The sequence below is a fragment of the Pseudomonas sp. Wu6 genome (assembly GCF_019891515.1).
Taxonomy (GTDB): Bacteria; Pseudomonadota; Gammaproteobacteria; order Pseudomonadales; family Pseudomonadaceae; genus Aquipseudomonas; species Aquipseudomonas orientalis_A.
The window spans coordinates 1-55,771 of record NZ_JAFLXH010000026.1; the positions used below are offsets into that span (position 1 = coordinate 1).

The 55,771-nt window shown below is 54.6% G+C and carries 54 protein-coding genes, 3 pseudogenes and 1 riboswitch; of the genes and pseudogenes, 30 read left to right on the top strand and 27 right to left on the bottom strand.

Annotation, left to right across the window (positions count from 1 at the left end):
- Positions 1-222 precede the first annotated feature (222 nt).
- Together J1G34_RS17975 and J1G34_RS17980 are read right to left on the bottom strand one after the other, a co-directional pair.
- The gene (locus J1G34_RS17975; RefSeq protein ID WP_122561859.1) at positions 223-822 is read right to left on the bottom strand and encodes a tRNA-uridine aminocarboxypropyltransferase; all 600 of its coding nucleotides are present in this window, start codon (positions 820-822) and stop codon (positions 223-225) included.
- Positions 823-827: 5 nt separating this feature from the next.
- Positions 828-1,721: a LysR family transcriptional regulator gene (locus tag J1G34_RS17980; RefSeq protein WP_065884488.1), complete on the bottom strand. Its 894-nt coding sequence runs from the start codon at positions 1,719-1,721 to the stop codon at positions 828-830.
- 154 nt (positions 1,722-1,875) lie between these two features.
- Between J1G34_RS17980 and speB the strand changes: the two genes are divergently transcribed.
- Positions 1,876-2,826, top strand: a complete 951-nt coding sequence (speB, locus tag J1G34_RS17985; RefSeq protein ID WP_065893751.1) for an agmatinase — start codon at positions 1,876-1,878, stop codon at positions 2,824-2,826.
- Positions 2,827-2,992: 166 nt separating this feature from the next.
- The gene (locus tag J1G34_RS17990; protein ID WP_065936457.1) at positions 2,993-4,375 is read left to right on the top strand and encodes a sodium:solute symporter family protein; all 1,383 of its coding nucleotides are present in this window, start codon (positions 2,993-2,995) and stop codon (positions 4,373-4,375) included.
- Positions 4,376-4,444: 69 nt separating this feature from the next.
- On the opposite strand, the gene J1G34_RS17995 is transcribed toward J1G34_RS17990, so the two are convergent.
- The 3 genes from J1G34_RS17995 to ptrR form a co-directional block, all read right to left on the bottom strand.
- Positions 4,445-6,523 (bottom strand): FAD-dependent oxidoreductase, encoded by a 2,079-nt coding sequence (locus tag J1G34_RS17995; protein WP_222994435.1) that lies wholly within the window; start codon positions 6,521-6,523, stop codon positions 4,445-4,447.
- A 388-nt stretch (positions 6,524-6,911) separates the two neighbouring features.
- Entirely contained in the window at positions 6,912-7,034 is a 123-nt protein-coding gene (locus J1G34_RS27280; RefSeq protein ID WP_017737772.1) for a PA1414 family protein, read from the bottom strand.
- A gap of 143 nt (positions 7,035-7,177) precedes the next feature.
- On the bottom strand, positions 7,178-8,071 hold the full coding sequence (gene ptrR, locus J1G34_RS18000; protein WP_122561860.1) for a putrescine utilization regulator PtrR: 894 nt from the start codon (positions 8,069-8,071) through the stop codon (positions 7,178-7,180).
- Positions 8,072-8,175: 104 nt separating this feature from the next.
- Between ptrR and J1G34_RS18005 the strand changes: the two genes are divergently transcribed.
- On the top strand, positions 8,176-9,375 hold the full coding sequence (locus J1G34_RS18005) for an MFS transporter (protein ID WP_130138863.1): 1,200 nt from the start codon (positions 8,176-8,178) through the stop codon (positions 9,373-9,375).
- Here J1G34_RS18005 and J1G34_RS18010 read toward each other — a convergent pair.
- The 3 genes from J1G34_RS18010 to J1G34_RS18020 form a co-directional block, all read right to left on the bottom strand.
- Positions 9,287-10,729, bottom strand: a complete 1,443-nt coding sequence (locus tag J1G34_RS18010) for an NCS1 family nucleobase:cation symporter-1 (RefSeq protein WP_130138862.1) — start codon at positions 10,727-10,729, stop codon at positions 9,287-9,289. The two genes, J1G34_RS18005 and J1G34_RS18010, sit on opposite strands and share 89 nt — an antisense overlap.
- Before the next feature lie 197 nt (positions 10,730-10,926).
- Positions 10,927-11,325 (bottom strand): DUF2177 family protein, encoded by a 399-nt coding sequence (locus J1G34_RS18015; RefSeq protein WP_065896258.1) that lies wholly within the window; start codon positions 11,323-11,325, stop codon positions 10,927-10,929.
- Positions 11,326-11,377: 52 nt separating this feature from the next.
- Complete coding sequence (locus tag J1G34_RS18020) at positions 11,378-12,214, bottom strand: CvfB family protein (protein ID WP_065884480.1); 837 nt, start codon at positions 12,212-12,214, stop codon at positions 11,378-11,380.
- A gap of 324 nt (positions 12,215-12,538) precedes the next feature.
- Here J1G34_RS18020 and J1G34_RS18025 point away from each other — a divergent pair, with 324 nt between their 5' ends.
- The 3 genes from J1G34_RS18025 to J1G34_RS18035 all read left to right on the top strand — a co-directional run bounded on the left by J1G34_RS18025 (position 12,539) and on the right by J1G34_RS18035 (position 14,580).
- Positions 12,539-12,718: a hypothetical protein gene (locus J1G34_RS18025; RefSeq protein ID WP_003193095.1), complete on the top strand. Its 180-nt coding sequence runs from the start codon at positions 12,539-12,541 to the stop codon at positions 12,716-12,718.
- A gap of 206 nt (positions 12,719-12,924) precedes the next feature.
- A complete protein-coding gene (locus tag J1G34_RS18030; RefSeq protein WP_222994436.1) occupies positions 12,925-13,647 on the top strand; it encodes a TorF family putative porin in 723 nt (240 codons plus the stop codon).
- A gap of 66 nt (positions 13,648-13,713) precedes the next feature.
- Positions 13,714-14,580, top strand: a complete 867-nt coding sequence (locus J1G34_RS18035) for a DUF6279 family lipoprotein (protein WP_222994437.1) — start codon at positions 13,714-13,716, stop codon at positions 14,578-14,580.
- A gap of 169 nt (positions 14,581-14,749) precedes the next feature.
- Here J1G34_RS18035 and J1G34_RS18040 read toward each other — a convergent pair whose 3' ends face one another.
- Entirely contained in the window at positions 14,750-15,151 is a 402-nt protein-coding gene (locus J1G34_RS18040) for a transcriptional regulator (RefSeq protein WP_065887923.1), read from the bottom strand.
- Positions 15,152-15,305: 154 nt separating this feature from the next.
- Between J1G34_RS18040 and J1G34_RS18045 the strand changes: the two genes are divergently transcribed.
- Positions 15,306-15,581, top strand: coding sequence for a hypothetical protein (locus J1G34_RS18045; RefSeq protein WP_222994438.1), 276 nt, complete (start codon positions 15,306-15,308; stop codon positions 15,579-15,581).
- Positions 15,582-15,654: 73 nt separating this feature from the next.
- On the opposite strand, the gene J1G34_RS18050 is transcribed toward J1G34_RS18045, so the two are convergent.
- Positions 15,655-17,001, bottom strand: a complete 1,347-nt coding sequence (locus tag J1G34_RS18050; protein ID WP_065887921.1) for a DEAD/DEAH box helicase — start codon at positions 16,999-17,001, stop codon at positions 15,655-15,657.
- 192 nt (positions 17,002-17,193) lie between these two features.
- Between J1G34_RS18050 and J1G34_RS18055 the strand changes: the two are divergent.
- The 5 genes and pseudogenes from J1G34_RS18055 to J1G34_RS18075 all read left to right on the top strand — a co-directional run.
- Positions 17,194-17,895, top strand: a pseudogene (locus J1G34_RS18055) (mechanosensitive ion channel domain-containing protein); the annotation flags it as partial.
- A 77-nt stretch (positions 17,896-17,972) separates the two neighbouring features.
- Positions 17,973-19,424, top strand: coding sequence for a site-specific integrase (locus J1G34_RS18060; RefSeq protein ID WP_159936656.1), 1,452 nt, complete (start codon positions 17,973-17,975; stop codon positions 19,422-19,424).
- On the top strand, positions 19,390-21,282 hold the full coding sequence (locus tag J1G34_RS18065; RefSeq protein WP_159936657.1) for an integrase: 1,893 nt from the start codon (positions 19,390-19,392) through the stop codon (positions 21,280-21,282). The genes J1G34_RS18060 and J1G34_RS18065 overlap by 35 nt, the downstream gene beginning before the upstream one ends.
- Positions 21,279-23,279, top strand: a complete 2,001-nt coding sequence (locus J1G34_RS18070) for an integrase (protein ID WP_159936658.1) — start codon at positions 21,279-21,281, stop codon at positions 23,277-23,279. Before J1G34_RS18065 ends, J1G34_RS18070 begins: the two co-directional genes overlap by 4 nt.
- 25 nt (positions 23,280-23,304) lie before the next feature.
- Positions 23,305-23,748 carry a hypothetical protein gene (locus tag J1G34_RS18075; RefSeq protein ID WP_017337083.1) on the top strand — a complete coding sequence of 148 codons (444 nt, stop codon included), beginning with the start codon at positions 23,305-23,307 and terminating at the stop codon, positions 23,746-23,748.
- A 273-nt stretch (positions 23,749-24,021) separates the two neighbouring features.
- On the opposite strand, the gene J1G34_RS18080 is transcribed toward J1G34_RS18075, so the two are convergent.
- Positions 24,022-25,140, bottom strand: coding sequence for a reverse transcriptase family protein (locus tag J1G34_RS18080; protein WP_159936659.1), 1,119 nt, complete (start codon positions 25,138-25,140; stop codon positions 24,022-24,024).
- Between the two features lie 72 nt (positions 25,141-25,212).
- Complete coding sequence (locus tag J1G34_RS18085; RefSeq protein WP_159936660.1) at positions 25,213-25,467, bottom strand: hypothetical protein; 255 nt, start codon at positions 25,465-25,467, stop codon at positions 25,213-25,215.
- Between the two features lie 226 nt (positions 25,468-25,693).
- On the opposite strand from J1G34_RS18085, the gene J1G34_RS18090 reads away from it, so the two are divergent.
- The 4 genes from J1G34_RS18090 (at position 25,694) to J1G34_RS18105 (ending at position 28,342) form a co-directional block, all read left to right on the top strand.
- Complete coding sequence (locus J1G34_RS18090) at positions 25,694-25,843, top strand: hypothetical protein (RefSeq protein WP_174244830.1); 150 nt, start codon at positions 25,694-25,696, stop codon at positions 25,841-25,843.
- Between the two features lie 316 nt (positions 25,844-26,159).
- Positions 26,160-26,990 carry a hypothetical protein gene (locus J1G34_RS18095; protein ID WP_159936661.1) on the top strand — a complete coding sequence of 277 codons (831 nt, stop codon included), beginning with the start codon at positions 26,160-26,162 and terminating at the stop codon, positions 26,988-26,990.
- Positions 26,991-27,068: 78 nt separating this feature from the next.
- On the top strand, positions 27,069-27,221 hold the full coding sequence (locus J1G34_RS27695) for a type II toxin-antitoxin system Phd/YefM family antitoxin (RefSeq protein WP_371317084.1): 153 nt from the start codon (positions 27,069-27,071) through the stop codon (positions 27,219-27,221).
- A gap of 446 nt (positions 27,222-27,667) precedes the next feature.
- Complete coding sequence (locus J1G34_RS18105; RefSeq protein ID WP_159936663.1) at positions 27,668-28,342, top strand: hypothetical protein; 675 nt, start codon at positions 27,668-27,670, stop codon at positions 28,340-28,342.
- 80 nt (positions 28,343-28,422) lie between these two features.
- On the opposite strand, the pseudogene J1G34_RS18110 reads toward J1G34_RS18105, so the two are convergent.
- A pseudogene (locus tag J1G34_RS18110) lies at positions 28,423-28,631 on the bottom strand (hypothetical protein).
- A gap of 427 nt (positions 28,632-29,058) precedes the next feature.
- Here J1G34_RS18110 and J1G34_RS18115 point away from each other — a divergent pair.
- The gene (locus J1G34_RS18115; protein ID WP_222994439.1) at positions 29,059-29,766 is read left to right on the top strand and encodes a hypothetical protein; all 708 of its coding nucleotides are present in this window, start codon (positions 29,059-29,061) and stop codon (positions 29,764-29,766) included.
- 481 nt (positions 29,767-30,247) lie between these two features.
- Here J1G34_RS18115 and J1G34_RS18120 read toward each other — a convergent pair whose 3' ends face one another.
- The gene (locus tag J1G34_RS18120) at positions 30,248-30,742 is read right to left on the bottom strand and encodes a hypothetical protein (protein ID WP_070994327.1); all 495 of its coding nucleotides are present in this window, start codon (positions 30,740-30,742) and stop codon (positions 30,248-30,250) included.
- A 102-nt stretch (positions 30,743-30,844) separates the two neighbouring features.
- Between J1G34_RS18120 and J1G34_RS18125 the strand changes: the two genes are divergently transcribed.
- Together J1G34_RS18125 and J1G34_RS18130 are read left to right on the top strand one after the other, a co-directional pair.
- Positions 30,845-31,945, top strand: coding sequence for a CHAT domain-containing protein (locus tag J1G34_RS18125; RefSeq protein ID WP_177117315.1), 1,101 nt, complete (start codon positions 30,845-30,847; stop codon positions 31,943-31,945).
- Between the two features lie 159 nt (positions 31,946-32,104).
- Positions 32,105-34,702: an AAA family ATPase gene (locus tag J1G34_RS18130; RefSeq protein ID WP_222994440.1), complete on the top strand. Its 2,598-nt coding sequence runs from the start codon at positions 32,105-32,107 to the stop codon at positions 34,700-34,702.
- A gap of 116 nt (positions 34,703-34,818) precedes the next feature.
- On the opposite strand, the gene J1G34_RS18135 is transcribed toward J1G34_RS18130, so the two are convergent.
- Both J1G34_RS18135 and arsN2 read right to left on the bottom strand, forming a co-directional pair.
- Complete coding sequence (locus tag J1G34_RS18135; RefSeq protein ID WP_177117317.1) at positions 34,819-35,304, bottom strand: GIY-YIG nuclease family protein; 486 nt, start codon at positions 35,302-35,304, stop codon at positions 34,819-34,821.
- Between the two features lie 329 nt (positions 35,305-35,633).
- Positions 35,634-36,086, bottom strand: coding sequence for an arsenic resistance N-acetyltransferase ArsN2 (gene arsN2 / locus J1G34_RS18140; RefSeq protein WP_238785911.1), 453 nt, complete (start codon positions 36,084-36,086; stop codon positions 35,634-35,636).
- Positions 36,087-36,226: 140 nt separating this feature from the next.
- Between arsN2 and J1G34_RS18145 the strand changes: the two genes are divergently transcribed.
- The 7 genes and pseudogenes from J1G34_RS18145 to J1G34_RS18175 all read left to right on the top strand — a co-directional run bounded on the left by J1G34_RS18145 (position 36,227) and on the right by J1G34_RS18175 (position 41,105).
- Complete coding sequence (locus tag J1G34_RS18145) at positions 36,227-36,649, top strand: arsenate reductase ArsC (protein WP_159936666.1); 423 nt, start codon at positions 36,227-36,229, stop codon at positions 36,647-36,649.
- Between the two features lie 8 nt (positions 36,650-36,657).
- On the top strand, positions 36,658-37,002 hold the full coding sequence (locus J1G34_RS18150) for a metalloregulator ArsR/SmtB family transcription factor (RefSeq protein ID WP_174244831.1): 345 nt from the start codon (positions 36,658-36,660) through the stop codon (positions 37,000-37,002).
- 24 nt (positions 37,003-37,026) lie between these two features.
- Positions 37,027-38,310, top strand: a complete 1,284-nt coding sequence (locus J1G34_RS18155; protein WP_093466108.1) for an arsenic transporter — start codon at positions 37,027-37,029, stop codon at positions 38,308-38,310.
- A gap of 16 nt (positions 38,311-38,326) precedes the next feature.
- A complete protein-coding gene (locus J1G34_RS18160; RefSeq protein ID WP_159936668.1) occupies positions 38,327-38,797 on the top strand; it encodes an arsenate reductase ArsC in 471 nt (156 codons plus the stop codon).
- A gap of 47 nt (positions 38,798-38,844) precedes the next feature.
- Complete coding sequence (arsH, locus tag J1G34_RS18165; protein ID WP_159936669.1) at positions 38,845-39,558, top strand: arsenical resistance protein ArsH; 714 nt, start codon at positions 38,845-38,847, stop codon at positions 39,556-39,558.
- 20 nt (positions 39,559-39,578) lie between these two features.
- Positions 39,579-39,994, top strand: a pseudogene (gene arsC / locus J1G34_RS18170) (arsenate reductase (glutaredoxin)).
- A 37-nt stretch (positions 39,995-40,031) separates the two neighbouring features.
- Positions 40,032-41,105 carry an ArsO family NAD(P)H-dependent flavin-containing monooxygenase gene (locus tag J1G34_RS18175; protein ID WP_177117319.1) on the top strand — a complete coding sequence of 358 codons (1,074 nt, stop codon included), beginning with the start codon at positions 40,032-40,034 and terminating at the stop codon, positions 41,103-41,105.
- 33 nt (positions 41,106-41,138) lie between these two features.
- Here J1G34_RS18175 and J1G34_RS18180 read toward each other — a convergent pair whose 3' ends face one another.
- The 7 genes from J1G34_RS18180 to J1G34_RS18210 form a co-directional block, all read right to left on the bottom strand.
- Positions 41,139-41,684 (bottom strand): arsinothricin resistance N-acetyltransferase ArsN1 family B, encoded by a 546-nt coding sequence (locus J1G34_RS18180; protein WP_055135313.1) that lies wholly within the window; start codon positions 41,682-41,684, stop codon positions 41,139-41,141.
- A gap of 223 nt (positions 41,685-41,907) precedes the next feature.
- Entirely contained in the window at positions 41,908-43,077 is a 1,170-nt protein-coding gene (chrA, locus tag J1G34_RS18185; RefSeq protein ID WP_159936671.1) for a chromate efflux transporter, read from the bottom strand.
- Between the two features lie 241 nt (positions 43,078-43,318).
- Positions 43,319-44,521 carry a Na+/H+ antiporter NhaA gene (nhaA, locus tag J1G34_RS18190; RefSeq protein WP_055135311.1) on the bottom strand — a complete coding sequence of 401 codons (1,203 nt, stop codon included), beginning with the start codon at positions 44,519-44,521 and terminating at the stop codon, positions 43,319-43,321.
- Between the two features lie 310 nt (positions 44,522-44,831).
- On the bottom strand, positions 44,832-45,362 hold the full coding sequence (gene ppa, locus J1G34_RS18195) for an inorganic diphosphatase (protein WP_055135310.1): 531 nt from the start codon (positions 45,360-45,362) through the stop codon (positions 44,832-44,834).
- A 2-nt stretch (positions 45,363-45,364) separates the two neighbouring features.
- Positions 45,365-45,718, bottom strand: a complete 354-nt coding sequence (locus J1G34_RS18200) for a DUF190 domain-containing protein (RefSeq protein WP_008438039.1) — start codon at positions 45,716-45,718, stop codon at positions 45,365-45,367.
- Between the two features lie 10 nt (positions 45,719-45,728).
- The gene (crcB, locus tag J1G34_RS18205; RefSeq protein WP_055135309.1) at positions 45,729-46,112 is read right to left on the bottom strand and encodes a fluoride efflux transporter CrcB; all 384 of its coding nucleotides are present in this window, start codon (positions 46,110-46,112) and stop codon (positions 45,729-45,731) included.
- 138 nt (positions 46,113-46,250) lie between these two features.
- A riboswitch (Fluoride riboswitch) is annotated at positions 46,251-46,312 on the bottom strand.
- Positions 46,313-46,447: 135 nt separating this feature from the next.
- On the bottom strand, positions 46,448-46,783 hold the full coding sequence (locus tag J1G34_RS18210; RefSeq protein ID WP_055135308.1) for a hypothetical protein: 336 nt from the start codon (positions 46,781-46,783) through the stop codon (positions 46,448-46,450).
- A 466-nt stretch (positions 46,784-47,249) separates the two neighbouring features.
- Between J1G34_RS18210 and J1G34_RS18215 the strand changes: the two genes are divergently transcribed.
- Positions 47,250-47,711, top strand: coding sequence for a 3'-5' exonuclease family protein (locus J1G34_RS18215; RefSeq protein WP_222994441.1), 462 nt, complete (start codon positions 47,250-47,252; stop codon positions 47,709-47,711).
- A 90-nt stretch (positions 47,712-47,801) separates the two neighbouring features.
- Here J1G34_RS18215 and J1G34_RS18220 read toward each other — a convergent pair whose 3' ends face one another.
- On the bottom strand, positions 47,802-48,281 hold the full coding sequence (locus J1G34_RS18220) for a transcriptional regulator (RefSeq protein WP_058419434.1): 480 nt from the start codon (positions 48,279-48,281) through the stop codon (positions 47,802-47,804).
- A gap of 227 nt (positions 48,282-48,508) precedes the next feature.
- Here J1G34_RS18220 and J1G34_RS18225 point away from each other — a divergent pair, with 227 nt between their 5' ends.
- The 3 genes from J1G34_RS18225 to J1G34_RS18235 all read left to right on the top strand — a co-directional run bounded on the left by J1G34_RS18225 (position 48,509) and on the right by J1G34_RS18235 (position 49,863).
- Positions 48,509-48,901 carry a DUF6957 family protein gene (locus J1G34_RS18225; RefSeq protein WP_238785912.1) on the top strand — a complete coding sequence of 131 codons (393 nt, stop codon included), beginning with the start codon at positions 48,509-48,511 and terminating at the stop codon, positions 48,899-48,901.
- A gap of 41 nt (positions 48,902-48,942) precedes the next feature.
- Complete coding sequence (locus tag J1G34_RS18230) at positions 48,943-49,389, top strand: hypothetical protein (protein ID WP_146477802.1); 447 nt, start codon at positions 48,943-48,945, stop codon at positions 49,387-49,389.
- 90 nt (positions 49,390-49,479) lie between these two features.
- Positions 49,480-49,863 (top strand): hypothetical protein, encoded by a 384-nt coding sequence (locus J1G34_RS18235; RefSeq protein ID WP_177117320.1) that lies wholly within the window; start codon positions 49,480-49,482, stop codon positions 49,861-49,863.
- A 195-nt stretch (positions 49,864-50,058) separates the two neighbouring features.
- Here J1G34_RS18235 and J1G34_RS18240 read toward each other — a convergent pair whose 3' ends face one another.
- The 3 genes from J1G34_RS18240 to J1G34_RS18250 are packed head-to-tail and all read right to left on the bottom strand — an operon-like array spanning position 50,059 to position 55,769.
- Entirely contained in the window at positions 50,059-52,815 is a 2,757-nt protein-coding gene (locus J1G34_RS18240) for an AAA family ATPase (RefSeq protein ID WP_222994442.1), read from the bottom strand.
- On the bottom strand, positions 52,808-53,377 hold the full coding sequence (locus J1G34_RS18245) for a hypothetical protein (RefSeq protein WP_055135301.1): 570 nt from the start codon (positions 53,375-53,377) through the stop codon (positions 52,808-52,810). The genes J1G34_RS18240 and J1G34_RS18245 overlap by 8 nt, the downstream gene beginning before the upstream one ends.
- The gene (locus J1G34_RS18250) at positions 53,367-55,769 is read right to left on the bottom strand and encodes an ABC-three component system protein (RefSeq protein WP_222994443.1); all 2,403 of its coding nucleotides are present in this window, start codon (positions 55,767-55,769) and stop codon (positions 53,367-53,369) included. The genes J1G34_RS18245 and J1G34_RS18250 overlap by 11 nt, the downstream gene beginning before the upstream one ends.
- Positions 55,770-55,771: the final 2 nt, after the last annotated feature.

Sequence of the window (55,771 nt, forward strand, 5' to 3'; positions counted from 1 at the left end):
GGGCCATCCCTGGCCCAGTGCGGCTAACCCGGCGTCCTGCCGGGTTGCCCACGGATTCAAGCCTGCGTTCGGCCAGCGTGGTTTAACGGGGCGCCTGAGATCAAGATCAAACGCAGATCAAGATCAAGAGCGACTCGCTTCGCATCGTGGTTACGGTTGGGCGCTACAGAGTTGTGTAGATACCTATGTCCCGATAGCCGCACCGAGATACCCCGCCTGTCCCTAATCCCCACCACCATGATTTCTCTGAAAAACCTCTTCCCCCATCGCCGCAATCTGCCCCTCGATCAACGCTTCAAAAGGTTTGAGCAACGTCTCGAACGATGCCGGCGCTTCCAGGACCTGCAACGCCTGCGCGATGGCTTCGACCGTCGACAAGGCGCCAGGTCCCGGCGCCTTGCGCAAGCGATACCGGGAGACGCCGCCATTGGCCAGCGTCACCCGAGGCAAGGCCGCCAGCAACGGGTTGAGGTGCAGCAACTTGCGTGCCTTGCGCCAGGTGCCGTCGGGCACCACCAGCAACAGCGGCTGATCGTCTTGTGCGTAGGCTTGCAGGGGTTGGGCATCATCAGCCGGAAACAACAGCCGCGCCTGATAGCCGGGCGGGTTCAACAGGGTCGCCAGGTCATCGAACACCTCTCCCACCACCAACTGCGCATTGTTCAACCCCAACACCGCCAGCCGCGCGGTATTGAGCGCGTGGTTGACCTCGCTCGGATGCTGCAGCAGCAACACACGGGTGCGACTTTGGAGACGCGGAATCAGCGGGCACAGGCAGTGGCTGACGGGCCTGAGACAATGGGAACACTGGGGTCTGGACATGTTTTTCAGGCCTGGTTGAGCTGGGCTTTAAGTAAATCGCGGAAAGTCTGGATCAGCGGCTCGCGGCCTCGCCCCCGGCGCATGATCATCGAAAACGGCGCCTGGTAGCCGAAGGTGGCCGGCAGCAGTACGCGCAGGTCGCCCTTGTCGGCCCAGGCCTGGGCGTAGTGCTCGGGCAGGTAGCCGATATAGGCGCCGGACAACACCAAAATCAGCTGCGCCTCCATGCTTTCCACGGTGGCCGCGCTGTGCTTGAAGCCATGGCGCGCGAGTTCGGCCTGGCTCCAGTAACCACGCCCGACCATACGTTGCTGGGTGATGACCTGCTCGGGGATACGCCGCTCGTTGAACAACGGGTGCCGGGTGCTGCAATACAGCCAGTGCTGCTCCCGGTACAGCGGCATGTAGATCAGCCCGCTCATGCGGTTGGAAAACGCGCCGATGGCCAGATCCAGGCGATTGTCCTGTACCCCCAGTTGCAGTTCATAAGGGCTCATGACCGACAGATGCAAATGGACTGCCGGGTGTTCGAGGCTATAGGCACCGATCACCTCAGCGAACGGCAGCGCTTTGTCGCTGACCGTGGAGTCGAGCACACCGAGCTTGAGGGTGCCGCGCAATTCGCCCTTCAACGCGGCGGCATATTGTTCGAAGCCTTCCAGTTCGCCCAGTAAACGCAAGGTTTCCTGATAAAACAGCTCGCCCTTGCTGGTCAGGCTGAAACCGCCACGCCCACGATGGCACAGCACCAGGCCCAACGCCGATTCCAGCTGGCTCATATAGGTGCTGATGGCTGACGTCGACAGGTTGAGTGCGTGTTGCGCGTTGGCGAACCCCTGGTGTCGCACAACGCTGACGAAGATGCGCAGCAGTTTCAGGTCGGGCAAGGCGTTGGCCATCAAATCTCCGCAGGCTCTCTTATTTAAACCGAGTTTACCCCAGGCGTTAGTTTAGAAAAATCTGAACTAAGTATTTGCCTCTGCCGATTCTTCCCTGCCCCCGCTTTTTACAGAATCGGCCTCCTGATAAACACAGCAACGATGAGGCAATCCCGTGGACAAGATTTTCCACCAACCACTGGGCGGCAACGAAATGCCGCGCTTCGCCGGCATCGCCACCATGATGCGCCTGCCCCACCTGCAAACGGCCGAGGGCCTGGACGCGGCCTTCATCGGCGTGCCCCTGGACATCGGCACCTCGCTGCGCGCCGGCACCCGCTTCGGGCCTCGGGAAATTCGCGCCGAATCGGTGATGATCCGCCCGTACAACATGGCCACCGGCGCTGCGCCGTTCGATTCGCTGTCGGTTGCGGATATCGGCGACGTGGCGATCAATACCTTCAATCTCCTCGACGCCGTGCGCATCATCGAACACGCCTACGATGAAATCCTCGAGCACGCCGTCATCCCCCTGACCCTGGGCGGCGATCACACCATCACCCTGCCGATCCTGCGGGCGATTCACAAGAAACACGGCAAGGTCGGGCTGGTGCACATCGACGCCCACGCCGACGTCAACGACCATATGTTCGGCGAGAAAATCGCCCACGGCACTACCTTCCGCCGCGCCGTGGAAGAGGGTTTGCTCGACTGCGACCGCGTGGTGCAGATCGGCCTGCGCGCCCAGGGCTACACCGCTGAAGACTTCAACTGGAGCCGCAAGCAGGGCTTCCGCGTGGTCCAGGCCGAAGAATGCTGGCATCACTCGCTCGCGCCGTTGATGGCCGAAGTGCGCGAAAAGGTCGGCGGCGGCCCGGTGTACCTGAGCTTCGACATCGATGGCATCGACCCGGCCTGGGCACCGGGCACCGGCACGCCGGAAATCGGCGGGCTGACCACCATCCAGGCGATCGAGATCATTCGTGGCTGCCAGGGCCTGGACTTGATTGGTTGTGATCTGGTGGAAGTTTCGCCGCCCTATGACACCACCGGCAACACCTCGCTGCTGGGTGCCAACCTGCTGTATGAAATGCTCTGTGTATTGCCCGGCGTGACGCATCGCTGATCAGCGCGTACACGCCTTGAACAGAATAAAAAGCATGGTCGCACTCTGAAAAACCCGGGGACTTCCAAGGTCCCCAATCACCGATGTACCTGACCTTGGCTCGCGCGCTTGCCGAGCCGACTGCCGCCTGATCGTCCATAAAAAATATAATCGGAGAATCACCGTCATGGCTTTGGATCTATTTGTCGTCCTCATCTACGCCGCCGGCATGCTGGTGCTCGGCTACTACGGCATGCGCCGCGCCAAGACCCATGAAGACTATCTGGTGGCCGGGCGCAACCTGGGGCCATCGCTGTATATGGGCACCATGGCCGCCACGGTATTGGGCGGCGCCTCCACCGTCGGCACTGTGCGCCTGGGTTATGTGCACGGTATTTCCGGTTTTTGGCTGTGCGCCGCACTGGGCGCGGGGATCATTGTGCTGAACCTGTTCCTGGCCAGGCCGCTGTTGAAGCTGAAAATCTTCACCGTCACCCAGGTCCTGGAGAAACGCTACAACCCCATGGCTCGCCAGGCCAGCGCAGTGATCATGCTGGCTTACGCACTGATGATCGCAGTGACCTCGATCCTGGCCATCGGCACTGTGCTGCAAGTGTTGTTCGGCCTGCCGTTCTGGATCTCGGTGCTGCTGGGCGGTGGCGTGGTGGTGGTGTATTCGACCATCGGCGGCATGTGGTCGCTGACCCTGACCGATATCGTGCAGTTCGTGATCAAGACGGTTGGACTGATGTTCATTCTGTTGCCGATCTGCCTGTACCGCGTCGGCGGCTGGGATGAACTGGTGGCCAGGCTGCCGGCATCGAGTTTGAGCTTCACCGCGATTGGCTGGGACACGATCATTACCTACTTCATGATCTACTTCTTCGGCATCCTGATCGGCCAGGATATCTGGCAGCGCGTATTCACCGCTCGCGACGAAAAAGTTGCGCGGTACGCCGGCACCTTCGCCGGGTTCTATTGCATTGTTTATGGACTGGCATGCGCATTGATCGGCATGGCGGCGCATGTGCTGATCCCGGAACTGGATAACGCCAACAACGCGTTCGCGGCCATCGTCAAAGCCTCACTGCCGGACGGCATTCGCGGCCTGGTGATTGCCGCAGCCCTGGCGGCCATGATGTCCACGGCCAGCGCCGGCTTGCTCGCCGCCTCCACCGTGCTGACCGAAGACTTGTTGCCACGGTTGCGCAGCGGCAAGCAGTCGAGCCTGGGCGTCAACCGCTTGTTCACCTTGCTGACCGGCATCGCCGTGATCGGCATCGCACTGGTGGTGAACGATGTGATCAGCGCCCTGACCCTGGCCTATAACCTGCTGGTGGGCGGCATGCTGATCCCGCTGATCGGAGCAGTCTTCTGGAAACGCGCGACCACCGCAGGGGCGATTACGTCGATGGGCCTGGGGTTCCTGACCGCGCTGGTATTCATGTTCAAGGATGGGCTGGATGCAAACACGCCGATTTATTACAGCCTCGCGGTCGCGTCGGTGAGTTTTGTGCTGGTGAGTGTGGTGTCGCGTAAACCGGGCGCCGTGGTGGCAGGCGTGGCTTGACCCCGTCCGGGCTTTAGAGCGGTTTCTTCAGCGGGTGCGACGGCGAATGTCACACCCGTTTTTTGTCCCTCAATGGTCAGACGTTCTGGCCAAGATGATCTCCTGAACCAAAGAGGCCCACACCAATCCCTGGGTAGTGCCTCCGGCATATGTGCCTCCGGCCGCGATTTGATGGTAGGCGGACCAATAAACGATCGAAAGCCCATCTGAAGTACCCGGCCTCGCACATTCGATTATTTGCAGGTCACTCTTTTCGACGGCTCTGCGGTAAGACTGTGGAAAATGCCGAGAAATAGCAGCAAGGCACGCCGCGAGTACTTGCTCTTTATATTCAAGCGTTGATCCAGGCGGAACCTGCCCGCCGGAGACAAGAATGCAATCCCCGTCCAGGCGGCAATTCATGACACCGACGGGTAGATCGTACTGCAACTTGAGCCCGCGCATTTCGGCACCTTCATGTCCAATCGCGGGCAGTTTGAAAAACCAACCGATGATCGCGATCACGTTGGGTTCCTCTACGCCCATGGCAGTGACAACGAAGTGATCTTTGCTCAGTTCACAAATGTGTTCCGACGTCAAAAGCCTGGACCGAAACTGAACCCCCGCACGTTGCAAAAGCCTCTCCAACTCCAGAATCAGATCGTCGAATGCCACCTCGTAGCCGGATACTTCTATAGCCCGGCCGACACCATGAACGCCGTAACTTGCCTGGATTTGCGTATGACTGATCTCTGCAACTTCACCTCCTGGCTTGCCGCTCGGCCAAGGACGGCGTTCGATATCGCGCTGTTCGCGTATCGCGCCTTCTACATCAGTGGTATCGCCTATATAGGCTCTTACAATCCGCGCGTGCGCAAAGGGTGCCAGCGACGGGTTGTCAGCCAGAAGTTTTTCAAACAATTCAATGCCTGCTCGGTTGCATTCAACGGCCAAATGCTGATTTCCGCAGAGCAGGTACTGATTATGGAGCGGCTTTGCCGTCGTCTCCGTCGCTGACAGGTGACGCATGTTCACCTGCTTGTGGCTGGCGCCATCGCTCTGCCGGTTGCGGCCGTATACGTCGACTTGATAATTGGCCAGGCGAAACATCACGGCTTGAAAAAGGCCGTTGATCCCTCTGCCGATGATCGACACGCGTGGCGCATCGGCCTCTATCTGCTGAACGGGAATCGCCAATGACTGTACAACTTTGCGCCTGGCAAGACCGTGCAAAGCCGTCAAGCTCAATTGGATTGCGACGGCATAGTCGAGATCGCACTGGCAGGCTTCTGCAGTTGCCGCCTGCGCCGTCAGCGTCGCCGGTTTGCGCCACGTGGAGACACTACAGCCGAGCTTTTGCGCGCGCATTCGAAACGCGTCCAATGTGACGAGCCCATAGTCCAATACAAGCTGGATGCCCTCGGCTCGCGCCAGGGCCTGCAAAGCGTCATCGCTGAACACGTCCGGTTTGGCGACGCAAACAACGCGAGCCTGTTTGTGCAGACATTGAATAAGGGCACGGTCAATACGACGGGTGGAGTCCTTAGTCAGAGATAAACACAGAGCGACTGCACGGGCCCCCTTCATCGCCTCGAACCAGTCGACTACTAATGACACCCGGCTGTTTTGGGAGACTTTTCTGCCAAGTGCCGAAGGGCAGCGGCTTAACACCTTAATTCGAACATCCGGGTCTCGATCAAGGAGTAACGTGACAAGTTCCTGACCGACATTGCCATATCCCAGCACGCAGATGTCACGGGGTATCGAGCCATCGGCCAATGTCAGCCAGCGCGCAATATAAGCAGCGACATGCGGCGCGTTCACACCGGGCGTGTTGACCACTTGAATCCCTTTGGATGCGCACAGGTCCAGTCGAACCTTATCGAGGCTCGTCCCCCTGCGAATCAGATGCAGGTTTCCAAATGGGTGGGCTGAACGCCAGAGGTCTATGACGTCTGCATCCATGGCTTGGTCCCCAACAACGATTGTTGCTGGACGCAAAAGCCCGATCTGGGTGAGCAACGCCTGCTTGGTTATTGTCGGGGAGAGAAACACGATGTTGTCCGGAGCATCAGCTTTCCAGCCTCTGGAAACCGGCGCGATATGTAAAATGCTCTCGGTTGTGGCGATCAAGGATGCGGCGACGGGCGGAACGGGAAAGCGCGTCATGGCTTAGTCTCCAATAACTCTGACTTAGTAATGCCCCGAAGAGAGGTTTTATAAAGTTTGGAGTTACGGAAGCGGCCGTTCTCTATTCCTGGGTTTTGTTTGACCTTTCCACAAAGAATTGCAACAACCGATGAAATTCCGTAACGGAATTCAACCTACGCTCATCTTTTAAAATGAATAAGCCAGCCAATTCTGACGAGCGAGTAGCCCAATTCCGACATTTGAAGGCGAGAGAGGCAAGGCGCTTTAACCGATCTTCGTGCCTGTCACAAACGAAATATGGGAGCGAACCTGCTCGCGAATGCAGTAAACCAGTCAACTACTTATCGACTGACTCACCGCATCGCGAACAAGCCCGCTCCCACAAGAATACCGGGTTGGCTGGGGATCAACGCCGACGTGGGCGGCGTTGCTCGTCATCGGTACGAATCGGCACCGGCTGCAGTGGAGGCTCGATCAAGCCCAGCGCAACGCCAAGGTCATGGAGCCAGGTTTGAATTTTCTCTTTCATGATTTGCCCCCTTTGAGGGTAATGCGGGTAGACGCCTGTCTTGTCGCCCTTTCCTACACTGATAGTAGCCCTAAGTCCTATGTATTGCTTGCGCGAAACCACAACGAACTATTACTGAATGGATCAGGATCCTGTCGATTCGTTCAAGCAATCTCGCGCCTGTCTTGCACGCTCTCTGCCTGGCTCGCCTGCTGCAGCTCGATCCATGCATTGAGGTTAGCGCCGAGCATACCCTTTCGCCACATCAACCAGGTGGTGGCAGTGGCAAAAGGCCCAGTCAGCGGATGAACGGACACACTGTCCTTGCCCGGCAGGCTCTCGAGCATGGATTCGGACATCATTGCCACGCCTGAGCCCGCGATCACACAAGCCAGCATGCCCTGGTAGGACTCGATCTCGATGGCGCGGCCCATGGCCACGCGCTCGTGGGAAAACCAGGTCTCCAGGCGGGTGCGATAGGCGCAACTGCGGCGGAACGTGAAAACCGAGCGGCCGGCCACATCCTGGGGGCCGCGCACCGGCGGGTGGTCGGCCTCGCAAATGATCACCAAGCGCTCTTCGCACAGCGGCACGCCGTCCAGCGTGGCAATCGTCAATGGACCATCCACCAGCGCCGCATCCAGCCGCCCGGTGATCAAGCCTTCGAGCAGTTCGCCGCTCGGCGCGGATTGCACCTGCAAATTCACCATCGGGTAGGCCTTGTGATAACGCGCCAATAGCGTGGGCAAGTGAATCGCCGCCGTGCTGTACATGCTGCCGAGGACAAAATCACCCGCCGGTTGCCCGCCCTGCACGGCGCCATGAGCTTCATCGTGCAGGGCCAGTAGACGGGTGCTGTAGTCCAGCAGCACTTTACCCGCAGGAGAAAGCTGCAAACGCTGGCGTTCACGCACGAACAGCTCGACGCCAAGCTGTTCTTCCATTTGCTTGAGCCGGGTCGACAGGTTCGACGGCACCCGGTGCAGGCGCTCAGCGGCGCGGGTGATGGAGCCCTCTTCCGCTACCGCCTGGAAGATGCGCAGTTGACTGAACTCCATAGCCTTTCTCCAAAACTGAACAAGTTACTCACTATTATTCATTTTTACAGAAAGTCAATCCGCTTTAGCCTGACGGTCTTCGCTTTCTCGCAGGACACGTGCACATGTCACCGCTGATTCGCTTAACCGCCAGCTTTGTCGCCCTGATGATGGCCATGGGCATCGGCCGCTTTGCCCTGACTCCGCAGATGCCGCATTTGCTCAGCGAAGGTCAGATCGACCTGACCGGTGCCGGGTTGATCGCGGCCGCCAATTACCTGGGTTATTTCGTCGGTGCGGTGGACTCGATCTTCGCCCGCAGTCATCACCACATTAAAGGGCGCTTGTACGGCGGGTTGTGGCTCTGCGTGCTGCTGACCCTGGCGTCCTTTTGGGCCCACGGCTTCTGGCCTCATCTGCTGCTGCGTTTCGGCACCGGTGTCGCCAGCGCCTGGGCCCTGGTGATGATTACCAGCCTGAGCCAGCCGCTGGCGATTGCCGCCGGCAGGCCACGCCTGGGAGCGCTGGTATTCGCAGGACCTGGCTTGGGCATTGTGCTCACCGGACTGCTGGCGCTGGGGTCCAACCTGTTGGGGCAAAGCTCCGCAACGCTGTGGTTGGTGTATGGCGCGGTGGCACTGGTGATGCTGCTGGCCATCCTGCCATTCCTGCCAACGCCGACCACGCTGGCTGCGCCCGCCTCCAACGCGGGTAATAACGGCAGCATCGCGCACTTGGGCTGGATCTACTTCCTGTTCGGCCTGGGCTACATCATTCCAGCGACTTTCCTGTCGCAGATGGCCACTGCGCAGTTCAAGGGCGCCTGGCAGGCCGACTTGTTCTGGCCGTGCTTTGGCCTGGCCGCTGCGATGGGCGTGGTGATAGCCAGCCTGCGCCGCAAGGACCCGAACACCACCCGGCGCTGGCTGATGACCACGCTGTGGCTGCAGGCGGCCGGCGTATTCACGTGCCTGCTGGGCAATACCTGGGGCCTGGCGCTGGGAGTATTGCTGTGCGGCGCACCGTTTCTGGCGTGCATGCAATTGGTCATGGCGCGCCTGCGCGAGATAGCGCCCCACGGCTACCAGCGCAGCACCGGCCTGTTGACGGCAAGCTTTGCCATCGGCCAATTGAGCGGGCCGCTGCTGGCCTCGGTGAGCAGCCACTTGAGCGGCGGCCTGCAACCGGCACTGGTGATTGCCGGTTGCGGTCTATTGGTGGCCGGCGGTGTCGTGCTCAGCCAGCGACCAGAGGGGTCGGCAAGCGCACCTGCTCACGCCGTGCCAGTACCAGAAAAAACAGCCCTCCCAGGAAGCAGCCGGTAAACCAGGCGAAATTGGCCATGCCTTGCAACGCCGGCGTGAAGGTGATGGCGACGCCCACCAGCGTCGCCGGTACCAAGGCCTTGACCGCCGTCCAGTTCACCCCGCCGTCGAAGTAATAGCGTCCGCTCGGGCTGTCATCGAACAGCGCATCCACGTCGATCTGCTGCTTTTTGACCAGGTAAAAATCCACCAGCAGGATGCCGAACAGCGGCCCGATAAACGCGGCCAGGATATCCAGGGTGTAGTGAATCATCAGCGGGTTATTGAACAGGTTCCACGGCGTGATAAAGATCGACGCCACGGCGGCGATCATTCCACCCGCACGCCAGCTGATTTTGCTCGGCGCAATGTTGGCGAAGTCGAACGCAGGCGAGACAAAGTTGGCGACGATATTGATGCCGATAGTGGCGGTCACGAACGCGAAGGCGCCCAGCAACACGGCCATGCTGTTGTCGATGCGCGACACCGTGCCGATGGGGTCATGCAACATTTCGCCAAATACTGGCAGGGTGCCCGAGACGATCACCACGGTTACCAGAGAGAAGGCCAGGAAGTTCACCGGCAGTCCCCAGAAGTTGCCACGGCGCACGTCCTGCATGCTGCGGCAGTAGCGACTGAAATCGCCAAAATTGAGGGTGGGTCCGGAGAAGTACGACACCACCAGCGCCGTCGCCACGATCACCTGACCGAAGGCCTGCCAGCCCGACAGCGACTTTTCCGCCAGGGTAAAGCTGATATTCGCCCAACCCGCTTTCCACACAATCCAGCCGGCCAGGGCAAACATCACCGCATACACCACCGGGCCGGCCCAGTCGATAAAGCGGCGGATGGATTCCATCCCGGCCCAGAACACGGCGGCCTGCAGCACCCACAATGTAAGAAAGCCGAACCAGCCCAGGTACGACAACCCGGCAAAGTGCGGCTCTGCATACACAGCCATCGACGGGAAAAAGCGCAGCACCACGATGATCAAGGCACTCGACGCCAGGTACGTCTGAATGCCGTACCAGGCAACCGCGATCAGGCCACGGATCACCGCAGGAATATTCGCACCAAATACACCAAATGCCAGGCGGCAAATCACTGGATAAGGCACCGCCGCCTGCTGACTCGGCTTGGCCACCAGGTTGGCGATCAGTTGCACAATGCAAATGCCCGCGAGCAAGGCGATCAACACCTGCCAACTGGCAAGCCCCAGGGCGAACAGGCTGGCGGCGAACACGTAGCCGCCGACGCTGTGCACATCGCTCATCCAGAAGGCGAAGATGTTGTACCAGGTCCATTTCTGCGGCAGTGGGCCCAGGTCCTGGTTATACAGCCGTGGGCTGTAGCCGTTGGGCAATTGGTCGGTCATCGCGGGACTCCTCGTAATATCGCCCTGCGTTGCCGTAGCGATATGCATACGGTACGCAGTATGGGTTGTATACGAGGTAGTCAGCAGAATGCATGCCAATGGCACACAATGCCCGTGGAACGGCGCTCCAAAGACATTATAAAGGTTCAGATAGAACAGCTATGCGCAGCAACGGTGCAAGACAATCCTGTACACAATCACTGACGCACCCGTTGTGCACACAGGAAGCCGACTGTGCAACAGATCGCCGTGAGCACAGTCCCCCACGCCATGTCCATTACCGCCAGGCCTGCGGACCAGCCTTGCAGCGTGGCCCAATTGCTCAGGTCGTAAGTGCCATAGGCCACCAACCCCAGCAAGGCCCCCAAACGCGCAGCGCGTTGCCAGCTCGCGCTGGGCAAGACAACGAATATCACGCAACCGAGGACATACAGCAGATAGAACACGACGGCGGGCAACAGCCGGGGCTGATCGAGCATCAGCGAGCCGAGCAGGCTTTTATAGGTAGGTCCCATCAGGACGCCCAGCCAGAGGCCGTCCAGCACCAGGAAGGCGACCAGCGTACCGAGGTAGGCAAACAAGGTTTTCTTCGACATTTGACCATCCACTGTAGGAGCAAGCGTGCTCCTACAGCAGAGCCGGCCGCACTCAGCTTAGTTCAATGCGATCGGCATGAATCACAATCTGCCCCTGCTTGTAGAGCGCACCAATGGCCTTTTTGAAGTTGCCTTTGCTCACACCGAACAAGTTGCTGATGACGGCGGGATCGCTTTTATCACTGACCGGCAAGGTGCCGTTGTTGTCACGCAATTTGGCGAGGATCTTCGAGTTGAGGCTGGAAGCCGCTTCCTGGCCAACCGGCTGCAGGCTCAGGCTGATGTTGCCATCGGCGCGGATCTCTTTGATAAAGCCTTTCTCTTCCTTGCCCGGGCGCAGGAACTTGAACACTTCGTTCTTGTGGATCAGGCCCCAGTGTTTGTTGTTGATGATCGCCTTGAAGCCCATGTCCGTGGCTTCGGCCACCAACAGGTCGACTTCCTGGCCCACCTGGTAATTGGCCGGCGTTTTGTCCAGGTAGCGATCAAGGCGCGCGGTGGCGGTGATGCGCCGGGTGTGCTTGTCGAGATAGACATGCACCACGCAATATTCACCGGCGCTCAGCTGACGCTTTTCTTCCGAATAAGGCAGCAACAGATCCTTGGGCAGCCCCCAATCGAGGAACACGCCGATGCTGTTGACTTCCACCACTTTCAAACTGGCAAATTCGCCCACTTGAACTTTGGGTTTTTCAGTGGTGGCGATAAGTTTGTCATCACTGTCCAGATAAATGAAAACGTTAAGCCAGTCTTCATCTTCACTGGGAATGTCCTTGGGGATATACCGATTAGGCAAGAGGATTTCACCGTCTTGCGCACCATCCAGGTACAAACCAAAGTTAGTGTGTTTAACCACTTGCAAGCTGTTGTAGCGCCCGACTAAAGCCATTTCCAGATACCCTCATTGCGTGGGCGGCATTCTACCCGAGTTGAGCCAGACACGCGCGCGCGCCTGAAAAATCCGCAGGCCGACGTGGCGCTGCGATGGCAGTGCCCCGCTCGTCTGATCAATCCTGCGAATTTTACCCGTCGCCAACACCGGTACGTTTCAAGCTTTCGAGTTAAAACAGTCAGTTAGCGGGTTATTGGGTTGCTCAAGTTCGGTCTTTTGCAGAGGCGACATTTAATTCCCAAGGGATATTTGCCAAGCAATTGTCAAGTAATTCCTGTACGATGCCTGGCCAAGTTAATTTTCTACAGGTTAGTGGCCGCCATGCGCGTAAAAGCATCCAACAGCAAAGCAAAGCCAGCTCCCGCCGTTGAAACCAGCGAATCGATCAACAGCCAGATTGCTGCGTTCCTCAAGTCCGGTGGCGAAATCCAGCAAATTGCCAAGGGCGTGAGCGGCCAGACTTTCGGCCCGTCCAAGCAGATCAGCCTGGGCAAAAAGTAATACCCGCGCAACGCACCTGGTCCCTAAGCGTCTTGCCTTCAAGGCGCTAGGACTAGAGCCCGAAACACCTTCGCAACACCTTGATCCTCATCCCAATCGACGAACGGGCCTCACCTGCGAGCTTTCGCCGGTATCCTTGCACACGTCTAGCACGGGCATCTGCCCATCCTTTTCCTCACTGCTCCTCGCTTTTCATGGAGTGAAGCATGCTCAAATCCTGCATGTTACTGGTCAGCGCGCTTGCCGTGTGTCCGCTCGCCGAAGCGCAGATTTTCCAGCGCGAATTGGGCGACTTCGACCTGAAATTGGGTACCACCCCCAGCCGCACCATGGCCCAGGGCCTGGTCAAGCCGACCTCCCCCGGCAGCGACGCATTCCATGGCGGGCTGGACCTGAGTCACGACAGCGGCCTGTACTTCGGCCAGTTTTCACCGAACATGGGGTTGTCCTCGCCCAGCACCCTTGAAGTGGATTCCTATATGGGGTTCAAGCATCCCTTCGACCAGACCCTGGGCTACGAAGTGGGCTTGATTCACTACAGCTACCCCAAGGTCAGCCCCCTCGACAGCCAGGCGTTTTATGGTGGCCTGAACCTGCTGGGCAACCGTTTCGGCGTGTCTTTCAGCAACGACCCCGACCGCCAGGACAGCACGCTGTTTGCCGACCTCGGCGGCACCCAGCCTTTCGGCGTCGGCGTCAGCGTGAAGTACACCACCCATCAACTGGGCACCCCGGTGTCGGTGGAGAACGGCGCCATCAGTAGCTTCAGCGACTGGTCAGTGCAACTCTCCAGGGCCTGGAAAGGGGTCGACCTTGACCTGATCTACAGCGACTCCAGCCTCAGTGGCGGGGACTGCTCGGCCTACTCCGGACACAATTCGCAATGTGACGGTCTGTTGACCTTGAAGGCTGTCCGGTCGTTTTATTGATGGGCTGAACTGTCGCCCCTTGTGCAGGTTCACATGCATTAATCCCAACCGTGCAAGGACCTGCCCATGTTGCGTCGGCTCAAATTTATGGTGTTATTGCTGACCCTGAGCCTGGTGCTCGCCGGCTGCAATCGCGTGGGCCTGGCCTACCGTAATCTTGACGTGATCATCCCCTGGACCCTCAACGACTACCTGGACATGAACGCCGGGCAGAAGAGCTGGTTCAATGACAAACTCAAGGAGCACCTGGCCTGGCACTGCACCACGCAATTGCCGGGTTACCTGGACTGGCTGGACCGCCTGCAACAGATGGTCGACGCCAATCAGGTCACCGACGCCGCCTTGCAGGCCCGCACTGTCGAAGCCAAACAGGCCATCGCTGAAATCGCGCGTGAAATCACCCCGTCTGCGGTGCAATTGCTGCAAGGTCTGGATGATCAGCAGGTCAAGGAGATGAACGACGCCCTGGCCAAAGACCTGCGCAAACGCCAGGACGAATACCTCAAGCCGCCGCTGGCCCAGCAGATCAAGGAGCGCGCCGAGCGCATGAGCAAGCGTCTGGACGCCTGGATCGGCCCACTCAGCGCCACCCAGCAGCAGCGGGTGGTGGCCTGGTCCGAGGCATTGGGAGATCAGAACAACGAGTGGATCGGCAACCGCGCGCACTGGCAGGTGCAGTTCAGCGAGGCGCTGCGGCAACGCAACAGTCCCGGGTTTGCGCAAAAAATGCAGCAGTTACTGGTGGACCGGGAAAGTCTTTGGACCCCCGAGTACCGGGCGGCCTACGCACAGACCGAAGCGGCGGCGCGTAGTTTGATTGTGGATTTGATGGCGCAGAGCACTGAGCAACAGCGCATGAAGCTGAGCCAGAAAATCGACAAAGTCCGTGGCGATTTTCAGGCCCTCAAATGCCTCAAGGCTGCCTCTGCGTGATGTGGGTAAGGGCGTGCTTTCGATAGCAGCGCGGGACAAGCCCTACCGCCGTCTGTAGGAGCGAGCTTGCTCGCGAAAAACTCACAGGCACCGCGCTCATTCAGAAAGCACGCGTTATCGTTGACGTTTTTCGCGAGCAAGCTCGCTCCTACAGGGTTATGCGGGGTGTTCAGATGGCGCCGCCGGCAATTGCGGCCTTGGAGGCCACGTGATCGAAGGTGGCTTCGTCCAGCGCATCTTCCTGTTGGTCCAGCACATGGCGTGGATGGTGTTCGCCTGGAATGGAACTGTCGATCAGGGAAAGCAGGCTTGAACCGCGCGGCGTCAGGATGAAATTCTCCCCATTGCCGCCTTCCTCCTGCGGACGCGATTCGATAAACCCGCGCTTGAGCAACAGGGCTTCGTAATCCGCAGCCGTCTTTTTCAGCGTATCCAGGTTGCCTACGGGCTCGCCCGCCGTGGCCTTCTCGGCGGCTTCCTGCTCGGCGTACTTGCGCGGAGCGAAGCTGCCCTCACCGTTTTGCACTTCATGCAGCAGACGTTCGATCAGATCCCAGTTGTAAGTCGTCATCCTGATTCCTCCTGCAGGCCCACGGAAAAGTAGCCCGTCTAGAGGTGTGACACGCCAGCTCAGCCGCCGTTCAGCCTGATCGACGGGCGTCATTTCGCTGAACTTTCCCGACGTTCGCCCCCTCAACCGTACACAATCGCCAAGGAGGTCGCCCATGAAAACCCTGATGAACCTGGCCGTCGTCGCCGCGCTGCTGAGCAGCGTGCCCGCTTGGGCCTGCACGCCGGAGGAAGCCACCGCCAAGCGCGAGCAACTGGCGCGGGAAGTCACCCAGCTCACTGAGCAGAACCCGACCAAGGCCAAGGAGATGAATGACGAGCTGCAGAAAATGGACCTGGACACCGAAAGCGCGGAATTTCCCGACAAGTGCCAGTTGATTGATGCGCGCCTCAAGGAACTCAAGGAAGCGGCGGCTAAAGCCAAAAGCTGAATGCAGGCGTGGACGCGGAGCGTCCCGGGAGTCGTTCCCACGCGGAGCGTGGGAACGATCGGTCAGACGGATGTTACTCGGCAGCCGGCGCTTCTGGCTTGCGACGCTTGAGCGGGGCCATGCCGTCCTTGCTGACGAGCGACAGGTTGTCGGTCTTCGGCCGATTGGCGATCTTGCGCTTGGTCGGTGACTTGGCGCCGGCCTTTTTCTTTTCGCCCTTGGCGTCAGTCTTTTTCTTCTTCACCCCAACGGCCTTGCCCGAGGCCTTGACCTTCTTCGGCCCGGTGTAGGTGCCTTTGACTTCCTTGATGGTGCGGCGCTCGAACGATTGCTTGAGGTAGCGCTCGATGCTCGACATCAGGTTCCAATCGCCGTGACAGATCAGCGAGATGGCCAGGCCATCGTTGCCGGCACGCCCGGTACGGCCGATACGGTGCACGTATTCGTCGCCGCTGCGTGGCATGTCGAAGTTGATCACCAGGTCCAGGCCATCCACGTCAAGGCCGCGCGCGGCGACGTCGGTGGCGACCAGGATCTTCACGCCGCCCGCCTTGAGGCGGTCGATGGCCAGTTTGCGATCCTTCTGGTCCTTTTCGCCGTGCAGCACGAATGCCTTGTATTCCTGCGCCACCAGGCGCCCGTAGATCCTGTCGGCAGCGGCGCGGGTGTTGGTGAAGACGATCGCCTTCTGATAGGTCTCGTTGGCCAGCAGCCAATTGAGGATCTGTTCTTTATGCACGTTGTGGTCAGCGGTGACGATCTGCTGACGCGTGGTCGCGTTCAGGTCGCTGACGTTGTTGACCTGCAGGTGTTCGGGGTCGTTCAGCACCTTGGCGACCATGTCGCGCAGGGTCGAGCCACCGGTGGTGGCGGAGAACAGCATGGTCTGCTGGCGGTTGACGCATTCGGCCACCAGGCGCTGCACGTCGTCGGCAAAGCCCATGTCGAGCATGCGGTCGGCTTCGTCAAGCACCAGCACTTCGACTTCCTTGAGGTCGAGGTTGCCGGCATTGAGTTGCTCGATCATGCGGCCCGGGGTGCCGATCAGGATATCCGGGACCTTGCGCAGCATGGCGGCCTGGACCTTGAAGTCTTCGCCACCGGTAATGATGCCGGACTTGATGAAGGTGAACTGCGAGAAGCGCTCGACTTCCTTCAGGGTCTGCTGGGCCAGCTCGCGGGTCGGCAGCAGGATCAGGGTCTTGATGCTGACGCGGACTTTAGCCGGGCCGATCAGGCGGTTGAGGACCGGCAGGACGAAAGCAGCGGTCTTGCCGCTACCGGTTTGCGCCGTCACCCGCAGGTCACGCCCCTGGAGCGCGAGCGGGATGGCCGCTGCCTGCACAGGCGTAGGCTCGACAAATTTAAGCTCGGCCACGGCTTTGAGCAGGCGTTCGTGCAGGGCGAATTGGGAAAACACGGGTGCTACCTCGAAGAAATACAAAATATCAGCTGCATAGGTTACCGGTTTCGGGCGTCCAAACCGAGTTTCTTTACGCGAACGGTGCTAATCAGCTGGTTTTTTGTCAGCGATTTTGTCCGTGGCGTCAACTTTGTTGCACTTAAATGCTCTAATCGGCCCGTGTTGTCTTACAGAAGAATCGGTTAATCCATGGATATCAAACAGCTCTGGCTCAACGTCCAAGACCTCTGGGGCGCCCTCGATGAACACCCGGTCCTGCATTCCAGCCTCGGCTTGCTGGTATTGCTGGTGGTGGCCTTCGTCGTGGGGCGTGTGGCGCGTTACCTCATCCTGCACGCGGTCAAATTACTCGGCCGGCAGCCTGCGCTGCATTGGCTCAACGATCTGCGGCATAACAAAGTCTTCCATCGCCTGGCGCAGATGACGCCGTCCCTGGTGATCCAGTTCGGCCTGTACCTGGTGCCGGACCTGAGCAAGACCGCCATCCTGTTCATCGGCAACGTGGCCCTGGCGATCACCATTCTGTTCATGGTGCTGGCGATAAGTGCCCTGCTCAACGCGCTGCTGGATATCTACGCGCGCACCGAACATGCGCGCACCCGCTCGATCAAGGGCTATGTGCAGCTGGCGAAGATGGTGCTGTTCGTGTTTGGCGCGATCATCATCGTCGCCACCCTGATCGACCGTTCGCCGCTGTTGCTGCTGTCGGGCCTGGGTGCCATGTCGGCGGTGATCCTGTTGGTGTACAAGGACACGCTGCTGTCGTTCGTCGCCAGCGTGCAATTGACCAGCAACGACATGCTGCGGGTCGGTGACTGGATCGAAATGCCCCAGGTCGGTGCCGACGGAGATGTGGTGGATATCACCCTGCACACGGTCAAGGTGCAGAACCACGCGTGAGCTCCTGCGATTTGACGGATCCCGTGAGCTGACCTTAAATGGACGGACATTCTCTTAGAGTATTGTCCATGCCTGAATTAGCCGGAGCTTCCCAAGGCAACTATCACAAGGTCATCCTCAAGGATGTCCGTCTTTGGGAGCCTTGTAATGACCAGGATTCGACTGAATGGCTTGCGCTTCCAGATAACAACACAGGCGACCGCAAGGGTTATTCCATTAGGCCCATGCACCTCCAGCCGCAGTCCGCTCCACGACTCTACGTAATTGTCCAACCAGATGGGGGTCTTTGGCTTGAAGGCTGCCTCTACTTATTCTGGTGCTGGTCTGTAAAGGGAATCAAAGATTCCACCGCTTCGAATGCCGCAGGCGACCTCTCAGACATGATGAACAAACTGACAGACGGTGAAAGAACTTATGACATCTTTCGGGGCCCACAGTCAGAACGGCCAACGTATTACTACAAATCCGAGTTGAAACTTGAGATTGCTCGGGGCCAAATTAAGCGGAAAACAGCGAATCGCAAAATCGGGAACATGATTGGTTTCTACACATGGAAAGTAATGTGCCGGAACTTTAAGCCCGAAGCTGAAATGTGGATATCGACAGTTAAGCGCCGTCGTTATACAGACGCGCATGGAGTCGTCCAAGTGAAGGAAGTGATGGCGACTGATTTGCCCTTCAAAGACAAAGGATCCATATCGACTGGCCGCTTCATCCGTGATGGGGGCAAGCTCTTCCCAATTAATCGCGAAGATCAACAGTCACTTCTCGATGCCCTAATCCAACTGGGGAATACCGAAATGCTACTCACCCATGTAGTAGCGCTTACAACAGGAATGAGAATTCAGTCAATCCTAACGCTTCGGCACAGTTGCGTAATTAGTGGCATAGGCGCGGACAACGACCCCTTCAAATATTCACTCCATCCTGTAACTATAGGAGATGGAGAAATGACCGAAGCTAAAGGCGGCAAAAATCAGGCTGTCGAAATGCCCGCATGGGTTCACCACATGCTAAATATCTACATACATTCTCAACGCCATACAGAGCGCGCCGAAAAATCACCAATAACGGACAACGCTAACCAATACGTATTCCTCACACGAACGGGAAAACCATACTACGTTGCAGAAATCGACCAATCGTTGTTTGGCTTCAGCGCTGAAAAGGGATCTGCAATTCGTCAATTCGCGAAGGTTATTCAGGAACAACTTATGAAAAACAATACATCATTCAACTACCAGTTTCACGATCTACGAGCCACGTTCGGAATGAACTTACTCGAGGACTATATGCAAAGATTGAACAAGGGCGAAATGAATCAACTGGAACTGTTAGACAAACTCAGAAACAGGCTGAATCACGAAGATGTGAACGTAACCTTAGGATACCTCAAGTATAGAAAGGATCATCCGATCCTTGCCCAAGCTCAAACCGAGGTTGAGGCACACCTGGAAGCCATCGTCCTAAGGGAGATCTCCAAGCATGATAAATCAAGAGCGGCACCCCTACGAAATTAATCTTCAAGAATACACACTTGACCAATTCCGCGCTGTAATTACGGCCAGACCTATAGAAGGTCTCGTACTGCAATGCACCGATGACCGTAGAATCGACCTCGGCGCACTCTGTTACACCGAACGCAATTTTGATAGCCGAAAAATGCCTAAGCCAGTCCAGGCTGACTCTTTCGCCGCTCATCGCACACCTTACATTCAACATTGGTGTCTCGAGTACGCCGCAGCGTACCATCTGGGTGGTAGTCCATATACCCTATATACAAATGCGGTGGAGCTGGTGGCGTTTGGTGACTGGTCTGATGACAATGGACACAATGATTTTCTCGAGTGTGCGAATTCTTACAAGCGGGCTCTTGATGGATACACTCATCATTTGATCACTGAAATGAACCGTGAAGACGGAATTTCTGAATACACGGCCAGCCGACTCCAATCTCAAGTATTGAGAACCGCTTCGCTTTTTTACCCAGTAGCCGCTATCAATTTTCGAAACGACTTACCCATCATCTCTGCTAATAGTTCCTCTTCAAATCCTACGAAGACACCATCAGAGCAAGCCATGGCCGAGCATTTAGTGGTCTGCCAATACTTGTTTGACGGCCTCGCCGACTTCGTTCTTCAGAAAAAGTCTTTTCCCCATCGAATTCCGTACATGGAAACTGAAGCACTTTTGTTACCTGCTGAATATGCAATCACAACGCCGGCGATTATTGACTCTACCTGGAAGGTTGGCCATAGCGTCATTTGGGATTATCGGTTGGGCGAAGTGAACTCTCTCGAACAGTGCATGGTGAAAGCAAACCAGTCCCGTCATCAACTAATACCCCAACGAGAGCAAGCGCTTGAGCTTCTTCGAAACGCAAATGCTGACATTTATCACCAGAAGCGTATGTGGCTCGCAGGGTTGGCCCAAGATGCGTTTATCTCCATGTTTGTTGCAAACGCAGGTATAAACGAATCGCAGCTAAGAAGGCTTCTTTGGTCTGAAACTTATGAGACGTCCACGAGCGACCATGCAGGCTTCGTCGTCATAAAATACCGGGCTGGCGACATGGAGCAGCAGTTTGAGATCAAAAAGACATTTCATAAGCAATTTACCAAATTTCTTAAGCTACGTGGTTTTCTATGTCGCAAGAAGACTTCCACCTACTTATTTATAAATTACAAGAAAAACAACACGGCGAATCGCCCTATCAAAGCTAACACTATTCACAGCTTTAACTCTCAGGTACGCAGCTTCCTTGACCCTTTACATCAGGGGCTAAACTTCCAAGGCTTGAGAAAGTACAAGTCCGTCTACCTGCTATCCCAAAACTATACTATCAGCACCGTTTCTGCAGTAATGCAGAACAGCAGTGACACCATTTTGAAACATTATGCACAAGCGGAAGAGAAGCAAGCAATAGACGAGATATCCACCACATTAAGCTATGTCATCACCATTCTGGAGCGCGAACTTAAACTCCCTACCCCAGGGGGAGGATGTTCCGGGGAGCCTCCTTCTGAGGTAGAGGAAACGCCGGAGAACTACCAGCCTGATTGTCGAAACTTTGTTGGGTGTGTTTTCTGCGATGAGTTTCGATTGCACGCTGATGAAGACTCAGTACGCAAATTGCTCAGCATGCGATACGTAACCAGAGAAAGATTGTCTTCATGCGAGGACATAAAGCAATTTAATGCGGTACATGGCAAAGCCATTGAAAAAATCGACTCTATCCTGGCAGAGCTCTTAGAATTAAGGCCAGACATGAAGCCTTTGATAGAACGCGTGCAGGATGAAGTTGAGCTAGAATACAAACTGTCTCCCTACTGGGAGTCCCTCTACGGGCGTTTACTTCGACTCAAGGTGATCAAATGACAGACAACACTCAAAATTCGGGTCGAGCCCACTCTAATAGTTTTTCTGTTTTTCCCACCGATCTCAGCTTTCTGGGCACAGATGTATTCTATGGAATGTCCTTTGCTAGACTCGATTCGAACACGGTGGTTTCCCGCACGCAAAACGGTGAAATCCTGTCACGACTATCATCCGACGAGTGGATTCTTCCCGCCTTTGCTTTCCATGTGGGCGACAATATCTATTTTAATTTCCTGCCATTCTACAACGTTTGCGATCACAAAAACCATAACGTTGAGACTTGCAAAAAGCTTTTCATTATCAAGATGTTTTCAAAAAATCTGAAAAGTGGTCGACCACTACGATTGAGCACCATGCACTCAACGCATCAACTGCTCGCTAAAATCAATGACCATTGCGTATTACACAATCTTAAGCTGGAAAGCATTTTCGAAGAGTTTGACCTTTTCAAAAATTTTCAAGAGGAACTGACTCCTAGCATGAATAAAGCGCTGGTTGCGCTTGTCCGAACTTTGAACAGCATTGACAGCCTTGAACGCGGATTCCCATTGAATGGAACAATATTTCCATACATGCAAAAAGCAGCAAAAGCCATTAGAACTGAGGGCAAACAATTCCCTATCATCCCCAGCAGGATACTTCTATTCAAATATCGCCAATATCACGCTCACATAGATGACTTCTTAGAACATCACCAAAATTTATTCGCCTTGTTAGATCGCGCAGCGGAAAACCCGTACTATGGGAAATCCAATAAAATCCACACCAATCCAAATACGAGAGCCTCAAAACTAGCGACGGCGGAACACTTAGCGCTGCATATAGATAATCCAACCAATTTCAAGAAAGCTGTTCAAGAATACAATCTTGATACCTTGTGCGAAAAATATCAATGGAAGGCGATCATTAATGTTCTTGGCTTTATTACTAAAGTATCGCACTGCGCCAAGAGCCTGATCCACCTATACACCTTGATGCGCGACCACGAAGTTAAAGGATTAACCACCGATTGCTTAGAACGCGTTAAGGGATGGAATAATGATGCACTCTACGTCGCCGGCATCACGACAAAACTCTATAGCACATCGAAGCCGACAAAATGGATTACCACAGATGCAATCCTAAAACCGGTCGACACTCTTACCAAAATCAACCGATTTCTCTCACCGCATTTCAAAACCCCCAATAACCACCTTTTAATTTCGGCAGCAGTACACCCTGTTGCAAATGCCAAACCGTCGAAGGACTACTTGGTAAAAAGAATGGGAGTGGAGGCTGGGTTAGACCCTATACTCATTACAGAGGCTGACATTCAAGAACTTGAAGCAGTCGACCCCCTGAGAAACTGGCGTAGCGATCCGAAATACAAGATAGGAGCTCCTTGGATAATATCTTCTCATCAATTTCGTCGCACCATGGCAGTATTTTGCGCGCAAACAGGACTCATCACTTTACCTTCGTTAAAGAGGTTATTGGGACATCTGACCAAGGTGATGAGCCTCTACTATACTAGGGGATGCTCCGCTCAGAATTACCACTTCAACCTTATCAATCCTGAGCTCGCAGCCGAGCTCAGGAGGGCAAAATCCGAAGCTGACGGTGCCATGTATATTCGTGAAGCACTAAGAACCTCAGAAAAACTGCTAGGCCTCAAAGGTATGGATATCTCAGGCCAGCGCTCAAGTTCCGTTTGGGTAGATCGCGCCGTAGCTGAGACGGTGCAACTAGCAGCTAAAGGCCTAGCGGCCTACACCGAGATCCCACTAGGTGGTTGCGCCTCGCCCGTGCCCTGTGATAAGCGTGCTCATGGTAATTTTTTCACGTGCCCTGGATGCCGCCACCTAATCGGGAAACAATCTGTCCTAGATGCCACATTAGAAATCATGAAGTTTGATATTTCAGAGCTTGACTCCGACAGCATGGAGTACAAAGCTGAAATGCAAAATCTTAAAGATTTTACTGAGCTTCGTGACAGGCTTATAGCCAAATCAAAATAATTTTTTTGTTAAGTATGGAGCGAGCATGTCTACTACTGAAAACTTTACGACCACCCTTAAGCCTTATTATGACGCCCTCAATCGCATTATCGACGGCTCACCCGACATTGTAGACAAGGATACTAAAATCACCTTGAACGCTGTAGCTATTGAGGCTGGCAAAAGCCCAGGAAGCATTAAGAAGAGCCGAGACGTATATAAGCCACTGATCGAAGAGATTTTAACCCGAGCCGAGCAACAAAAAAAGCTGGTAAAACCGGGCGCCTCACAAGTTCAGCATGCCAAAATCAAAGCCAGCAAGGCAAAAGCAGTTGCTGATGATTACAAATCTAAATATGAGGCAGCGTTAGCACGGGAACTCATGTTAATAATTGCTTGGGATGACGCCAACCAAGAACTACGAAAAGGCAAAGTCGTACCGATAAGGCCCCATGTTAGGCCTCTGACTGATTCTAAAGAGAAAGAATAATGGGGCAAGGTACTTGAAGTTACTCCCCCGGAGCACTCAAAGCCAAGATCCGTCCCGGCTTTACCACCGTCAAAATCAAGCAAGCCCTCAAGCGCTACCTTGGGAAATCGAATCGAGCCGCCACAGCGCTATCCTTGCAATTGTTGGAAGATGCCTGCCCTTCAAGCGCTTGAGGACTCAGAGATAGTGTGCAGCAGGCGGCAGCAGACCAGTGACTAGGCGTACAGCAGCCACTTCCAATCCTTCACTCTCATCCTGGCTGCGCGGCTTTTGCTAGCCCGCTTCCCACGGCAGATCCACCGGCAGCTCAATTTGCAATTTGCTGGCCGGAATTAAGCTCAGATCTGCGGAGACTTCCCTAACCATCTGTCGCTGAAACTCGGCACCTGCATATCGCTCCAAAAGTGGCGCACGCGTCAGTAATACTCGAACGCGAGCCTTCAAGCGCTGCCCCTCTGGATGCCCACAAGCGATCAACCTGCCTATGCGTCCCATTACTCGACGCATCTCCTTTTCATCATCAGCGGACAGATGACCTGAATTACCCTCGACGCGATCCTCCAGCTGTTTCACGGCGGCGCGGATAGCCAATCGGTGTTTTTTGGGAAGCCCTGTTATTGGCCCGCTCACCACTAATCCGGTCACGGTGACGGCGTCAGCTTTATCGCCAGTAATCAGTGCTTGCCCGCGCTTACGAACATGCAGCTTGCTTCGCTTCTGCAGGCAGCCTTTCTGACCGAGCATCCATGTGACAGAGGCAACAACTTGGGTGGTAGTAGCTTGATCAATACGAGTTTTGCAAGAAACAGTGATGTCATCTGCGAAGCGCGAATACGCCAGTCCCTGAGCTTTAAAGCGAGTGACGAGCGCCGGCTCGATATCCCAAAACACTAGGTTGGCCAAGTAGCTACTTGTACTCGCCCCTTGTGGAACCTGGCCCTCACGAGTAACTAGATCCGCAAGCAGAGTGGCTACATCTGCGGAGAAACGGAAGAGACCCACGAACAAGCGATGAATGTGCTCGTTTGTAATTGACGGGAAGAAATCAGCGATGTCCTGAAGGATGACTGTCTTGGCGCCGGTATGAACCCGAGCGTTCGAGTAAATGCTGCGGGGTAGCTTGGGATCTCTGATACCGCCGTGCAGGTATCCAGGGAACGAAACCTTGCTGAGGATCCGATCCACGATCTTGCGCTGGATCGTCTTCAGAGGCTCATGAGCGTCATAGGTATGTCTGGGTGTTATGCCGTCTTTTTTTGTTTGCGGGACATATCGATAAAGGCGAGAGCTACGATGAGCAAGTGCGATTAGCCTCTCGACAGGCTCTCCGAGAGCACGTGCTAAGGCGCTGATGCTGTGGATAGGGCTATGAGGATAGAACGGAGCATCCATGTCCAAGCTTCCGTTGATGGGCCGGCCCCGAAGAACCGGCCCCTCTGAATTCGAATGATGTGGTTTGTTGTGTCATGGGAGATTCTCAATAAATGGAATCACCACTGTCTCGACAAAATCCCAGCCCTCAACAGCCTTTTCCCATAACCAGATGCATAGACGAATACGTGCGATCCACTTGAGCAGGGTTACTGCCTTCGCCTTTACCCACGCAATCCGACCCGCTTTAGGTTCTTGAGATGGAGCTATCTCGATGACACGAGCATCTTCATTGTTGTGCATAGACTGACGCGCCTTGCGGCGCGCTAGGTTCTTTAAATTAACCATGACTGATGTTCCCAACGACAGGCGAAATTGCCCCGCCGCCAAGCATTCCGGGCCGAAAGGAACGCTGAAGATGCCACTACAAACCACAGTTCTGCTTATCAAGTCCCTTGATAAGCCGTCCGCCGCATTACCGCCGCATCACATTTCGCCTCAACGCATCAAACGATCAGAGACAAACCCTTGGATCACCTTTGGGATTGCCCTAGGCGCTAAGCACTGAGGAGCGATGGGCAGCATCAACCTGTGCGGCGAAGAAAGCCAAGGCGAACACCAAGGCGACCAGTTTCCCGGTCAAAAACCGCAAGCCCAAATTTCAGTCATATTTAAAGAGCACTTGGGTGGTAGCACCCAACAGATTCAGTATTTATCAGAATAAACAAACCGGCGACAACTGTTATTTGTTGCAAGAGTTGTTTTTCGTCTAAGTCGTATTTTTGACTATATAAAGCGTCAAAATTTAAGTGTCGCTCGTATTAATGCCACTTAGGAAATTGAGCATCTATCGAGTTGTCGAGTTGGGCTCGTTGACCTATGATCTCACTAGGCGGTGATGGTCGCCTGGCGCCTGTTTCGCGAAGCAATAGCCCATCGTAGATGCACCCCACGTTTTACCTCGGTATGTCCCTACCCAGACGCTGCCCGGTGAACAGGCAATCGGTAACCAAAGCGTTGATGGTTTTGGAGACATTGCTTTGTCTGATTTTTCCCCTCTCAGCATTTTCAAATCGCAAGCCAAGCAGCATGGTCGCCTTCACGACATGAAGCTTTCTGCTGCCCAAGAAGCGCTTGCGCGCCAGGCAGGGTTCGAGGAGTACCACGAGCTCGTCGTTGTGGCCCAGCGAACCCCTGCGGATGCTCGTTTGATGCTCGCCGCCTTTGGCGTGCGTGACTTCAAGGACGCGATCCACGAGGACGATGTGTTCTCCGAGCTGGATCAAGAGCTTGAGCACCTGCTTTCCAGCGCCATGGACGAGACCAACGCCAGTGAGTTCGCCATCGGTGATAGCGAGGTGGACTCAGTCGCCTATGACGATGCGACTGGCGCACTCAGGTTGGGCATGTCCATCGACTGGGAAGGGCAGCAGGATCCTGGCCGTGTCTACTACGGTAGGGTTTTTTTCCTTAAGGCGGATGTTAATCTGATTCGGCGGAATGGCAGGTGGTCGCTCGGTGAGGACGGTGTTTGCATCATCACTAGCGAAACGGATGCAGACCGTGATCGCAGGACTGAATGGGAGGACAGGGCGCACCAACAGGCCGCTGAAAGCGGGGAGCACCGTCCCAGCATTAGCATGGCGCAAGCGCTGGCCAGTGGCCTTGAGATATCCCTAGAGGATGCGGAGCTTCTGGCAGACGCGGAAGTTAGGGGGCACACCTCGGATGACGGGATGATCCACAACTATTGGGTGGACGTTGAGCCGTATGCCGAGGGAGCTCTGCGAGCAGATCTGTTGGCCCGGTTCGGCACCTTGGAGTTCGAGGTGGACGTCAATTCCTTCGACGACTTCCATCCTGAAATGTGAGTGAACTGGGATGGCTGGCTGCGGATGCTGGCCGCCTTCAACTCCGTCCATACCTTCTTCGCCATGGGAGACTTCAGCATGCAAGTCATCAGCGCAACGCAGGCAAGGCTGCGTTTCCGGAGGATCATGAAGCTTCTGCAGGAGGGGCACTCGCTCGTGATCACCAAGAACGGCAAACCGGCCTGCAAGCTAGTGCCGGCTGAAGTCCCACGACATGCACACGGTGAGTAGCTTAAGTAAAATCCACAAAGAAATCCGCAAAACCTTCGAGACTTTCACGCTGTAAGCCAAGCGTGGCGGAGCTTTCAGGGAATTCTTGAACCCGCAAACTTGGTGGCTCGCCCCTACGAGGACGGCTGTCGTGAACCGCACCCTGGCTTCGCCAGGTTACGACCCGATCGGGCTTCCATCCTCTCGCCTTTGGCCCATCATGGGCCGGCGCGCTCCGCTTGCGCTTGTGACCAAAAAAGGATGGTGACCTTTGTTTAGGCGGTTCCGTTCTGAATATATCGGTTCTGCCCGTTGGATGAGGCCAAGCCATCTAGGCGTTTTACCCGGGGTGTGCGATAAACCCGGCCTGGCGCCTGAGCGCTTTCTGTTCGCTGTGTTCACATTGATCAGAGAAAGCCCTAAGAGGTTCAGGCCATCATCTCTGCAAGCTGAGTACACCGGTTTACATGACAACAACAATTGATGACCAAATCACACCGTTGCAAGAGCTCAGAATTCTGCTCTGTCTTATCCGCCATGCGGACGAAAAAGGGGGCGTTGACTTCGACAATCCCGACGTCACGGCTGCTCTGGGTAGCCTTGTAGGTAACTGGAATGCTCTGGAGTATCTGCTTTACAAGCTCGATCAGGCTGGTGTGGTCGACTACTCGGATATTGGTGAGGATGGCTTCAAGCCAATCATCATATGCGTCGTCGACGACGGTACTCATCACTACGTCGCAGCATTGGCTGAGAAGATTGAAACGGAATACGTCGCCCTGGATCAGCGCATCACCGACATTCTGACCTTCAATCCTAGCGCCCTGACCAATCGAATCAGCGACACGAAGCGTCAGATCGATGAGGTCAACAAACACGTAGCATCAAACGAACTCCTTAAGCCGTTATCCGGCCCACTGCGCGAGATTCAGAGCCATTTCGATAGCATCCGCGTGGTGTCAGAGGGTTATGAGCACATCTATAAAAATATCATTCGACCTGTCCAAGAGGAGGGCAAGTCAGGGGTTAAGGCTACGGTGAAGTGGGCCATCCTCAGCATCCTGATTTCCACAGCTATCTCGCTGGTTATCAGCAACTGGTCATTCTTGAAGGATGGAGTTAAGACTTTGTTTGCTACCTGATCCCCCTTTCCCCGGGCAGTCAGGACTTGGTGGCAATACGGTCTCATCGCTCGGCAAGGCCCAACCACTCAGGCGGACTATCAATGCTGGGTTTGACCCAGCCTACCCAGTGCGTGCAACTGGTAGTGATGACGGTTTGATACAGGTGATCCGCTTCGAGACGGAGTCGTTCGATCTCTTCGGCTGCTCGCCCTTCATCTACCGCCTTCTGATGAGCTCGGATGGCCTGGAGGGCCTGCTGCAAGAGCGGCTCGCCGGCCTCGGCCATGCCCAGAAGCGTTCTCTTCATCGCGATCTTCCGGATCGGTTTGCCCGATGGGCCTTTAGGTGCTCAAGCTCTTGGTGCCAGACCACCACGAACTTCTCGAAATCGCGCAGATAGGGCCCCTCTGCCAGGTGGATAGACCCAACACTCGCCGCCTGGAAGTGAGACGTCCAAGTAGAGAGTAGTAGTCGGGTTGCAATCCTAGGCAGAGCTGCCCTTGGTGTTCCTCTATGTCCCCTGAGGACTCGTGACAGACGATCAGTCGTCAAAGGGCCTGGACAACTGCCTCCAGCGATGTAATATTGTGCCTGATTGACAGGCGCCCGCCTCAGACGCAACGACTCAAAAAAGGCATAAAACGCTACACCCCCTCTGCTACCGACCTCTGTGTTGATGCGGGAAATCGTTGCCATTGAAAAGTGTCCCGACCAATCACTCTGAGGTTACGCCCATGTCCAGCTTCCTTGCTTCTGCTGTTTACCACACCCACATCCAAGCCAAAGAAATCGGCCTAGATGCGCTTTCGCGAGCCCAGCTTTCTGAACTTACTGCCCCGCTCCTGGGGTACGAAACACGACGCCACCTCTCCCAACGTCTTGCCAATATCCAGCAGGCGATAGCCCGTCCCGACGCTGCCATTCTCGTAAATGAAAGGGCCGCTGTGCGTAAAGCGGCGGTCTTTCTCGAAGAGAACGAAAAGCCTGTCGCCGCCGCTCGGCGCTACGTGGGCCTTTTGATCGAGAACATCCGGCAGGAGATTTCTGCACCGGTCTACGCGGTCGATGGCGCCTTCCTTGACGACCATCTGGATCCTCACGTCCCAGCGTTCTTCCTAGCCGAGCTACACCGAAACGACGAAGTCCGTGCCGCCCATGAGAAGGTCAACGCGCCATGTGAGTTTGTCGAGATCGATGATGTCGACGACGTCACCGACATCTGGACTTCCCGCGATAAGTGGCGCGTTAGCTGCGGGGTAGTGATGTCACCCAAAGGGCCAGATGGTAAGGCCTATCACGGCGGCGAGTACCTATTAGCCGGCACCCAGATTGAGTATGAAAAGCTTGATCGGGCCGTCATCTCCATCAACCCCTGCTTCCATTCGGCTTGGGCGAGCGCTAATCGTTATCACGCCGGTATGGGTGGGGAGCGGATTCGCTAACCTCGCATAGCCGAAAGTGCTCAAGCTGGTCAGGCTCCTACATGCCCAGCTTGGGCAGGCCCACGGTGACTGCATCTAGAGCCCGCTTCTACGCGGGCTCTACCTCGTATAGAGCTGGTAAAGCTTACTACCCACTGTGGCCGACCAGCACTCACCCTGCCTGACACAACACGGCCTGGTCTCGATTACTCGATATTGCCCACCAAGCAACCGATATCACGACTATGCCCAAGCTGGCCGCCTGCTAATGACCTTTCTCAGCCGGCCCGCCATGTTCGGGCGACTACTAAGCGATTACGCGTGTCCCGGCCAAGGGAGGCGTTAGAAACGCGACCCTTGATGCCTGCTACGCACTGAAGTTATCGGCGTTTATCTCGCTCCTGCTGGCTCAAAGGCGACTCCTTATCGCGCCGTTGGTACTCAGTGGTGGGTGGAGGGGTTGGCGTTTTTTGCTCGCTACTTTGTGGTTTTTTCTCATCCGTCATGCGATCAACTCCCTGACAATGGTAAGTACGGCGAGTACGGCAAATGCTCCCGCCCCGATAGTGATTTCCTGGTAGGCCAAACCTAGAGGTTTTGACTTCTCGTCGATAGCCGCTTTGAGGATCTCAAGCGTGTCGACATAACAGTTATAGATATGTGTTTTCTGAGCGTCATCATCTACCGCCTTCAAATATTCTGCGGTTTCACGACTTGAGGGGAGACTCGGGTAGGCTTTAATGCTAAGTGCACTGAGAGCGTGCCCCCAAGCGCAGGCTATAGCGAACGCTGCCACCACAAAAGCAACCAGCGCCCCCAAGGCCAGCGGCGTTTGGATCTGGAAGATAACCCCATTTTTCATTGCCGCTAAGGCGCTAAGTCCTGCAACCAGGACTGACACAGCTGTGAAAAATTTAGCACTCTTATTCTCCACCTGATCGAAACGAGCTTGCTCCTCTTTGAACCTATCTTTCAGGTACGAAATCGTTTCATTCATCGAAGCGTAAGTCCCATGCTGAGCGGCCCATAGGCACAATCACCCTCGAACCTAATCGCGGTATAGTAGCGATATGGAAGCATCGGCAGAAAGGAATTTGTTATGAGCGCTGATCAGTACCGTACGCAGGTAGCCAATATTCAGAAAAGCATTGCCAAGCTTCAAGGCGAAAAAGCCAAGAAGATCGATGCGGCAGCAAAAGCAGGTAAGAAAAATCATGACGCCTTGGCAGCAGCGCGCACATCTTCGACTTCGACCGCCACATCTAAACTCCGGGAAGCGACTAAATACGCCAGTGAACACGCCAAAGCCGAGACAGAAGTTGGTAAAATTGAAATGAAGATTGCCGATGAGCATAAGAAGCTCGTCACCGCGCAGAAGCGTCTTGAGGATGAACTGAAGCGAGAGCGCAAACGCCAAGATACTGCGCACGCTAGGCGAATCACTGAAGAAAAGAAAATTATGGCTGAGCAGAAGCGCACAGCCGTCCAGCAAGAGCGTGTACTTCGCGACCTAAGCCAAGGCCTTTCGAGGCACGAAAATCTGCACGCTCAAACCGCTCTGGAAATCGAGCGCCTGAAGGCTCTCCCAGAGAAAATCACTGTAGTTTTCTTCGCCGCTGACCCTGGCAGCGACTCCACAACTAAGCTTGGGCTCGATGAAGAAGCCCGTCTCATCGGTGAGCGGATCCGTGCATCGGAACATAGAGATGTTCTGGTTTTTCACACAAGATGGGCGGTACGACCGCGAGATGTGCTTCAAGCCATTAATGAATTGCAGCCAACCGTGGTTCATTTCAGTGGCCATGGAACAAGCGCAGATACGCTTGTACTACAGGACGATCAAGGAAATGAAAAACACGTCACCAAGGAGGCCATCGTCAGTGCTATGGCACTTGGTGCGGAGAGTGTGAAGCTGGTGTTCTTCAATACCTGCTTCTCCTTCAACCAAGCTCAAGGTTGTCTACACCACGTGCCCGCGACCATCGGAATGAACAGAGATGTCGGTGATTTACCTGCACGAATTTTCTCTGCGCAGTTTTACTCTGCAATCGGCTTTGGACTTTCCATCACCAAGGCGTTCGAGCAAGCCAAAGCTTTGATTGCAATGGAGACGCCTGGTGAGGAATCGATACCAGAACTATACGTCCAAGAAGGTTTGACTGAAGAAATGCTGACGCTCGTCAGGCCACCTTCACTTTGAACACTGCCCCAGCTGTTCTTCAATCCTGCATCCAACTCAGCCCCGTAAATCACCTAAGATGCCTCGCAGCCACATCTTGCAATCATCATGGTGGCTAAATAACGGCAAAAAGCCAGTTAGTGCCTACGCTCAGGAATTCCTCCGTGAGATGAGCACACCATGACTAAGATTGAGGCTGGGCTGGCAGTAGCTGATGATTTCGAGACATGGCTGAATGCGCGCCCCAAATGGTTGCAGACCGCAGCTCGAATGATCATCGACTCGAAGCGGCAACTGAACCAGGACGAGATCAAAACGCTAGCTAGGCTTTGCAAGCTCGAAGCCAAGGATGAAGCTGATCCAGGTTTTTTGACCGTAACCCCCGGCACGTTATCGCAGGTTGCCAATAGACCGTTTCTCCGGATTGAAGAGATCCTGAATGTGCATGGGCTGAATGCCATCAAGGCTGGCGCCAACCTCCCCTTCGGCAAGAGCAATCTCTCGGTGATCTACGGTCAGAACGGAACTGGCAAGAGCGGATTTGCGCGGCTGTTGAAAGAGATCTGCGGATCACGCTCCAAGGACGAGATACGCAGCAATGTCTTCGATCCAACGCCCACGCCCTGCCGTGCTCATTTCAAGGTGTCTATAGATGGTACGCCAGCGGATGTTCACTGGGACGTCCCAAGCGGCCCTCACAAAGCTTTACGGCACGCACAGGTGTTCGATAGCAAGGCCGCGCAGCAGTACATGGGCAGGACTGAGGCATGCTATGAGCCCAGTCGGATGAAGTTTGTATCGGCACTGATCGTCACAGCGGACGCTGTTAGCGCAGAGCTTTCAACAGAGAAGGCGCTACTCAGCAAAGCGTTACCTGCCATCCCAGAAACGCTAAGTCACACCGCCGAAGCAAAATGGCTTCAGGGCTTGAAGAGTACGACTACTGCCGCGAGTATTGATAAGGAATGTCTGTACACGGATCTGCTTGATCGGGAGCGCATAGAGAAGGAGGCCCTACTCGCAGAGAAGGACATTGCAGGCCGACTGCTGAGCATTAACAAAGAAAAAACTGCGCTGAAGAGTATTGAAACAGCAATGTCGACCCTTCAACAGGGATTGAACGATGCGACGGCAGGTACGCTAGAGAACATGAAAAATGCCGCTGTTAAGGCCAGGAATTCGAGCCAAGAAGCGGCGGCAGCGATTTTCGGTAAAGCCGAGCTCGACGGTGTTGGCTCTGCGACCTGGCAGGATATGTGGGAGTACGCACGCGCATACTCCAACGGCACGGCCTACATAGAATCTCAGTTTCCCAATGTTGCAGCTGACTCACGCTGCGTGCTTTGCCATCAAAGCCTTGATGAGGATGCCAAAGCCCGCCTGGCCGGGTTTGAGAAGTTCGTCACTGACGGCCTTGAGACAGCCGCCAAGAAGGCCGAAAAAAGTTTTACTGATCAGAAAATCCTGTTACCAACTCTTCCAAGGGAAACAAGCTGGATCGTTCATATGTCCACCTTAGGCTTCGAGGAAACGGATGCGATCTCTTGGCTTGGCATGCTCAAAGCGAGGCGTGATCAAATCGTGTTGGGAAGCCCTGTCGGCACCTTGCAGCCGTTCGACTGGAAGAGCATCAACGAAGCGGTAAAAACCAACTCAGCAGACTTGATTACCGAAGAAGGTAGCCTTTCGTCTCTACTGAAGGATGAGCATCGTCAAGCAATGCATGAGCGAGTTCAAAACCTTCAAGCCAAGCAGTGGCTCTCACAAAACAAAACCTCTATTAGCGCTGAAAGGGCTAGGCTGATAGCAGTCGCAGCGATAGACAAAGCCTCACGCTCAGCGGCCACCAACGCTCTGACCACCAAAAAAAATGACTTGGCCAAAACTGAACTGGACGCTGGTTACCAAGCTCGATTCATCGAAGAGTTGAAGCTACTCGGTGGCCACCGCATTCCAATAGCTCCACTAAGCAAATCGGGTGGCAAAGGTAAGATCACCTTTGGTTTAAATCTCGTGGGTGCGCACGGCTCCCATGGCTTGGAATATATCTTGAGCGAGGGTGAAACAAGGATCGCGGCACTCGCGGCTTTCCTTGCGGACACGACAGGATCAAACCAGTTAGCTCCGTTCATTTTTGATGACCCGATATCCTCACTCGACCAAGACTTTGAAGAGAAGGTTGTCGAACGTCTCGTGTCTTTGTCACAGACCAGGCAGGTCATCATATTCACCCACCGACTGTCTCTTGTAGCCCAAGTAGAAGCTGTTACCAAGAAATGGGAGCAGACTCCAGGGATGCCTTCAATCAAGCCGACACTCACGTCACTACAGAGGATGGCGAAAACTGCAGGCATCGTCGCTACCGCAAGCGCTCGAGACCTGAGACCGGAAAGTGCTGTTAGGGGGTTAATCGACAATACGATTACGCGCTTGAAAAAACACCAGGAGAAGGCCGAAGTCGAGGCTTATGAGTCGCTCGCCAAGAGCGCTTGCAGTGACTTCAGGATCATCGTCGAGAAGACGATTGAGTACATTTTGCTGGCAGACGTCGTAGGCCGCTTCAGACGTGCAATCAACACTCAAGGCAAGCTACACAAGGTCGCCAAGGTAACAAATGACGACTGCGTATTCATTGATGACTTGATGACACGCTACTCGGTGTATGAGCATGCTCAGTCTGAGGAGATGCCCAGCAGCGCTCTTGAGCTGGATGTCTTTGAAGCCGATGTCACAGCCCTGCAGAAATGGATTGCCGAGTTTGGGTCTCGAGCCGCTTGATGCGCTGAATCGGGGTCAGAATCGAGTTTAGCTCTCCGATTCTGGCCCGCGATTAAACAGCATTATTCATCAGGGCCATTCCCGCCGATAATCTCCTGAGAAACTGTTCGGCCCAGTCACTCTTCCTCCTGATGACTCAGGAACTCGAACGTGGTGAGCTCATCGCAATTCAGGCAGTGGTACATACTCGACGCGTCTTGAAAGTGCATACCGCAAAAGCTTCCGCAAAAAGGGCAGCACTCGTGCCATTCCAGGTTGCCCCAGTTCCATACGCCGAGGTACTCGGGGACACCATCCCGATCATGGCTGGTTACCTCAAAGGAATCCTCAGTCTTACCGACAAACCCATCGATGCCAAAGTGCTCAAGGATGGGTAAAATGTCCGCAGGATCCAGGCTGAACCATTCACCAGTGCTACGTAGGTGCGAGAATTGCTGATGAATCTCTTTTTCCAACCGTACGTCATCATCTGTACGAATCCACCCCAGAAGTAAGAGCTTCCTCGGATTCCCGGTTTGAAGCCCTTTTCTGCGGCGCTCGATGTCCTTGGCCCGACCTATCTTCACCTTCTCATTACTGTCTTCAATGAAAAAATAGATCATTTCCGCTCCTTTCTTATGCCTGCGATTCCCTGTCTTTCAGTATCGCCAAACGGTCGTCAGCCCTGGTGATGCATTTGTGCATGCAGCAGGGGCCGTCGTCATTATGGGTTACTTTGCGTCGCTCAGCTTAATGTGCCCAAATTGGGTCATTAAGCCTAGAAATGATGGTTAATGTGCCGAATCGGGCACATTAAAATCGTATCTCAGAGCAACGTACCACTAGCGGTCGACCCTAGGACGGCAGTTGATTCTCTGATTCGCAGGGCTCATGGCGCGCCCAGCGCAAATCTAACTAGCATCGCGGCAAAGGCCATCACCCAGGTGATCAGCTACTTTCGTGCATTCGCAGATAAGGCCTTGCACATGTAGCAAGCCGAGCCAGGGCAAAGCCCCCTGAACTGCTCCGTCTGAGAAATAAGAGGTGGCGCAGAGCCTCGTTGATTTACTGCATAGCCCTGCTGCTTAAAAAAGCCTGACGCAGTTGTTGTCAGCAAATGAAATCGAGCGATTCCCTTCTCGGCGGCTTTCGCTTCAATGACCCGAAGCACCGCGACACCGACCCCCTTCGATCTGAATGTCGACACTACGACCAGAGAACGCAACAACCCGTCCGTACCATGCGTTTCGAATCCTCCCCATGCGACCGTCTCACTGTCCAGTGTGAACTCAAAAAAGGTTCGGCCTGGAAGATCAATATCGTCTGCTGGAAGGTCAGCAGATTTCAGCGCATCGCGAAAGCGCTGCCACTGTCCTCCGGCTATTTCCTTTGCCTGGATCATCATCTTCCCCTCCATCCTCTCATCTCCGTTATGCCGACACGCATGGAACGTTAGGGCACATGCCAAACAGCAGACATCATATTCGCTTTACCGAATATTCGCTAAAGCGTATATTCGATTTTCCATATGCATCGAGTTCCACCATGAGCCCTGCTATCAAAGTGCTTTTCGTGTGCGTTGCCAACTCAGCCCGCTCCCTGCTTGCAGAGGCTTTGCTGCGGCACACCGACCCGCGCTTCGAGGCCTTCAGCGCAGGATCTGAACCGTCTGAGGTTGATCCGCGCACGACTCAGGCATTGGAGGCAGTTGGAGTCGATGCAACGGGCCTGCGCAGCAAGTCCCTCAGCGAGTTTCAAGCTGATCGATTCGATTACGTAATCACTCTTTGTGATAAATCCGCAAGCGAGTGCCTACCAATGCCCAATGCAGGTGAAGTCATTGCCTGGGATTTTCCTGACCCAGTAACCAGCGATGATCCTGGCGTATTTCGCCACACGCTCCACGACATCCACGAGCGCATCAAGCTCTTCGTTTTGGTCAAGACCAAACACCTGGAGGATCTGTGACAGAACCCATGAACCCCACCACCTTATTCAAGTGCCTGGCGGATGACACCCGAGCAAAAATTTCGCTGCTTGTCGTGAGTGAAGGTGAGCTGTGTGTTTGCGAGCTAACGGCAGCACTCGACCTAAGTCAGCCGAAGATTTCTCGTCATTTGGCGCTGCTGCGCTCTGCCGGTTTGTTGTTGGATCGTCGCCAAGGCCAATGGGTGTACTACCGACTGAATCCCGATTTGCCCGCGTGGGTGACTGCAGTTTTGAAGGAAGTGGTAGACGCCAATCAGCAATGGCTGGAAACCGAGGCTAAGCGCCTCTGCAGCATGAACGACCGTCCGATCAACCAAGCCGTGTGTAGCTGATTCACGCCCAACCGGATTAATGAAATGCTGATTGCCGTATTGATCTTTATCGCCACCATCGTCCTTGTCATCTGGCAGCCCAAGGGGCTTGGGGTTGGCTGGAGTGCGATGTTCGGTGCCATCGTGGCGTTGCTGGCAGGTGTCGTTACCCTTGCCGACATACCAGAGGTTTGGCGCATTGTCTGGAATGCCACTGGGGCTTTCATCGCGGTCATCATCATTAGTCTGCTGCTTGATGAGGCAGGTTTTTTCAAGTGGGCTGCGCTGCATGTGGCCCGATGGGGAGGCGGGAGCACCCGCAAGCTGTTCGCATTTATCGTCCTGCTGGGCGCAGCGGTGTCGGCCCTGTTCGCCAATGACGGAGCAGCATTGATCCTCACACCCATTGTGATCGCGATGTTGCTGGCGTTGCGTTTTTCTCCTGCGGCCACTTTGGCATTCGTCATGGCAGCTGGTTTTATCGCCGATACGGCGAGCTTACCGCTGGTGGTTTCCAACCTGGTCAACATCGTCTCTGCCGACTACTTCGATATCGGCTTCAACGAATATGCTTCGATCATGGTGCCGGTAAACATCGTCAGCGTGGCAGCGACATTAGCCATGCTGTTGTGGTTTTTCCGCAAGGATTTACCAAAGACGTATGACCTCAACCAACTGGACAATCCGGACGAGGCAATCCACGACCGGGCCACTTTCGTAGCTGGCTGGTGGGTGTTGGCACTACTCCTGATCGGCTTCTTTGTCATTGAGCCACTGGGGGTGCCAATCAGCGCCATTGCAGCAGTCTGTGCATTCATTCTTTACGTCATCGCGGCTCGTGGTCACGCCATCAATACAAGCAAGGTACTCAAAGAGGCGCCATGGCAGGTAGTGATCTTTTCTTTGGGTATGTACCTGGTTGTTTATGGTCTGAAGAACGCCGGCCTGACCGACCACATTGCACAGATCCTGAACGTGTTCGCCGGTTATGGCGTTTGGGGCGCGTCCCTTGGTACAGGGCTGCTAACAGCGTTGCTGTCTTCGATCATGAATAACATGCCCACCGTTCTGGTAGGCGCCTTATCCATTCATGCCGCTGAAGTCGATGGTGTAGTCCAGCAAGCGATGATTTACGCCAACATCATCGGCTGCGACTTGGGCCCGAAGATCACCCCAATTGGGAGCTTGGCAACTCTGTTGTGGCTGCACGTGCTCGCACGGAAAAACATAACGATCAGTTGGGGTTATTACTTCAAGACCGGGATCGTGCTGACCGTGCCCATCCTCGTCGCCACATTGTCCGCCCTGGCACTGCGCCTCAGTTTCTGAATCAAGGAATCGCCTGATGAAAGTCTTGTTCATGTGCACCCACAACAGCTGCCGCAGCATTCTGTCCGAGGCGCTTTTCAACCACTTGGCGCCCGAGGGTGTAGAAGCGGTCAGCTCAGGAAGCTTTCCCAGTGGCCGGGTGAATCAACGGGCATTGCAAACGCTGGAGGCGGCGGGTATCTCCACTGCGGGCTTGAGCAGCAAGGCTTCGGATGCTTTTGAAGGCTCGCCTCCAGACATCGTGATCACTGTCTGTGACCGGGCAGCGGGTGAGGCATGCCCAATCTTCTTTGGGCCAGCTTTGAAGGCGCATTGGGGTCTGGCCGACCCGTCTGACGCTAGCGGGTCGGAAGCCGAGATCACCGCAGCGTTTGAAACCACACTGGCCAAAATTCACGAGCGCGTGAGCGCATTTCTTGCGCTGCCACTGAAGACCATCAGCGCTGAACAGTTGAGAGCTGAACTGAATCGCATCGGTTCGCTTTAAAGATCAACCGAGGCGGTGCCCAATCTGGCGCCGCCGTAGGAGTTTATATGCAAGACACATTGCCGAACGTACACGCCGACCTGATCGATATTCCGTCGTTGGAACAACTGGAGCCGCGTACACCGTCACTCCATAAGCCTAGAATCTTGCTTCTGTATGGATCGACGCGAGAGCGCTCTTTCAGCCGGTTGGTGACTCAGGAAGCAGCACGCTTGTTGGAAGAGTTTGGCGCCGATACCAAAATCTTCGATCCCTCGGGTTTGCCGCTGCCGGACGATGCTCCGGATACACATCCTAAGGTCGCGGAGTTGCGCGAACTCATGCAATGGTCTGAAGGACAGGTGTGGTGTTCGCCTGAAAGGCACGGCTCCATGAGCGCAGTATTCAAGGCCCAGATCGACTGGGTTCCGCTTGCGATTGGTGCTGTTCGACCTACGCAAGGAAAGACCCTTGCAGTAATGCAGGTCTGTGGCGGCTCGCAATCTTTCAACGTGGTCAACCAACTACGGGTATTGGGGCGGTGGATGCGCATGTTCACCATCCCAAATCAATCTTCGGTGGCCAAGGCGTTCACCGAGTTCGACGAGGCAGGCCGTATGAAGCCTTCCTCGTACTACGACCGACTGGTGGACGTGATGGAAGAGCTGATGAAGTTCACGCTGCTGTTGCGGGGTCGCCAGGACTACTTGGTTGATCGCTACTCCGAGCGTAAAGAGTCAGCTGAAGAGCTGTCCAAGCGCGTCAACCAGCGCTCCATCTAACGTCAGCACGAGGAAGCGATATGAGCCAGATCACGATTTACCACAACCCCGAATGCGGCACTTCTCGAAATACCTTGGAGCTGATCCGTAATAGCGGGGAAGAACCGACGGTTATCGAGTACCTGAAGACCCCGCCTGATCGCACCGCACTTACCAGGCTCATCGGGGATTCGGGGTGCGGGCTCTTTTGCGTATCAAAGGAACTCCGTACGAAGAGCTGGGATTGGGTGATGCTTCGCTGACGGACGAACAGCTCATTGATGCCATGATGGCTCACCCTATCCTGATCAATCGCCCCATCGTCGTGACGCCTTTGGGGACGCGTTTGTGTCGTCCGTCAGAAGCTGTGCTCGATTTGTTACCGCAAGAGCAGCGTGGGAGTTTCGCCAAAGAGGACGGCCAAGTGGTCATTGATGAGCACGGTCGCAGAGTCTGATACGACGACGGTGAGGTGCCGCGATTGAGCCTGGAGGATGCTGGTGAGTCAGAATTCGAAACTTGATGTTGTGGTCATTGGCGGTGGTCAATCCGCGCTGACAGTCGCCTATTTTTTGAAGCGGACGAGCTTGTCTTACGTGCTGCTCGATGCGGAGTCGGCACCAGGAGGAGCCTGGCGGCATGGCTGGGACTCGCTGCGACTCTTCTCTCCATCGGCATGGAGCTCGATTGCGGGCTGGCCGATGCCTGCCGTATCAGAACAAACGCCTCACCGTGATGATGTTATCGACTATCTGACTCTGTACGAGCGTCGATATGCCTTCCCCATCATCCGATCCACCAAGGTGACCCGTGTCGAAAAAATCGAAGAAGGATTACGGGTTGTCTCCGGGGATAGAAACTGGGATGCCAAGACGGTTATCAGTGCAACAGGCACCTGGAGCCGGCCATTTACCCCTAGCTATGCCGGACAGGAGTTGTTCGTAGGGCAGCAGCTTCATTCCGCTCATTACGTTGGGCCGAATGAATTTGAGGGGAAAACCGTCCTTGTAGTGGGTGGTGGCAACTCGGGAGCCCAGATTTACGCAGAGGTTTCTAAAGTGGCTCAGGCAATCTGGGTAACTCAAAAGGCTCCAAAGTTTCTACCTGATGAGGTTGATGGGCGCGTCCTGTTCGAACGAGCTACTGCTCGATTGAAGGCGCAACAGGAAGGTGTGGAGCCTGAACAACCCGCTGGGGGGCTGGGCGACATCGTAATGGTGCCATCGGTGAAGGACGCTCGTGAACGCGGTGTATTGAGCGCAGTACGGCCATTCACGCACTTCACTTCAACAGGCGTTGTTTGGTCATCAGGAGACGAAACAGCGGTGGATGTCGTCATCTGGTGCACTGGGTTTTCTCCAGCGCTCGACCACCTGGGCAACCTGGGTATCGTTGACGATGACGGTAAAGTCGCCGTGAATGAAAACCGGAGTGTTGCTTCACCTAATCTGTGGCTGGTGGGCTACGGCGATTGGACGGGGCTAGCCTCCGCTACATTGATCGGAGTGACCCGCTCCGCTCGAGATGTAGTCAACCAAGTCCAAAGCTATCTCACAAGCGAAGCCTGATGGCTCGCGAAGCAAATCGAGTGCGCCTACTGTTTATACGACTTCAAGATCGGGGAAGAGAATAGGCTCCAGTGGCGGAGTTGCCTGGCACAGTCCGAGCCGCCAGTAGCCGACGTCGTGCCATTTCCCAAGCTTGAAGCCAACCTCCGGATATGTACCGATGTGGACGAATCCCAGCGACTCGTGCAGACCCACACTGCCTTCATTGGGCTGAGCAATTCCGGCGTAAGCTGCACGAAAGCACTGTTTTTCAAGGATCGGAAGCAAAGTCTCATAGAGCTCACGGCCAACGCCCTGACGGCGAGCCGATTCAGCTACGTACACCGTCACGTCCACCGCCCACCGGTAGGCTGGACGTGCGCGGTGCTGGCTGGCATAGGCGTAGCCCTCGATCTCCCCACCTTCTTCGGCCACTAGGTAGGGATACGTCTGAAGTGTCGTCGCTATCCGCTGAGCAATCTCCTCACCGCTTGGCGGGGTCTCTTCGAATGAGATCGCCGTGTTCGAAACTATGGGAGCATAAATGCGCTGGATTGCCTGTGCATCTGTAACCACTGCAGCTCGAATTCTGACAGGCATGTGAGTCGTCCCTGAATAAAAGTTTGAAAATTACCTTTCCCGGATCAGTTTCGCCATTAGCCCATTTGAAAAAAACGAGCTGTGTGAAATCTAAAATTCAGGTCGCAATGCATGTTCTCAGTTCTGCACCTTCGGCTCATCAAATTCATCGGCTGCATCAACAACGCAGAACACTGTAAGCGTGCGCTAAGCGACCCGTCCTGACGGCATCGCTTAGCCGACCTCAAAATAAAATGCTGAGTAACCATCCGATAAGACCTCCCGCCAGGACGACCAACCATGTAGGAACCTTCCAGAACATCAAAGCCACAAGCGCTATCAGCGCCAAGCCAAAATCTGTAGGAATCAATATGGCGCTCGTCCAGACTGGGTTATACAAGGCTGCCAGGAGAAGGCCTACAACTGCTGCGTTTACGCCTGAAAGTGCGGCTTGGGTGCGTAAGCTTTTCCGCAGTTGCTCCCAAAATGGCAACACGCCGATTACGAGCAAGAACGAAGGAGCAAAAATTGCAACGACGCACGCGGTAGCCCCGAGCCAACCAGAAGGTTGGGCATTCATGGACGCGCCAAGAAATGCTGCGAAGGTAAAAAGTGGGCCTGGTACGGCCTGTGCTAAGCCATATCCGGCAAGAAACGTGTCATTGGCTACCCATCCGTTCGGCACGGTCGCCGACTGAAGCAACGGCAGCACAACATGCCCACCTCCGAAAACTAATGACCCGGCGCGGAAAAAGGCGTTTACCACAGCTAACGCTTGTGAGGGCCACAACTGAACCAGCAATGGCAGGCCAGCTAACAGGCCGAAGAACAGCAGCAACGACACCACACCGACTTTCCTGCTCACCGGTATCGGCAAAGACTCAGTAGTCTGGCTTTGATCGGTTTTGAAGAGCATTAGTCCTATGACGGCACCGAAGAAAATCACGCCGATCTGCCCCCAAGCATGTGGCCAAAGCATTGCAGCATAAGCCGCAAACACGGCGACGGTTATTCGAGGGGCATCAGTGCAAAGACTACGGCCCATTCCCCAGACGGCTTGAGCAACGACAGCCACCGCGACAATTTTAAGACCGTGCAAAAGACCGCTCGGAAACGCGCCTCCCCACGCGGACATACCCTGAGCGAATAAAACCAAGATTATTGCCGAAGGCAATGTGAAACCTGCCCACGCAGCGACTGCTCCTGGAAATCCGGCACGAGAAAGTCCTATACCTATGCCAACCTGGCTACTGGCGGGCCCCGGCAAGAATTGGCACAGGGCAATCAAATCCCCATAACTGCGCTCGCTCAGCCATTGGCGTCGGGCAACGAATTCTTCGCGAAAGTAAGCTAGATGTGCAATCGGGCCTCCGAAAGAAGTGAGACCTAGGCGCAGGAATACCAGAAATACCATCCATGGGGACTCAGTCGTAACACCCTTTGAACGTCCCTCGGCTGACAAGATTCGTTACTCCCCACATGACTGCTATAGAACACCAAATACGACGGCCTCCCTCACCGGCATATCTCGGCTTCGATATGCCGTCGCACACTGTATCGTGATCCTAACGACAAAATGATGGCACTTCGTTAGACGGTGCTCCTACAGCAGAAATTCTGATGGAGAGAAATTCTGCTGTCAGCTCATTTTCTAATCACCTCGATAGAGTGGCTGTGGCAACGGCAGGCGCAGCGCTGCGACGCAAAATCAGGACTCCACCGATTGCAGCCAAGGTCGAACCGATCAACACGCCGACTTTTACCTCGTCAATCAGGTGAGCTGATCCAGCAAACGCCAAGTTGCCAATGAACAGGCTCATGGTGAAGCCGATGCCACACAGGAGCGCAACGCCGTAAAGCTGTGCCCAATTGCTGCCTTCTGGTAGTTTGGCCAGGCCCATACGAATGGCAAGAGCAGCCAATAGGAAGATGCCAATCTGCTTGCCCACCAACAAGCCCAGCGCAACACCCAGAGGAACCGGATCGACTAGGTTCTCCATGGAAATACCTGCCAGTGAAACGCCCGCATTGGCGAAGCCGAAAATCGGCACCACAGCGAACGCAACCCACATGTGCAGCTTTTCCTCCAGGAATAGCAGTGGAGACCGGGCTTCCTCTTCAGGCTTGCCCATTGGGACGCACAGAGCTACAGCGACACCCGCAAGGGTGGCATGCACGCCCGACTGCAGCACGAAGAACCACAGCACACCGCCGACCAGCAAATAAGGGAATAATCGTCTGACGCCCAATCGATTCATTGCGATCAGAATGACCAGGGTTACGAGCGATGCCAGCAACATCGGCATGGAAAGACCGGTGGTGTAGAAAAAGGCGATGATGACTACAGCACCCAGGTCGTCAATGATCGCCAAGGCGGCGAGGAAGACCTTCAGCGACGTAGGGACTCGCTTACCTAGGAGCGACAAGACGCCCAGGGCGAACGCGATGTCGGTAGCGGCAGGGATAGCCCACCCCTTCAAGGTCTCAGAATTCCCCCAGTTGATTGCGATGTAGATCAGCGCAGGCACCACCATGCCGCCTATAGCACCAAATCCCGGCAAGGCACGCTGGCCCCAAGTGGATAGCCCGCCTGCCAGAACCTCCCTTTTGATCTCAAGGCCGACCATCAGGAAGAAGATAGCCATCAGGCCATCATTGACCCAATGCTCCACAGACATGCCCAGCCAGACACTGTGCAAGGCGGCAAAATAACCTTGCGAGAGAGGCGAGTTAGCCACAATTAAGGCCGCGAGTGCTGCGCCCATCAGTACGAGACCGCCAGCGGATTCCGACGATAGGAAGCGAGCCAGGATCGCGGCTGCTCTAGGGGTTTCTGCGGGAGTTCTGCTGTGAGTCATCAGTGTCCTTACGCTTTGATCCAAAGCGATTATTTTAACATCCGAGGTTTACCAACGCGGCAGGGCACATAGCCTGTAACGATTTACACCAAGCCCTAATCAGCCTCCAGCCTGTTCCCCGGCAGAGGCTCGCTCACGAAACTCAGGAGCACGCTCCAAGCGCATATCCTCAATAGGCGAGCGAACATTGATCATTCCTTACAGGCGTGTGGTTCCCCGGATATTTGATGATTGAAGCAACTGAAACCCACCATAAATGCCCGCACCTCAGCGCGATCCTCCGACTGTGGCATTTCAATCTGGAGTAAGCCTATTTGGGGATATACGCTGCTACCGACTTGCGAATTTCTTCCCGCGCTTCATCCGCGCTCCCCCAACGCCCCATCTTCACCCACTTACCCGGCTCCAGTGCCTTGTAGTTTTCGAAAAAATGCTGGATCTGTGCGAGGAGTAACGCAGGGAGGTCTGAGCACTCCTTTACATCGCTGTACATTGAGCTGAGTTTTTCATGAGGCACTGCGATCACCTTGGCATCCGCACCAGCTTCGTCCGTCATGTACATCACACCCACCGGGCGACTGCGGATGACAACGCCAGGTGAGACGGGATAAGGGCAAACCACCAGGACGTCCAGCGGATCACCATCGTCGCTCAGCGTGTTCGGGATAAACCCGTAGTTGGCCGGATAGAACATCGGTGTGCTGAGGAAGCGGTCAACGAAGATCTGCCCACTTGGCTTGTCCACTTCGTACTTGATCGGAGTGTGGTTTGCAGGAATCTCGATAACGGTGAAAAAGTCATCGGGGATGGCTTTGCCAGCTGGGATGTCCGCGTAGCTCATGTTCATAGCTCCGAAGTTGTGGAGGGGGCTGCGCTGGAAGGCGTTTTTCCAAGGGTGCCCATCTCGATTGGCGTCTTAGTGAAAAACACCGATATCTCCTCGGAGTCCAGTCGTGTGAACAACCGTTCTGCCTCATCTTCCGTGATTGCCAAGCGAATCTCCGTGGGTTGATCCGCCAGCTCAAAAAAGTGCGATGAATGCAGTTTTCCGGTGTGCCCAAACCCTTCGATTCCAGTGCAGAGCGTGGCGCCTCGCAAACCCATTTCTTTAGCCACGTCGACGATCCATTCGCCTAGCATCTTTCCCTGATAGCGACGGTTTTGTTGAGTAAAGAAAACGACCATAAAGCCTTTCATTTCGATCTCCTCAGCGAGTACCAATCATTTGGTAGGACAGAAGCCCGGCAGCAGTCATCGCTAACGAACCTACGACGTGCAACGAAATTGAGCCGAGCGCCCAGAGCAGTCTGCCTTCCTGAATCAAGGCAACCGTTTCGGCTGAAAATGTGGAAAAGGTGGTAAGCCCACCACAGAAGCCCGTGATGATCAGGAGACGCCACTCTGGGCTTAGGGTCGGAGATGCGGCCAAGAAGGCGATGGCCAAGCCGATGATGTAACCCCCAACCATGTTCGCGACCACAGTACCTGGAGGAATCGTTGGGAACAGAGCATTCAGCTTCATCCCCAAAAGCCAACGCAACCAAGCTCCAAGTGAAGCGCCAACAGCGATGACGATTAATGACTTCAGCATGGCGAGCCCACCTCATCAGACCTGAATGGAATAACAGGCGGAGGGCAGGTGCAGAGAAGAAATCGAGACTCGAAGGGTAAGATCATATCCTGTCCTAAATTGGAGGACAGGGAGGCACACCTACGCACCCTGTCCAGGGTTCACGTAGGCATCATCAGCACGAAGGCGGTTAAAGGAGGAATGCCATCTCCTGTTCTGATCCTATAGCATCAGCGCCAATGGCATCAAGAGCAGTTACACGCGAGCGATCTGAAGGCCCCTTCGGCCAGGCAAGATGGTTGATCAATGATCCAGGCAGGGGTCGACCCTTCGCCCAACCAGATTAGTTGGCGCGTCTACATCGATTTAACCGATACCACTTCCACATACTTGTACTTTTTCCTAGCAGCCTTCACAGCCTCCTGCTCAGCAAGCAACGAGCTCAACGTGTCGGCCTCGTGGATAAACTCATGCATCTTCCCCTCGAATTCGTTTCCAACCCGAAGCGTGACCTTCAGCCTAGGCGTAAATGCTTTTGCCACTTTCTTCTTCGCTGCTGGAGCGACCAGCGGTTTGGCGAGCACAACTTCTTCCACGGGCTCCGGCACTAGCGACGTAGAAACTTGCTCCTCTGGCTGAGGTGTGCCGAAAAGGGCATGACGCATTTCTTCTTCAGTTAAATCAGAGCTCATAGAACATCTCAAAGGGACGCATTTCGCTGGGCAAGTTCTAATAGGATTGTTGCTGACCGGTGTTCGGGGAGCCTGCGGAGACGTCAAATCCCCAATTCGATTTCAATACAAGAGCCTCGCAAGGCTCGCGAAAGCTGCGCCTTTGGCAGCAGTGTAATGAGCCCATCAACTAAGTTGCTAGCGTGACGAGCGTACAGCGTGACTGTGCCTGCATCAGGCGTTCGACCTGGCACGATGGCACCTACCCGCTGCTGGGCAATTTTCAGTATGCTCAAGACTTCCTGACTCACCTCATTGGTGGACAGGTGTTCAACCAATGGTCTGGGTGGAGGGGCGGCGCGGCTCCACATTTCTATGACCGCTTGGAGGAGTCCGTCTGAGCCGAGATGCTCGAGGGCCCTCTCCCATAACTCACCCTCCTGCGCCATATTCAGGCGAGCCCTAGTCATAACGGAGTTCCTGCAACATGAGGCTCTTTCTTGATTGCGAATTTACTCAGCTCTCATCTGCAGCGAAGCTGATATCGCTGGCACTGGTTGCTGAGAATGGTCGCGAATTCTACGTGGAATTGGTCGACACATGGCGAAAGGAAGATTGCAGCGACTTCGTCGTAGAGATCGTCCTTCCGCAGCTATGGGGCGGTGACAATGCACAACCTACCAGCAGGGCAAGAACTGCACTGCTCGATTTCCTAGCCTCGTTCGACGAAGTTCTGGAGATTGTCACAGATGCTCCACAGTACGACTGGGAGCTTTTCTGCGAACTCGCATATGACGATGGTAAATGGCCAAGGAACATCCGGAATTACCCCACTGACGCCACCACTCTGGATGCCACAAGTGAAGGGGTTCCGCTTCCGCATCACGCTCTTCTTGACGCCCGTATCATCGCTAGCATGTTCAACGAAAGCGATCTGAAGAAAGGGTGATGAAGTCCTACGGGCCCAAGGTGATCTAAAGCTGTCTTCCACAGCAATCCTTCTTGGGACATATTCAGCCTGGTGCTGGTCATTCAGAAATCAAGCCTGTTCAGACTTGCTGGTCAAATACCTACGAATAGTAGTTTTAGACAGACCCAACGCTTCAGATATCTCGGTTACTGACACTCCCTCACTGTGAAGGCGATTTGCCTCTGCCGCTTTCTGCGCTGCTCCGGATCGTGCTGGTCGACCAGGAGGAAGCTTCCCTGCACTTACCAACGACTCCATCTCAATATCTACGCTGTCCTTCCTAATCCTATTTAGTTGCTTATTCAGACGCTTCAGCCCCTCCCTAAGCGGCTCGTTGGACTGTAGACACGTCGCCATGAGGATCAGTGAGGCTGGCTCAACCTCCAGCAGCGCTGCAAGACGAATGAGCACATCAATCGTGATGTTCACCTCCCCACGCTCAATGCGGCCCCAATAGGAACGGTCAATAGTGATCAGGTTTTCTTGCGTAAGACCTTTTTTTCTACGCAGTGCTCGCACCACTACAGCTAGGGCTTCTGCGGCCTCCATGACATTTCCCCACGCAAATCGAGGATAAGGCCATATTGCGGCGCACCATAACACGGGCTATGATCCGTATTATGGTGCTATCAGCGTTTTTGAGGCCTGCTTTTCGATGCATATACATCCGTAAGCGGAGCTACGCACCTTGCTTGCGGGAGCCATCTGCTCGAGTGCGAGCGACAACAAGCGGGCTTGAATTGTCAATTTCCCGGTTATTAATGAAAGGAAGCCCTATGGCCAGCGTCGAAGAACCCGACTTCATGAATGGGCCACGGACACCACTTGAGGGCCTGTCGAGCAGCTCTGCAGCTCGAGCCTTAGCAGTCGAACGATTTCCTAAAAAGCCTTACTGCCTAGTTCGCGACTGGACAATATTTCGTATTGAAGTCACCCGCGACGAACTCTTCAAATGCCAGGCAGCGGGCCAACTCCCGATGATTCTGTTTGCTCACAACGTGGCCGAGGACAGCCAAGGCCGTTTCGAACGCGGCGATTGGGTTCGTTCAAGCATGTGCACCGGTTTCCACGACGGTGTTGCGTTCGAAACCAGAAACTCTGTGTACGTGTTGATTGGCCCTGGTCATGAACAGCTCGCAAGCCTGAAAGACGTTTTCTCCCTCTTCTAACTGCGCTCTGTATCGGAGCCCATTCAGGCTAAGGACATACGATGTTTAGAACACACGACGCCGACATGCTCGGTCTACCCGGTATGTTTGGTGAAGGTCAGTACCAATGGCATCAGGTATCCAAAGTGCTTCGTAATCACTGGTATCACGTAACTGTCCAGGCCATGTACGAGGACAGAATTTCAGAGGCGATTCTGATGATCGACAGCGAACCACGGCTTCAGCAACTGCTGATTGCCCAGGACGCGGAGACGATCATCACAGAGGTGCAAGTAGTCACACCTGCCCACATGAATGGCACGGGAGTTTGGCGCATGGAGAAACTGACCAAAGTGACGCTTGGTGAAGACCAAAACGAGTGTGTTGTGTGTCTGCTGGAGGTGGAGACCGGCTCCAAATACCACAGCTCTCACCAACCTGGCTTCAACACTGATGTGCTGAGCAACCTTCGTCCGATCTATCACGCGAACATGATTCGTACAGCCTGAGATTTACCAAGAATCCCGCACGATATCAGCGCAGATGTTTCCGTGCGGATTTCCTGGTAACGCCATACGGGCTGCGAAAGGAGCGCAATTATGCTGAACACTCTGGATGTGAATTTTCATGGAAAACGACATACGGATTTCGATCTCGCACGAATCCTAAAAGCACAAGCGCAAGGCTTCGACAAACCGATAACCGCCTATCTCTGCGGAGTATCCATAAAGGGTCGTGCTGGATTAGGCGTCGTATTTGGTCACAACCGTAAAGACCAATATGGACGGTTCGGCGACGGTCACTTGATCCAGACTTCTGACGTCATTAAGGCGGAGCGAGAGGGCCGATTTTGGGTACTGACCACAGTCAACTCCAGGTACGTCCTCGCTACGTTTCAGCGTGGCAATGGTAGGTCTAGTCTGCGCGAGTTTCAGCGTCTTGCGGCGGGGCTGCACCATTTCACCCCATGGGCGTTGCAGTGATCTTTTACGGAGTGACTGGGCGCTTTGTATGAGGCCATGGTGGAACCCAGACCCTGCAGGTCTTGGCTCTGACGGGCTTACATCCTCACGTCTCTGCCGAGTTGCCTGCGTGCTCCGCTTGCCTAAACCTGGGAGGAGCAATTGAACGGCCACTGATCATTCCTTTCACTGGCCGTTTCTCACACCTGTGTCGGGCTATTCTGCTGCAGTTGAAGTGTTTCTGGTCACCGTTGCCTTGACACCTGTCCGAGGATTGCCCTCAAGGTGGATAGTATTCAAAAGGTATTCGTCGGGCAGACTGGAGAACTTCTGCGCCAGATGTCTTGCCAGGGTGTCACTTGCGGTCGTCAGGATCAGGTTCATGTGATCCATCGAAGTAGCTACGAGCCTGAATATGTCAAGCATGGCGACCCTGTTGAGGTCGTCCAAGTGTGCGATTGGCTCATCAAGCAGGAAGCTGCCTCCAGTAGACTTAGCCCTCGCCAGGTAAAGTGACAGGGCCAAATCCTGTCGCTGGCCTTGACTCAACTTTTCCTGCGCTGCAAGCGGAGTATCGTTACCTTCCGCAAGCACCATCCAGTTCAGATCGTCCCCAGATACGCTTAGCTTGTGATACACCTCGTTAGCATGCATTCGAGAGAATAGTTCTGTCGCCGGGCTCAAGAGCGGAGACAGGCTTGATACAGTCACATCGCGAACATGATCACCATATCGATTGATAGCCTCATCCGCTGTGAGGATGTGATTTTGACCTGTTTGTAGCTTTTTGCTCACAGCCGACTTTTCCTTCTGAAGCTCGATCAATTTTCCAGAGTCATCGTCGACACTCAGCAACACTTGGCATTCGGCGATCTCCGATTCGTATCCTTCCGCCCTGATGAGTTCCGCCTCTACGCGAGTTTGGGTGGCCGCGTGCAGTTCTTTCGAAATAGGATGGCCATCGTTAACCTGGTTCCACTGGTCTTGAAACCGATTTACAACCCGGGAAACCGCCGCAATGCTGGCGTTGAGTTGATTGGACTCTTGGGCCTTGGCTTGGATGGCCCGAAGCTTTTCGTCCGCAGACCGAGCAAGGTTTGTGCGCTCTAATGTAGTCGCCTCCAATTGGCGCTGGTAGTGCTGCGAATACTGAGCCAGTCTTTGACGCGCCTCCAAAACTCTAGTGATCGCATTAGGAGAGGATGGGGACTTAAAGAAATCTTCAACCTCTAGAAGTGATCGAACAACCTTTTTCGTCCCGATCACAACTGTGATTCGAGCTCTTAGGCCTCCGAAATGAATGATGTCGGACTCTAAAAACTCGTCCTTACCCATGATGGAGAGGTAGCCTGTTTTCGACTCAAATGCCTTCAAACTATCGCGTACTGACCCAAGCAGAGCGGTGTAGTTCTCGGCGGATTTTTGTTGCGAGCGCGCGGCCTGTAATGAGTCGCTCCAAAGCTTCTCCGTTTTCTGAGCAGTCTCCAGTTTGGTCTTGGCGACCTGTATCTCCGGAGTTATCGCTGCGTAGGTGAGGTGCTGGCGCAAGGCTTCCGCATCACCCCAATCGTGGCTGCAGAGTGGACAATAACCGGTTATCGAATTCTCCGCTGCTTCATGCCCTAGTGCCCTCAAGCGATCTACCACATTTGATAGCGCGTTGAATTCGGATTGAGCCTTCTCGCATTCTCGCGTGGCGTCGCTGGCAGATTTTGATATTTGGATGAAGTTTGCCGGAGGAAGGACAGGGCTGCGCAGAAGGTCAGACCTTTGCTGCAGGAGGCCAAGCAGTGCGTCCTTGTTGTGGATCAGATACTCCAGAGCGCTCAGCCATTCCTGTTGTCGGCTGTCGTCCCAGCTATACTCGACAAACTCATCCTCCACAGCCTTGAAAAAATTGACGGTGTCATGGTTTCTTTGAGCGATGATTTCGCTCTTGGCAACGTTGTCCCATTGGTCAAGAAGGGCGATTTGTGATTGCGCCCACCCTACGCCTAGCTTGGCTTGGCCGATGCCTATATCGACCTCAGAAATTCGCCCCGAGAGCTGGCGATGTTCCTTGGTTAAAGTTTCGCTGGTTTCTGTGGTTTCTTTAAGCTGCTTTCGGCTAGTTACGAGCTGCTGCGTGCTGGACTCATATCCTGCCCACCCTTCGAGCAGGAGATCTAATATCCCCTTTTGTTGCCTAGTGCTTTGCAGCAGCCTAGCGACCTTCAGCTGGGCATTTTTAAAGTCATCCAAAAGATTCCCCGACAGCTGGCTGTCAGGAAACCCTGATAACACTGCGTTCAGCTTCGGAATGGCTTGATCGCGCCCCTGCTGACCTTGAGTTAGCCTTGCTTCAAGAATTTCGATTTTTGCCAAGAGGCCCTTTAGCTTTGTCTCCAAACCTTGGGTCTTGGGCAACTCATTGCGGTATTCCTTCAGACTACTGAGCGTGCTAGCGAGATGGCCCAGCCCGAGTATGTCGGCAAATATTTGCTGTCGGGTTCCTGATTCACTGTTATCTACAAGAAGAGCTAGGGAGTTTGCATACAACCATCGGCTGTTGCGCAGCCAATCCCGCCGGGCTTTGCTCGTAGCTTGCGCGGTACTACCTGAGACTGAGATAGGGGTTAACATTCCCAGCAGATCAGGATCTTTAATTTGCCTCATCTTCTTGTCGGATGGGGCTTTGATCCAGGCTTTGCCTTTGATTCGTTCTAGCTCGTGCCTGACACCGTTTATCTCGCATTCAACGTGGACAGCAGTATCCCCAGCCCCCCACTCGCACGAAAAATCAGTGGTCGTTGGAAGGTCATTCACCTTGTTTGTTAGCAGCCATTCCAGCGCATAGCAAATGGTGCTTTTTCCGGTTCCATTGGCAGCGTGGATGATGGTGAGACGTGCATCCAGAGGTATTTTCAGGACTTTTGGCACGCCCCGAAAATTTCTGATTTCGACCGAGAGGAATTTTATGGCTGAGTTATTCATTCAAATCCCACTTCTTTCCATGTTGGCGGGCGAGTACCTTTCCGGTCGATCCGGCGAGTGCCTGCAGTAAGCTAGTCACATTCTCGTTGTTAGTGTCGAATGCTGAGAATTCGGCCTGCCCTAATGGCGCCGCCAGCCCAAGTGGGGTAATTCGCTGGCAACGTTGCCAATCACCGGCGCCAGGGTATACAACATGCTTTCTCACGAATCGTGTGTCTTTTTCGACTTCGTTCATGAAAGGCTTCAGCTCATCAGTCATTCCCGCGAGCGCCAGAACTAGATATCCGTCCACGACGGATCCCTTTTTCTCCAGCCGCAGAAGTCCCGCATCCAGAAAAGCTTCGGCCTGCCTAGTTTCTGCCCACACTTCATCATATGAAGAGCCTTCGATCCGCACGAGCAGAACCGCCGCAAATTTCGTTGACCAATATCTTTCTTGGGTTGGCAACGGCGGGCCAGGCCAGTGAGGGTCGTTATCGAATATCAGGAGCCCCTCTTGAGGTGATGCGAACCCTGCATCGATAGCTCGCTCATCCAAGATCTTGATCAGTTCATTGAGCATCTAGATTCTTCCTGCGAGTGGAAATGTCATCCATGAAGTCCTCAACCGCGATTGTCTCCTCTTCGTCGCAGCATGAGTGAACCTCATCAAGTGGAAATACATACACTCGATTCACCATGCCGACTTCCGTGAATGACCCTCGTTGGCCTGGGGCTGCCGTGATGTCCAGGCGTTCTTCGCCTTCACTATTAAGTTCGCCCAGCTTTTGGTCTTTGACTCTGCCCTCTGCATTGGCAAAGACGACGAGATGAGGGTGGTTGGCGGTGTCTCTCGCCCACTTGTAAAGCTCTACGGTCATCTGCCTTACTAGGTAGTCATCATTTGTCCACGCAAGCACGTTGTATTCACCTTCGCTCGCTGCGCTGAGCTGAAGATGACCTTTCGATCCAGGCTCTGTTATCCATGTTGCGCTGCCGTGGGACTTGAGATAACTGAGGGCGGAAAATGCCTTCATTACATATTTCCCAGAGGTGGCCAGGTCTTCCAGGGTGAATGCTTTTTCCGGCGCCACGCCGTGGCGTGTCTGATAGGCAAACGACTGCGAGTCTTTCAGCTCTCCTTGCTCGATCAATTTGTCCAAAAGAGCTAGTTGATTCCTTACCTCTGGAATGTAGTAGCTGGAAGGCGGATGTCGATCAAAGAGCTCATGCATCTCGACCGCTGCTGGCATCAGGTCGCATGTGATACCTCCAGCTTGCAATCGATGGCCTCTAGCACGCTTCAGAGTGATATTCGCATCCCAAGTGAGCGTCAGCGTAAGGCTGCCGCTCGTGCTCCTACGCATCACGCGGCTGGGGGGGTGCATGGATGGAGGGCTTGATCGCGTGTGTAGGTCGGTTTCGATGGCAGGAAAGATACCCGTAGCGCTGTGAAGCTGCATCTTGCAGTTCTGAAGTCGGGCACTGTTCGCCGACGCAATCGCAACTGGGGAAATCAATCGGCGAGCATGGTAGTCGGTGAGTGATGTCACGACGTCCATAAGATCAACGATGTGCAGGGAGGCCAAAACCAGATTCGGGCGTTTAAATTTGTCTTCCGCTTGACTGGCAATCAGTCTGCGCAAATGAGAGTTTCTATTCGACGCCGGATTGATAAAATCATCACCTAACGTTGGCCAGATGATCATGTCCTTGAAGGCGAGTCGAAGTGAGAAGCTGCCGTGATCAAGGGTTGGATTTTTAGGAGCGGTTTCAACCAGCACATGGCAGCTGATCTCATCCTCAGCGCCATTTGTAACCCAGCACCATCCTGCTCTGTAGTCTTGAGCCGACGCGGGCTCCCAGAGCGGATCGATCCAAGAGATGTTGTCCGCAACTCGCCAGGCGTTGAGTTGAACCCCCGTCACTGCCCCGCACCCCACTAGAAGTACGAGCGGGCTTGGATACGCTTCTACCAATTCGTTAATTTCTAGCCACTGCGCTGGCGTGGCAGCTGCCGAACCGGCGGTTACAACTACAGGTCTGCTGCCAAATACCTCTTTAAGAGCTCCAGATTTCGGGTTAAGCATGCCCTGCAAGAATGGCAATAGATCTTGGCCTTGGATCAGGCATACGTTGAGGTCATCTCCGTCTCTTAGCTCCCAACTGATGTACTCCGTACGAATCTTGCTAAGGGACGCCTCTTCTCCGGTAGGCAATGTCCCTCCAAGAGACGCTAAGTAATCCCGCACGACCTTTAGGGTTTCGTCGGCATCCGAGTCCAGTTTGAAGTATGTATTTCTTACCGAAGGGTGCTTACCTACCAAGGCCGACAAGCTATCTTTTCTCAGAGCCCTGGTTTCTAAGGTAGGTATCCGCTGCCAAACAATTGCGCAAAGTTCGGCAGGGGTCAGTTTGTTAAGGGAGTCGTTTTTCTGGAAAGTCTTGGATTTGTTGAAGACTTTTTCACAAGCTTCTTGGAAGGCGCCCAGCCTGTCGTTGAATCGCTTGATACCTTCCCCTTGAAGGAACTCAAAAGCATCCGTAGCTACGTCATCAGCCGCCGCAAAGTAGTATCGGAACGTTTCACCGACAGGGGGCGCAATTTGCGGTCGGATGTGTGCATAAAGGAAGAACTTGCAGGTTTCGTAAATCACCGTACTGAGATCGAGTTTTTTCTTCAGCCGCTTACATTGGATAACCCCAGCCGGAACGCCTGCCTTGAAGAGAATGACGTCTCGACCTTGGTCGGCTCCATCGTTGAGACGACCCACCACGTCGTACCACGTGTCATTGTCGCGCTCGTATTCGGCCCGATATATGTCTGCGACTAAAAGCTCAAAATGAGCATCACCCATGCGTTCGAATGGGAGTTGCCCGCAATCCATAGCGAATAGATCGGGAGCGACTGTTGTGTCCGCTCTAACCTTCGCTTCCTCCTCAGGGCTGATGAGTGAGATCTCTTCTTCGGCCAATT

What these genes read in the sequence shown, in the direction of transcription:
- J1G34_RS17975 (WP_122561859.1), bottom strand. Translation starts at nt 822, where the DNA reads ATGTCCAGACCCCAGTGTTCCCATTGTCTCAGGCCCGTCAGCCACTGC.
- J1G34_RS17980 (WP_065884488.1), bottom strand. Translation starts at nt 1,721, where the DNA reads ATGGCCAACGCCTTGCCCGACCTGAAACTGCTGCGCATCTTCGTCAGC.
- J1G34_RS17990 (WP_065936457.1), top strand. Translation starts at nt 2,993, where the DNA reads ATGGCTTTGGATCTATTTGTCGTCCTCATCTACGCCGCCGGCATGCTG.
- J1G34_RS17995 (WP_222994435.1), bottom strand. Translation starts at nt 6,523, where the DNA reads ATGACGCGCTTTCCCGTTCCGCCCGTCGCCGCATCCTTGATCGCCACA.
- J1G34_RS27280 (WP_017737772.1), bottom strand. Translation starts at nt 7,034, where the DNA reads ATGAAAGAGAAAATTCAAACCTGGCTCCATGACCTTGGCGTTGCGCTG.
- ptrR (WP_122561860.1), bottom strand. Translation starts at nt 8,071, where the DNA reads ATGGAGTTCAGTCAACTGCGCATCTTCCAGGCGGTAGCGGAAGAGGGC.
- J1G34_RS18005 (WP_130138863.1), top strand. Translation starts at nt 8,176, where the DNA reads ATGTCACCGCTGATTCGCTTAACCGCCAGCTTTGTCGCCCTGATGATG.
- J1G34_RS18010 (WP_130138862.1), bottom strand. Translation starts at nt 10,729, where the DNA reads ATGACCGACCAATTGCCCAACGGCTACAGCCCACGGCTGTATAACCAG.
- J1G34_RS18015 (WP_065896258.1), bottom strand. Translation starts at nt 11,325, where the DNA reads ATGTCGAAGAAAACCTTGTTTGCCTACCTCGGTACGCTGGTCGCCTTC.
- J1G34_RS18020 (WP_065884480.1), bottom strand. Translation starts at nt 12,214, where the DNA reads ATGGCTTTAGTCGGGCGCTACAACAGCTTGCAAGTGGTTAAACACACT.
- J1G34_RS18025 (WP_003193095.1), top strand. Translation starts at nt 12,539, where the DNA reads ATGCGCGTAAAAGCATCCAACAGCAAAGCAAAGCCAGCTCCCGCCGTT.
- J1G34_RS18030 (WP_222994436.1), top strand. Translation starts at nt 12,925, where the DNA reads ATGCTCAAATCCTGCATGTTACTGGTCAGCGCGCTTGCCGTGTGTCCG.
- J1G34_RS18035 (WP_222994437.1), top strand. Translation starts at nt 13,714, where the DNA reads ATGTTGCGTCGGCTCAAATTTATGGTGTTATTGCTGACCCTGAGCCTG.
- J1G34_RS18040 (WP_065887923.1), bottom strand. Translation starts at nt 15,151, where the DNA reads ATGACGACTTACAACTGGGATCTGATCGAACGTCTGCTGCATGAAGTG.
- J1G34_RS18045 (WP_222994438.1), top strand. Translation starts at nt 15,306, where the DNA reads ATGAAAACCCTGATGAACCTGGCCGTCGTCGCCGCGCTGCTGAGCAGC.
- J1G34_RS18060 (WP_159936656.1), top strand. Translation starts at nt 17,973, where the DNA reads ATGCCTGAATTAGCCGGAGCTTCCCAAGGCAACTATCACAAGGTCATC.
- J1G34_RS18065 (WP_159936657.1), top strand. Translation starts at nt 19,390, where the DNA reads ATGATAAATCAAGAGCGGCACCCCTACGAAATTAATCTTCAAGAATAC.
- J1G34_RS18070 (WP_159936658.1), top strand. Translation starts at nt 21,279, where the DNA reads ATGACAGACAACACTCAAAATTCGGGTCGAGCCCACTCTAATAGTTTT.
- J1G34_RS18075 (WP_017337083.1), top strand. Translation starts at nt 23,305, where the DNA reads ATGTCTACTACTGAAAACTTTACGACCACCCTTAAGCCTTATTATGAC.
- J1G34_RS18080 (WP_159936659.1), bottom strand. Translation starts at nt 25,140, where the DNA reads ATGGATGCTCCGTTCTATCCTCATAGCCCTATCCACAGCATCAGCGCC.
- J1G34_RS18085 (WP_159936660.1), bottom strand. Translation starts at nt 25,467, where the DNA reads ATGGTTAATTTAAAGAACCTAGCGCGCCGCAAGGCGCGTCAGTCTATG.
- J1G34_RS18090 (WP_174244830.1), top strand. Translation starts at nt 25,694, where the DNA reads ATGGGCAGCATCAACCTGTGCGGCGAAGAAAGCCAAGGCGAACACCAA.
- J1G34_RS27695 (WP_371317084.1), top strand. Translation starts at nt 27,069, where the DNA reads ATGCAAGTCATCAGCGCAACGCAGGCAAGGCTGCGTTTCCGGAGGATC.
- J1G34_RS18105 (WP_159936663.1), top strand. Translation starts at nt 27,668, where the DNA reads ATGACAACAACAATTGATGACCAAATCACACCGTTGCAAGAGCTCAGA.
- J1G34_RS18115 (WP_222994439.1), top strand. Translation starts at nt 29,059, where the DNA reads ATGTCCAGCTTCCTTGCTTCTGCTGTTTACCACACCCACATCCAAGCC.
- J1G34_RS18120 (WP_070994327.1), bottom strand. Translation starts at nt 30,742, where the DNA reads ATGAATGAAACGATTTCGTACCTGAAAGATAGGTTCAAAGAGGAGCAA.
- J1G34_RS18125 (WP_177117315.1), top strand. Translation starts at nt 30,845, where the DNA reads ATGAGCGCTGATCAGTACCGTACGCAGGTAGCCAATATTCAGAAAAGC.
- J1G34_RS18130 (WP_222994440.1), top strand. Translation starts at nt 32,105, where the DNA reads ATGACTAAGATTGAGGCTGGGCTGGCAGTAGCTGATGATTTCGAGACA.
- J1G34_RS18135 (WP_177117317.1), bottom strand. Translation starts at nt 35,304, where the DNA reads ATGATCTATTTTTTCATTGAAGACAGTAATGAGAAGGTGAAGATAGGT.
- arsN2 (WP_238785911.1), bottom strand. Translation starts at nt 36,086, where the DNA reads ATGATGATCCAGGCAAAGGAAATAGCCGGAGGACAGTGGCAGCGCTTT.
- J1G34_RS18145 (WP_159936666.1), top strand. Translation starts at nt 36,227, where the DNA reads ATGAGCCCTGCTATCAAAGTGCTTTTCGTGTGCGTTGCCAACTCAGCC.
- J1G34_RS18150 (WP_174244831.1), top strand. Translation starts at nt 36,658, where the DNA reads ATGAACCCCACCACCTTATTCAAGTGCCTGGCGGATGACACCCGAGCA.
- J1G34_RS18155 (WP_093466108.1), top strand. Translation starts at nt 37,027, where the DNA reads ATGCTGATTGCCGTATTGATCTTTATCGCCACCATCGTCCTTGTCATC.
- J1G34_RS18160 (WP_159936668.1), top strand. Translation starts at nt 38,327, where the DNA reads ATGAAAGTCTTGTTCATGTGCACCCACAACAGCTGCCGCAGCATTCTG.
- arsH (WP_159936669.1), top strand. Translation starts at nt 38,845, where the DNA reads ATGCAAGACACATTGCCGAACGTACACGCCGACCTGATCGATATTCCG.
- J1G34_RS18175 (WP_177117319.1), top strand. Translation starts at nt 40,032, where the DNA reads ATGCTGGTGAGTCAGAATTCGAAACTTGATGTTGTGGTCATTGGCGGT.
- J1G34_RS18180 (WP_055135313.1), bottom strand. Translation starts at nt 41,684, where the DNA reads ATGCCTGTCAGAATTCGAGCTGCAGTGGTTACAGATGCACAGGCAATC.
- chrA (WP_159936671.1), bottom strand. Translation starts at nt 43,077, where the DNA reads ATGGTATTTCTGGTATTCCTGCGCCTAGGTCTCACTTCTTTCGGAGGC.
- nhaA (WP_055135311.1), bottom strand. Translation starts at nt 44,521, where the DNA reads ATGACTCACAGCAGAACTCCCGCAGAAACCCCTAGAGCAGCCGCGATC.
- ppa (WP_055135310.1), bottom strand. Translation starts at nt 45,362, where the DNA reads ATGAGCTACGCGGACATCCCAGCTGGCAAAGCCATCCCCGATGACTTT.
- J1G34_RS18200 (WP_008438039.1), bottom strand. Translation starts at nt 45,718, where the DNA reads ATGAAAGGCTTTATGGTCGTTTTCTTTACTCAACAAAACCGTCGCTAT.
- crcB (WP_055135309.1), bottom strand. Translation starts at nt 46,112, where the DNA reads ATGCTGAAGTCATTAATCGTCATCGCTGTTGGCGCTTCACTTGGAGCT.
- J1G34_RS18210 (WP_055135308.1), bottom strand. Translation starts at nt 46,783, where the DNA reads ATGAGCTCTGATTTAACTGAAGAAGAAATGCGTCATGCCCTTTTCGGC.
- J1G34_RS18215 (WP_222994441.1), top strand. Translation starts at nt 47,250, where the DNA reads ATGAGGCTCTTTCTTGATTGCGAATTTACTCAGCTCTCATCTGCAGCG.
- J1G34_RS18220 (WP_058419434.1), bottom strand. Translation starts at nt 48,281, where the DNA reads ATGGAGGCCGCAGAAGCCCTAGCTGTAGTGGTGCGAGCACTGCGTAGA.
- J1G34_RS18225 (WP_238785912.1), top strand. Translation starts at nt 48,509, where the DNA reads ATGGCCAGCGTCGAAGAACCCGACTTCATGAATGGGCCACGGACACCA.
- J1G34_RS18230 (WP_146477802.1), top strand. Translation starts at nt 48,943, where the DNA reads ATGTTTAGAACACACGACGCCGACATGCTCGGTCTACCCGGTATGTTT.
- J1G34_RS18235 (WP_177117320.1), top strand. Translation starts at nt 49,480, where the DNA reads ATGCTGAACACTCTGGATGTGAATTTTCATGGAAAACGACATACGGAT.
- J1G34_RS18240 (WP_222994442.1), bottom strand. Translation starts at nt 52,815, where the DNA reads ATGAATAACTCAGCCATAAAATTCCTCTCGGTCGAAATCAGAAATTTT.
- J1G34_RS18245 (WP_055135301.1), bottom strand. Translation starts at nt 53,377, where the DNA reads ATGCTCAATGAACTGATCAAGATCTTGGATGAGCGAGCTATCGATGCA.